The sequence below is a fragment of the Streptomyces sp. NPDC007856 genome (assembly GCF_042868225.1).
Lineage (GTDB): Bacteria > Actinomycetota > Actinomycetes > Streptomycetales > Streptomycetaceae > Streptomyces.
The window spans coordinates 169,408-224,475 of sequence record NZ_JBIAEC010000016.1 but is presented as its reverse complement, the minus strand read 5'-3'; the positions used below and the strand labels follow the sequence as shown (position 1 = coordinate 224,475).

Here is a 55,068-nt window from a genome sequence, read left to right as displayed (position 1 = left end):
AGGCGCCCAGACCTAGGCGTCCGGGCGTGGGGGCAGTCCGGCGCCCGGCCGGTCGATCGGACCCTCGATCAAGCCCTTCTGAACCGGCCTGGCAACGACCGGATCCACGCTGACGGAGCCGACGAGCGCCTCGGTCATTCCGCTTCGGCCGCGGGAACCGAGGACGACCGCCGAGGCCATACGGCTCTCCCGTACGAGGGCGTATCGGGCTCCTCGGGCAGTACGTCGGTGAAGATCTCCACGTCGGTCCGCCGGCGCCGGGCCCGCCGCTCGGCGGTGGCCACGATCTCCTCGGTCATCAGTTGATCGGAGGGCCTGCCGAGGTCTGCGGAGAGGGAGACACCCGCGTACCGCTCCCACAGCGAGGCGTACACCAGCCGGAGCGGCACCCCGCGCACGGCGGCCTCGTCGGCCGCCCAGTCGACGGCCCGCAGGCTCGGCTCAGCCGTCGACGCCTAGGCCGATGGGGAGGTCCAGCGCTGTCAGCCCCCCGTTCCGAGGTCGAAGACGATGCGGGCCTTGACCCGGCCGCGCAGGACGTCGTCGATCGACTCCCTCGGGGTGGGTCAGTCGTGCGGGACGACGGCGACGGGGGCGGTGGCGTGGTGCAGGACGGCATGGGTGACGGGTCCGATGTGGGCACCGGCGGGTGCCCGGCGGACGCGCCGGCCGACGACCACCAGCGAGGCCTCGCGGGAGGCGTCGATCAGGACGTTGGACGGGCTGCCGAAGCGCGACTCCGCGACGACCTCGACGTCCGGGTACTTCTGCCGCCAGGGGGCCAGCACGTCGGTCAGGGCGCCGGCGTCGCTGTCCGCCAGCAACTGCTGGACTCCGGGGTCGGGGGCCATACCGTAGGCGTAGTACGGCGTCGGGTTCCAGCCGTGCACGACGCGCAGCGGCGCGTTCCGGCGGACGGCGGCGTCGAGGGCGAACCGGATCACGGTCTCGTCGGGGCAGCCGAGGTCGACTCCGAGGACGACCGGGGGGACGGAGGTGGCGGCGGACGGGCCACCGGCGGGGTGCGTCTCGTGTTCGTCCGCGGCCTGCCGGCCGGACCGGACCAGGACGACGGGCCGCTCGGCGTGCGCCACGACGGCGAGTCCGACCGAGCCGACCAGGAAACCGGCGATCCCGCCCAGCCCGCGCGAGCCGAGGACCAGCAGTTCGGCGTCCTTCGCCACGCCGACCAGGGCCTCGGCGGGCGAACCGCTGAGCTGCTCCGTGCTCACCTCGACACCGGGGTGGCGCAGCCGCAGGTCCTCGGCGGACTCCCGGGGTATCCGCTCGCTCCAGTGCTGATAGGTCTCGCCGCCCAGGAACGGGGCGTGCGCCGTCGGGGCCGGTGCCGGCTCCCAGACCTGGACGAGTTTCACGGGCAGTCCACGCAGCTCCGCCTCGCGGGCCGCCCACTCCGCGGCGGCACGGCTCTCGGGCGAGCCGTCGAGACCCACGGTGATGGTGCGGGGCATGATCTCCACCTCCTGCATCGGGGAACCCGATTCCAGCGTCGTGTTCAGGGTTGCGCGGGCAGGGGCCACCGCCCCTCCTCCCTCACTCACTCTCGTCCGTCGCGCGGCGTCCCGCCCGATGCCGAAGGTCTCCATCGGATGGGCTGAACGTCCCTCCGCGGCGGACTGGTTGGGGCGCGAGCCGGACTCAGCCGCTGCGCCGTGCTCAGCCCGCCGTGGGGTCCGGGCGGATCAGGGTGCCCCGACGAAAGGTCGTGGATGGTGCCGGTCTCGTCGGCGGTGCAGCGCGCAGGGTCTCCGGTGGGCCCCGATGGTCCCGGCGCCCGCGCCCGCTCGGCCCGCACCAGACGGCCCGTGGGCCGGGCGGTGTCACAGCGGGGCCTTCAGACCCTGGCCCGAGGGCCGGTCCGCCCTCTTCCCGGCAAGCCGTCGGGGTTCGACTCTCATAGGCAGGAACCGCGGCAGTCTCCCGGGACACGACGTCAACCAGGCTGCGGTGCCATGTCCTTGCGACTCCGAAGAGGTGGGGCGGTCCTTCCCGCGGTCCCCCACGAGTGGCAAGGACGTCCGCGCGGGTCTCGTGTCGGGGGAGGCACGACGCTCGCACGACGGCCGTCGCCCTCGTGGGCACGCGGGCGACGGCCGTTGTCGTCGGTCGAACTCGTCGGCGGTCCTGGTTGTTCGCACGGCAGGCACGGCGTCCGGGCACCGAGGCGACGATCCCGGATCGGTACGCCGAGAAAGGTGTTCATGGGCGGATGGCCCGACGGGAAGCCGTACGAAGTGGAGTGCTCCGAGAGCTTGGCCGGCCGCAGCGGCTCGGGGTGCTTGAGGTCCAGCTCCCGGCCGACCGAGAGGACGGCCTCCAGCAGGCTGTGCACCCGGTCCCGGGGCTTCAGGATCCTTCCGGCCGCTGCCTGTCGTGGACCTGAGTGGCGATGACGGCGGCCTGGATGCGCCGTTCGACGCCGAGTTTGGCGAGCAGACGGGAGATGTGGTTCTTCACCGTCTTCTCGGCAAGGTAGAGCCGCTGGCCGATCTGTCGGTTGGTCAGCCCCTCCCCGATCAGGGCCAGGATCTCCCGCTCACGTTCCGTCAGGCCCCGCAGTTCGTCCGGCTCCTCCTGCTGCTCACCGCCGCGCAGCCGGGCCATCAGCCTGGTGGTGGCGCTCGGGTCGAGCAGAGACTGGCCGCCGGCGACGGTGCGCACGGCGGACACGAGGTCCGAGCCCTGGATCTGCTTCAGGACGTAGCCGGACGCGCCCGCCATGATGGAGTCGAGCAGGGCCTCCTCGTCGTCGAAGGAGGTCAGCATCAGGCAGGCCAACTCGGGCATCCGTGAGCGCAGTTCCCGGCACACGGTCACGCCGTCACCGTCGGGCAGGCGTACGTCGAGCACGGCCACCTGCGGGCGCAGCGCGGGGACGCGCACCAGGGCCTGTTCCACCGTGCCGGCCTCGCCGATCACACTGATGTCCGGCTCGTCGTTCAGCAGGTCGCGCACACCGCGCCGCACCACCTCGTGGTCGTCCAGCAGAAAGACCCGGATCGTGCTGTCCTGCTCGCCGTCCGCCATCGAAAACTCCTTGTCCGCGTCTCGCAGCGATGTCCGCCGGTGGACAGGACCGACCCTGCCCACCGAGATCTTTCTGGCTTACCGGCCCACGGACCAGGGCCGGTCGGCCCTGATTTCGGCGCTGTCGCCGAGGCCTGAGAGGAACTCGCGGACCGGCAGCCGACATCCCGGCCTTCCGTCCCTGCGGCACGAGGCGGTCGGCCCCTTCCTGCCCGGCGACTCGGCCTGGCATCCGATGCGGTCACCGTCTCCGTACGGGACGGCATGGTCGTACTGAACGGGTGTCTGCCCCGGCGCGGTGACATCCCGGCCCTGCTGCCACCGTTGCGGTGGATGCGAAGGTCCGCTGGACGGCCTGCGACGGCTCCACCCGCAGCGGCAGGACACTGGTGAGCACCGGATGGAGGGCCGGGTCCACGGAGACCTTCACCGACATGGCCACGGTGTGCTGCACACCCTGACGGACGACCGGCGGATGTGGAAGAACGCCAGGTGGGGCGTTTCCGTTCGCGGGGGTGCCGATGGACCATGGAGGGGGCGAACCACGGCCGTGGGGCCATACGCGTCGCTCCCTCGGTGGTGAGATTGGCGATGAAGGGTTCGATCAGGATCGGAAGTGTGCGGGGCGTGACGGTGCGCGCGCACTGGAGCGTGCCGTTGATCATGCTGTTCTTCGCGTACGGTCTGGCCGACCGGACGCTGCCCGCGTACGTGCCCGGTCTGGCCCCTCTCGCGTACGCGACGGCCGGGGTCGCCGGCGCTCTCCTGTTGCTCGCCGCCCTGGTGACGCATGAGGCGGCGCACGCGCTCGTGGCCCGCCGGGCCGGGGTGCCGGTGCAGGACATGACGCTGTGGGCCCTGGGCGGAGTGACCCGGATGGACCGGCCGGCCACGGCGCGGACGGCGTTCGCGGTCGCCGTCAGCGGGCCACTGGCCAGCCTGCTGCTCGGCGGAGCCGCCGTCGGCGCCGCGGCAGGGGTTCACGCGACGCTCGACTGGCGACTCCCCGTCGCCGTACTGGGCTGGCTCGGCGGTATCAACCTGCTGCTGGGCGTCTTCAACCTGCTGCCTGCCGCTCCGCTCGACGGAGGCCGCGTGCTCCAGGCCGCGCTCTGGTGGCGCACCGGCGACCGCGAACGGGCCCAGCGCGCGGCCGGGCGCACCGGACAGATCATCGGCATGGCCCTGGCCTTGGTGGGGTGGCTCGCGTTCGCCAGGGGTATGACGGGCGGACTGTGGCTGATGGTCGTCGCGCTGTTCGTGGCGGGCGCCGCCGCGGCCGAACGCCGGTGGGCGCAACTGGCCCTGGCCCTGCGCGGGGTGCAGGTCGCCGACGCGATGACCAGTCCGGTGGACACCGGCCCCGACTGGCTGACCGTGGACCGTTTCCTTTCCGACGTGGCCGCCCGGACACGGCATTCGGTGCTGCCGCTGCTGGACTTCGAAGGCCGGCCCAGCGGGGTCGTGGAGCTGCGCCGACTGACCCTCGGTCCGTCCGGCGAGCAGCAGGCGCGTCCCGTACGGGACCTCGCGACACCCGTCTCCCAGTGCACGATCGCCGCGCCGGACGAGCAGCTCACCGCGGTCCTGGCACGGCTCGGCACCGGCGGCGGGCTGCCGGTCCTGGTCATGGACGGCTATCGCCTCGACGGCATCATCACCGCACACGACATCCAGCGGCTCTACCAGCGCAACACGGCACGCAAGAGCGACGGGACGGCGGCGCCGGGAGGAGGAGCGGGCCGCCAGGGGATCGCCACGTAGTGGACCAAGCCCCGGATGGCTCAGCGCACCGACACTGACGTACGGCAGGCGGTCCACCGCGTTCCCGCAGCGCAGCACCACCAGGAGCGGGGCCTCGGCGCCGAGGCACGGCACCGGCCCGCACTTGCGCCCGCTCCCGTACGCCGGAGCGGAGGATGCGGGAGTGGCCGGTTCGGGGCACGGTGGGGGCGGGGCCGGCTTCCGGCCGAATTCCTCCCGAGCACCGAGCATCCGAAGGAACCTTGATGTCCGTAGCCACAGATTTGCTCGTTCCGGCGCTGCGCGAGGTCCGTGAGACCAAGGCGGCGCTCGCCGACCGCTTCAAGGCCCACCTCGCCGTCACGCCCCCCGGTGAACACCGGGATGTCCTGGAGCGCCGCCTCGGCGACGCCCGCGGCCACGTCTACCGCATCGACGAACGGCTGGGCACGTTGCAGCCCCGCGGACTGATGCAGAACGTTCTCGGGGGCGCCTGGCAGCTCACCGGGCATGCGGCCCGGCTGCCCTTCGGCATGGCGATGTGGGTTCCGGCCGCCGTGTTCCGCGGTCGAGGAACGGCCACCCAGCTGCGGCTGCTGAAGAACGCCGAGGACGAGTACGCGGTCACCGCGCTGGCCCTGGCCGTCTGCCGGGCCGCCGAACGCATCGCCCAGGAGTCCGGGGACGCCGTCACCACCGAGTTGCTCGGCTCCATCCGCCATGACGACGAGGAGGCGCTGGAGGAGTTCGCCGACGCTCTGGAACAGCACGCCGAAGCCGCGGTGGCGGCCAGCGAGACCACGGACGGAGCGGGTGTCGGCGGTGCTGCCCTGGCGGTGCGCGAGTGGAGCAGCTGGCTGCGGGAGACGGCTGAGCGCATGCCGGGTGCGGATCGGCTCCAGGGCGCCCCGCGGGGAGCCCTCATCAGCGAGGACGAGCTGCCGATCCCCGACTACCGCAGGCTCAGCACCAGGATGATCATCGACCGGCTGCCGCACCTGACGCAGTCGGACCTGGCCACGGTCGGCGCCTACGAGCGTTCCCACGCGGGCCGCCCGGCCGTCCTGAGCCGGATCGCCACCCTGCTCGGGCCGGTGCCCTGGCCCGGTTACGACGGCATGACCGCGGAGGAGGTCGTCAAGCGGCTCAATGACGCCGAGCCCAGGCACTGCCGGCGGGTTCTGGAGTACGAGCGGCGCCATCAGGCACGTTCCACGGTTCTCAAGGCCGCGGAGAAGGCCGCCGAGCGAGTGCCGGCCTGACCGGTGCGGCTCCCGGTGTCACACCGGACGGCGCCGCGGTCGCACCGCCGGAGTCACGCGGTCGGCCGCGGGCTCGGGGGGTGCTGCCGCCGGTAGGTCCACAACCGGTCGACGAGGGTGAAGCCGAAGGAGCCGAAGAGCCGGGCGGCGGCCTCGCTCTCCGGGGGACGGGCCGGGACGTCGTCGATGACGAGGGCGACCTCGCAGGCACCCTGTTCGGCCAGCAGGGCCAGGGCCTGGCCGAGCAGCTTGCGGCCGAGGCCCCGGCCACGGTGGGTGTGACGGGTCTCTATCCAGTACACGGTCGCGGTGCGGCCGGGTCCGGCACCGACCACCGCCTCCGCGACCGGCTCGGCCCCGTCGCGGACGATCAGCCGGTGCCCGGGCGGGACTTCGCAGGGAAAGACGTCGGCGACCAGCTTGGCGGGCGACGGATCGCCCGGTAGCGCGCAGTGCAGGTAGGCACCCTGGCAACGGCCGGTGAATCCGGCCTCCACCAGAGCGTCATGGGTCGCGGCCCGGCGGGCGCGGGGCAGGCCGCCCGGCCCCAGGGGACCCGGTGGGGCGCCGACGAACGCGTCGATCTTCGGGCAGTGGGCGAGTTCGGCGCAGGCATGCCCCAGGATGGCCCGCAGCACGGGTGGATCCTCGCGGCCGTAAGCCCAGCAGATCACGCCGGTGCGGGCATCCGTCCAGGACGCGTACGCGACGACGCCGCAGGGCCGCTCCTCGGCGTCGGCCAGGACGCCGATCCCGGGCCGGGCCGACATGACCCAGCCGGCCAGGGCGAGCGGACCGCGCCGAGCGGCGGCCAGCTGCTCCGGGGTGCAACGCTGCTGCCCGGGCAGCCGGTCCGCATCGATCAGCTCTTGCACCCCTGGCTCGTCCTCGGGGCGATACGGACGCATGGTCGCGTCGTTGTCGGGGCTGGGTGAAGAGGCCATGGTGTCGGTCCGCACAGGTGCTGACGTTCTTACCGGCTACGTTCGTTCCTACCCCCTACGTCTCAGCGTCCTCCGATTCGTCGCCGATGTCACGGGCGGTGCCGATGTCACGAGCGGTGCGCGACGAGCGGTGCGCGGCTGATCCGGGGGCCACGGCCTGGCCGGCGGCGGTCAGCAGGGAGCGCATCTGATCGATGACCGGCTGGTGCAGGGGCAGGGTCAGATGTCCGACACCCGGCACGAGTATGTTGCGGGCCTTGAGGTGGGGATGGTCGATACGGCCCCTGGCGGCCGGTACGACGGCCTCGTCCAGGTCGCTGTAGAAGGCCACGAACCGCGTACGGCATCCGGTGGCGGGCTCGGCGAGCTCGGTCAGCACATCGCTGCCCGGCCGCAGCTGGCGCAGCAGCGGATGGGGCGGAGCCAGCAGAGCCGTCGCCGTCCCGGCGTGCGGGGTCGCCAGTGTGACGAGCAGGGGCACATGGTGGTCCCCGCCGAGGCGCTGTACGTAGTAGCGGGCGATCAGGCCACCCAGGCTGTATCCGATCAGGATCACGGGTCCGGCCGCACCGTCGGCATGGACCATCTCGACCTGCTCGCCCAGAACCCGGGCCGCCGTGCGGATGTCCGGGCTGAGCGCGTTGTAGCTGACCGTGACGAAGGGGCCCGCACCGCAGCCGTCCAGGCCACGCCGCAGAGAGGAGGTGACCCACTCCCGGTCGGCCAGACCGTGGACCAGCAGCACCGGGATCGTCGCGTCGGCCGCCCCTGGCCTGCTCCACTGCGCCGACCCCGCGGGCTGGGGATGACCGATCCAGCCGGTCAGCTGCCCCACGCCCTCCACGGCAATATCGACCGGCAGCCTGACCAGGCGTACCGCCGCCCGGCCGACCTCGGCACCGAGACCGCGCACCGGTGACAGGCCCGGCACCGACAGTTGCGTACTGAAGGGAGTGCCCGTACCCGCTCACCTCCCGACTCACGCCCCGAGGTGCTCTATCTATTCCCCGTGTTCCCCCAAAACGCTGCACGCGCCCCTTTGATTCCCTCCCGCCACCCTGGCCGCGCCGTCGATGCCAGCTCGGAGGGTGGTGTCGTGGTGGAGAAGGTCCCGGCCTCGTCCTCGACGTCGAAGCCGCCCCGCCCGTCGAAACGTACCTCCCGGACCTCGTCGAATCCGTCCGCCGGTGACGGCTTGCGCAGTCGCTTCAGCGTTGCCAGAACGCCGACATCCGGGACCCGCTCACGGCCCGCACGTGCGGCGTTGCGGCGCAGCGAACCGGCCACGTCCGGCGGAAACCAGTAGGCCGTGACCGGCGCCCGGTGCGTGTGGGCCAGCTCCAGCAGCGGGCCCCACTCCTGTGGCGAGGGGTTGGTGTTGTCCACCGCCACCGGCCGCCCCGCCGCCAGATGCTCCTCCACCAGCCGCATCTGCCGCTGCTGCTTGTTCTTGGCGCCCCGCGGGAACAGGTCCTTGCTGACCAGCGCGTACCGGCCGGACAGGCACCGCGCGTAGAAGGTGGACTTCCCGGAAGCCTGCAGTCCGACCAGCACGGCCACATGTGCGTCGCTCGCCATGACCCCCACGATGACATGTGAGGACGCCGGATGCGCTGGTACTGCCTGATCCTGGCCAGCGCCTACTTCACCACCGCCCGCGTCTCCCCGCGCCCAGGACGACGCTCGGACGCAGGGGGCTGAACGCAGTTCCGTCCGCTGTCGATGCCGTACGGCCGCGATCGCACCCCGGGAATGGACGCGTTCCCCGGGGGTACGCAGCCCGGGTGGCCGGTCCCGCTGTGAGCTTGTTGCGGCGTACCGTGCCCCGGGCCGGGAACGGCGGCTCGCCGCGCACCGTACTGGTCGTGATGTGCGTCGGCTACTTTCTGGTGCTGCTCGACGTGACGATCGTGAACGTCGCGCTGCCGCGGATCGGCTCCGGGCTCCGCGCCGATGTGAGCGGCCTTCAGTGGGTGGTCGACGGCTATGCGCTGGCGCTGGCGTCGCTGATGCTGACCGCCGGCACGCTGGGGGATCTGCACGGCCACAAGCGCATCGTGCTGATCGGGCTGATCGTCTTCGGGGCGGGCTCGCTCGCCTGCGGACTGGCCCCCGGCGTCGCGGTGCTGGTCGCCGCGCGCGTCGTACAGGGAATCGGAGCCGCGCTGCTGCTGCCCGGCACGCTGGCGATCATCAGCGACGCCTTCCCCGAGGGGGCCGGGCAGGCGATGGCGATTGGTGTGTGGGCGGGGATCGGCAGCCTGGCCCTGCCCGCGGGACCGCTGCTCGGCGGGGCGTTGGTCGACGGCTTCGGCTGGCGGGCGATCTTCCTCCTCAACGTGCCGATCGTGCTGCCGGCCCTGGCCTGGGCCGTGGCGGTCGTCCGGGAGAGCAGGGAGCCGCAGGCCAGGAGTCTCGATCTGCCCGGTTTGCTGATGGGAAGCCTGCTGCTGCTGGCGACGACGTTCGCGTTCATCCAGGGCGGGGGCTCCGGCGCCGGGTCGGCGCCGGTCGTCGTGACCGCGGTGGTGGCCCTGGCGTCGCTCGCCGCGCTGGTCCTCGTCGAGCGGCGCCGCGGGGAACGGGCCATGCTGCCGCTGGGGCTGTTCCGGCGCGCGGGCTTCGCCGTGGCGAACACGGCGGCCGGGACGATGAACCTGTGCACCCTCGGCACGCTGTTCGTCCTGATGCTGTTCCTGCAGTCGCTCCAGCATCGCCCAACACTGGAGGCGGGGCTGGCGATCGTTCCGCTGTTCGCTCCGCTGGCCGTGCTGGCGCCGTTCGGCGGGCGGCTGACCAGCCGGATCGGGGCACGTCCGGTGCCGGACTGCTCCTGGCCGCGGCGGGGCTGGCCCTGCTGACCCGGGGTGAACCCCTCGTCCGGCTACGGCGCCATGCTGCCCGCGTTCCTGCTGTGGGGCGTGGGACTGGGCCTGCTGACCCCCGCCGTCGTCGCCGCGGCCATCGCCGCCGTACCCGGCGATCGCTCCGGTCTCGCCTCGGCCATCAACAACACCGCACGCCAGGCCGGCGGCGCGATCGGCATCGCGGTGGCCGGTGCCATCGCCGGCCGGCCCGGCAGCGGCTCGCAGTTCGTGCACGGCTTCCACACCGTCGCCCTGGGCTCGGCACTGCTCTACGTCGTAACCGCCGTCCTCGCGCTCGGCCTGCTGCCCGGTGACCTGTCTGCCCGGCCGGGGCACGACCGGCCCGCTCGCCGAGGGCACCAGACGCGCCGAACGGACAAGTGAAGAAGCGCCATGCCTGACCGCCGGCTACACCTATGGCACCGACGAGGTGGCCCGCTCTCCGGTCCGCAAGGCCAATCGCTCTCGCACAGGCGCGGCCCGTTCACGCCGGCCCGTCCGGGCCTGGTCAGTGACCGCCGGACGGGGCGATCACCGCACCGGCCCTGCCGGCGTCATCGGGGGGCGTGGTGGACGAGAGTCGCGTGGGGGTCACCGGAGTCGGGAGTGGGGTGCGGGTCGGTGTGCACGGTGGCGGCGGTCAGCCGGGGCACCGCGTGGATCAGGGCGTGTTCGGCTTCGACGGCGATGGCGTGGGCCCGGGCGACGCTCAGCTGCGGGTCGACGACGATGTCGGTCTCGGCCCGCAGGGAGTGGCCGATCCAGCGCATCCGCACCGAGGCGACGTGCTCGACGCCCTCGACGGTGCGCAGGGCCCGCTCGGCGCTGTCGACCAGCGCGGGGTCGACGGAGTCCATCAGGCGCCGGTACACCTCGCGGGTGGCGTCCTTGAGCACCATGAGGATCGCGGCGGTGATCAGCAGTCCGACGACCGGGTCGGCCCAGCGCCAACCGAGGGCGGCGCCGCCGGCGCCGAGGAGGACGGCCAGCGAGGTGAAGCCGTCGGTGCGGGCGTGCAGGCCGTCGGCGACCAGCGCGGCGGAGCCGATCCTGCGGCCGGTGCGGATGCGGTAGCGGGCCACCCACTCGTTGCCGGCGAAGCCGACCACGGCGGCGACTGCGACGGCCCACAGGTGGCTGACGTCGCGAGGGTGCAGCAGTCGGTCGACGGCCTCGTAGGCGGCCAGCGCGGAGGAAGCGGTGATGGTCAGCACGATGGCGATGCCGGCCAGGTCCTCGGCGCGGCCGTACCCGTAGGTGTAGCGGCGATTGGCCGCCCGCCGCCCCAGGACGAACGCGATCCCGAGAGGTACGGCGGTGAGCGCGTCGGCCGCGTTGTGGATGGTGTCGCCCAGCAGCGCGATCGACCCGGACACCGCCACGATCATCGCCTGGACCACGGCGGTCGCCCCGAGGATGGCAAGCGACAGCCACAGCGTGCGCATCCCCTCGCGGGAGGTCTCCATCGCGGAGTCGACCTTGTCCAGCGCCTCGTGGCTGTGCGGCCGCACCAGGTGAGCGAGCTGGTGCCGGGCCTTCGGCCACCATCCGGCTCCGTGCGGGTGGTCATGGTCGTGCCCGTGCCCATGATCGTGGCCACTGTGGTGGCGCCCGTGATCATGGTGGCCGTCGGCGTACGCGTGCCGGTGCCCGTGCGGCTCGTGGGTGTGCGTCTGCTCGTTCAAGGTGCGCCTTTCGCGACGGCGGGCTGGTCGTGGCTGGACGCCGGTGCTGCTGCTCCCCCATTATGTGCACATGAACGCACGCATGCATCTATCAGGTGCGCACCCCTCGCAACAAGCGGACGAGGGCGAACGGCTCGCGGTCGCGGTGGAGGTCCTCGGCCTGCTCGCCGACCGCACCCGTCTGGCTCTGCTGCGACGGCTCGGCGAGGGGGAGGCCGACGTCACGACGCTGACCGGGACGACCGATGCCACACGGACATCGGTCAGCCAGCATCTGGCCCGGCTGCGCCTGGCCGGGCTCGTGACCACACGGAAGGAGGGGCGCCGGGTCGTGTACGCGCTGCGGCACGGACATCTGCGCCGCCTGGTCGACGAAGCGCTGAACATCGCCGACCACCAGATCGGCCACCTGCCGCCGCACGACTGACGACCCGACAGGAAAACGGCGTCCCGGGCACCCGGAACGCCGTTGCAGTGGGCAGGTCCCTGCCATGCGTGGGAACGGTCAGGCTCCGGCGGCGGTCACCACCGCGTCCGTGGCGAAGCCGAGGAGCAGGCCGAGCAGGATGCACCAGGTGGTGAGCGTCTTCAGGTTGGCCTTGCGGGCTACGGCGAGCAGCTCGATGACGACGTAGAGGATGGAGCCGGCGGCCAGGCCCAGGAACGCGATGGAGAGGGTGTCGTTGACGAGGTGCTGGCCGACGAGGGTGCCGAGGAAGGTGGGTCCGCCGCCGATGAGCCCCAGCCAGAAGAGGGTGGCCCAGGAGGGGCGTTCGCCCTCGGCGGCGAGCGGGGCGACGATACCGAAGCCCTCGGTGGCGTTGTGCAGGCCGAAACCGACGATGAGCAGCACGGCGAGGGAGAGTTCGCCCTTGGCGGCGGAGTTGCCGATGGCCAGGCCCTCGGCGAAGTTGTGCAGGCCGATGCCGGTCGCGATCATCAGGGCGAGGGAGGCCGCCTGGCTGCGCGTCTTCGGCGCCAGCTCCGTCGCCACGGCGGCGCCGGGACCGGCGGGACGCCTGGCGGCCGCGCGGCGGCGGGCGATCCAGGCGTCGTAGTACACCAGCCCGGCGAGTCCGGCGGCGAGTCCGGCGGCGAGGACGAGTCCGCCGGAGGCGACCGTCGCCCAGTGGTGGTCGCTCAGCGCTTCGTCGACCGGTTCCCAGGCGTGGGTGAGGACGTCCCAGACGAGGAAGACGAGGATGCCGATGGCCACGGCGTTCAGCCCGGCCCTCAGGCGGGGCGTCGGTGTGCGCAGCCGGCCGAGCGGGAGGCCGAGGTAGATGGTGAAGCCCGCGATGGCGCCGAGCAGGGCGATGTTGGCGCTGGACATGGGGAGAACTCCGGGTCGTGCTCTGGTGGCGGCCGGGTGGGGGCGGGCTGCCTGGGACGACGTCAGCATAGGTTAGGCGAGCCTTACCTAAGAGTTTCGCGTCCAGCGCTTGGGTGAATCTTGACGGATCCGTTGCCGGTCAGTGTCCTTCGACGACGAGCCGGTGCCGGTCTGCGGCGGTCTACCCGGTATGCCGGGATGGGCCACGGCGGCTGGATTCCGCAGGCGCGGCCGCGCGGGTTCGGCGAGCCGTTGCCCGGTGGTCGTTCGAGTGATCCGTCATTCGAGGCAGCCCGTGAGCCGCTCGTAGGCATGATGGGCGTCGCTGATCAGGTGCTCGGCCTCGGCGCGGGTACCGCAGTCGGTGACCTCGCCGACGGCCTGATGCTGCAGGCGTGCCAGAACGGCGGCCCAGGCGTCGCCTTCGGCGTGCCAGCGGGGCAGGTCGCCGGTGTCGACGAGGTCGATGAAGGAAGGGTCCTCGGCCGCGCACAGCAGCACCGGGGCGGCGGGTGCGGCCGGTGCACCGATGCGGTGCAGGACGCCCAGCGGCCAGGCGGGCACGGTGGTGCCGGCCAGGGCGGGTTCGGGCATCAGCACCAGGGCGTCCAGGGGCAACCCGTCGTCGTCCAGGGTGTCGGGGATGCGTCCGTGTCCGACCGGCCAGCCCGTCGACGTGAGGCGGCCGGAGGCGCCGTCGTCGGACGTGCGGATGGTGGAGGAAGCGGTGGCGTCGATGTCGACGGTGATCCGGGGCATGGCCCTGACCTCCTCAGACGTGAGCGTGGTCAGCGGGGAGAGGCCATCAGCACCGCGTCGGTGCGGTTGGCGGTGAGCCCGATCGCCGGATACCAGCAGTCTCCTGCCGGACGGCCGGGGCGGCAACCAGCCACACGGGTGGGCCGGCGTCGGCAGGCCTACTCCGTGGGTCCGGATGCGGTTCGTACCCCGGTGACCAGCAGCAACACCGCGGCCAGCACCTGGATGACGACGACCACCGTGATCAGCACGGGGACCGAGTAGCCGTACAGGCCGCCCGTCAGCGCGCCGCCGGCCAGGCTCGCCGCGCCGACCACGCCCGCGAACAGGCCGTACGCGGTCGCGCGCCGTCCGCTGGGCACCAGATCCGCGACCGTGGCCCGCAGGGTGGACTCCTGGATGCCCATGGCGGCGCCCCACACCAGCGACCCGACCACCGCGACGGCGACCGTGTCGGTGAACGCCAGGGCCACCACACCCGCCGTGAGGACGGGCAGGGCGATCAGCACGCGCGGACCGTGCCGGTCGTACAGCCAGCCCGTGGCCAGGGCGGCGACGGCGTCCACGGCCATCGCCGCCGCGTACAGCACCGGCACCCACGCGGCGGACAGCAGATGGCGCTGGACCAGGTGGTAGGAGAGCACGCCGAAGGTGGCGAACCCGGTCGTGGTGGCCGCCGTGAACCCGGCGTAGGTCCAGAACGCCCTCGGCAGCCGCCCGTCCCGGCCGTCCCGCCCGCCCGGTGCCGTGGGTGCGGCGGCGGTCACCTCGCGTTCGTAGGCTTCCGGGTCCGGCACCCGGGCCCGCAGCCAGAGCAGAAGCAGCAGTACGGCGATGCCGGGGAGGGCGAGCACGCCGAGCGCGGGCCCGTAGTCGTTCCCGGTCAGCGCGAGCACGCCCGCCACCAGCAGCGGGCCGACGAGGGCGCCGATCTGGTCCAGCGCCTCGTGGACGGCGAAGCCGCGGCCCCGCCCGGTGGCGGCGGTGGCATGCGAGAGCAGCGTGTCCTTCGCGGGCGAGCGCACCGCCTTGCCGACCCGCTCGGCGATCACCAGCGCGCACGCCGCCCACAGCACCCCGACGACGCCCAGCAGCGGCACCGAGGCGACCGTCAGGGCGTACCCGGCGATCGCCAGGCCCCAGAAGCGGCGAGTGCGGTCGGCCAGCGGGCCGGAGACCAGCCGCAACCCCAGTGCCGCCGCCTCACCGGCGCCGGTGACCACGCCGACGACGAGGGCGGACGCGCCCAGCGAGGCGAGCAGCGGGCCGGTGATCGAGCGGGCGCCCTCGTACACGAAGTCCGCGAGCAGGCTGACCGTGCCGAACCAGACCACGAACCGCCACGGCCCCATCCGCACCGACGGGCGGTCCGCGTCCCGCTCTTCGAACACCGGCTGATTCATGCCCGCAGCGCCTCCGATTTCGCCCCATCCTCCCCCGGTCGAAGCATCTCGTGCGAGAACGCTTCGCGCAGCCGGTTCACGCCTTCGTCACAGATGAAGATCGTCACGGGATCTACGACGGGACCAGGCGTAGCCGCGTTGACCTTGCCCCCCGGGGCAAGGTTTACGCTGCCTGACATGAACGCCGTAGCCCTGCGTGGCGCCACCATCCACTACGACGACCTCGGGCCCTCGGCCGGACTGCCGGTCCTTCTGATCCACGGGCACCCCTTCAACCGCACCCTGTGGGCGCCCCAGGCCAAGGCACTGGCCGAGGCCGGATACCGGGTCATCACGCCCGATCTGCGCGGGTACGGCCGCAGCAGCGTCACCCCCGGGAAGGTCTTCCTCTCCGACTTCGCGGACGACCTCGCCGCGCTCCTCGACCATCTGGGCATCGGGCGGGCGGTGGTCGGCGGCGTGTCCATGGGCGGTCAGATCGCCATGGAGTTCCGGCGCCGTCACCCGCAGCGGGTGCACGCCCTGGTGCTGTCCGACGCCTCCGCACCTGCCGAGACCGACGAGGGCAAGGAGTTCCGCAACCGGCTGGCCGACCGGCTCCTCGCCGAGGGGATGGCCGGCTACGCAGGTGAGGTGATCGACAAGATGCTCGCCCCGTACAACGTCACCGCGATGCCCGATGTCGCGGAACGAGTCCTGGGCATGATGCGGGCCACCGACCCCCGTGGCGCGGCGGCGGCACTGCGTGGACGGGCCGAACGCCCCGACTACCGGGACACGTTGGCCGACGTGCGGGAGCCGGTGCTGATCATCGTCGGCGCGGACGACGTCTACACGCCCGTCGCGGACGCCGAGGTGATCCACCGTCTCGTCCCCCACGCGGCCATGGAGGTCATCGAGAAGGCAGGGCATCTGCCCGGCGCGGAGCAGCCCGAGGCCTTCAACGCCGCCCTGCTGGACTTCCTCTCCACGCAGGTGGCCGGCCATCGCTGAGCCGCTCCCGCCGCCAATGACGTGCGGAAATCCACGCGACATGAGTACGACGGCCCTGGAACGCTTGCGCCCGGATGCGGACGGTCTGCACAGGCATGGAGTGGTGATCGGTGAGTTTCGCGCTTGACGGCCCGGTTCTCGAAGGAGCCCTTGTACGCCTGGAGCCCTTGGCGCACCGCCATGCCGCCGACCTGGCCGCGTCGGCCGAGGAGGACCGGAGCGCCTATGGGTTCACCTGGGTGCCGCGGGCGGACGAGGTCGAGGGGTACATCGACATGCAGCAACTCCTTGGGGGGCTGCAGCATGTGCACCGCGTCGGCGGACCACAGCTCACGGATCGCGGTGCGGCGGCGCTCCGCGTCGGGTTCGTTCCACACGCGACGTAGCGGTCGGTCAGCTGGTGGATGTCGATGGCGATGTCGGACACGATCGTTCCCCTCGGTCGGGCATGGTCGGCGTACGACGACGACCATGCTGCGCCGGGTGCCGTACGACAATTCCCCGCAGGGAATCGCCGATCGGCCGGGCATCCCCCCCTGGCAGCCGTCCCGAATAGTAGCCACGTGTTCCCTAATAGTAGCCATGTACATAGTAGCCATGTACTGTGTCTGTCATGAGCAAGGCTTCCGAAGGAGCCACGCCCGGTTTCCTGGTGTGGCGGCTGTCCATGAAGTGGCGGGTCGCGGTGGATCGCGCCGTGGCCCCGCTGGGGCTGACCCACGCGCAGTACGCACTGGTGGCGTCGCTGTACGGCATGCACCGCGCCGGCCTGCGGCCCAGCCAGCGGCGACTCGCGGATCACACCGGCCTGGAGGCGCTGTACGTCTCCAAGCTGGCTCGCGGCCTGGAGTCGGCCGGCCTCCTGGAGCGCACCCGGGACCCCGGCGATCCGCGCGCCGTACAGCTCGAACTGACCGAGCAGGGACGCGAGGTCACACGGAAGGCGATCGATGTCGTCGAGGGGCTGCTGCGGCAACTGCTGGCACCGCTCGGCGGCCTTGACAGCCCGCGCGCACGGGAGTTCGGCCGGGAGCTGACGATCCTGCTCGACGCACCGCTTGACCCGTTCGGCACCACCGATCCCGAGACGGAGCAGTCATGACCACCACCGCACCCCTGGTCGACCCGCGCACCATCACCCTCGCCCACTACGCCGCTCGCGCCGTCCTGGAGCGCGTGCTGGCCTCCTACGGCACCACCTTCCAGCAGAACGTCACCCTGCGCCTCGCCGCCGTCGCGGACGGGCCGGTCGAGCGCGCCGCGCTGGTCGACGGCGTGACCGACGCGTTGAAGGTCGACGCGGCGGACGCTCACGAGACGATCGACGAGCTGATCGCCGCCGGGCTGCTCGTCGCGGCGGAGGCGTCCCGGGTGGAAATCTCGGGGAGCGGCCGGGAGTTGTACGCCAGGACCTCGGCCGAGACGGCACCGGTGTCGGCCCGGATCTACGCCGGCATCTCCGAGGAGGACCGCGCCGTGACCGGCCGGGTGCTGACCCTGATCACCGAGCGCGCCAACGCCGAGCTGGCCGCCCTGGAGGCCCGACAGGTTTAGTGGAATATTGAACAAGCGTGTTCCGTTGTGGCCGTCGAAGGAGGTCACGAGTGGAGACGCAAGTGGAGACCACGTACTACGACCACGGCACACCGGCCGAGCGCTGGGAGCGCGCGCAGCAGTTCTTCGACGCCGAGGACTACGCGGGCGCGGCGCGGGTGCTGACCGGGCTGGTCGAGGAGGTGCCGGAGCAGACCGGACCCCGGCTGCTGCTGGCCCGTGCCTACTACCACTCGGCCCAACTGCGCCGTGCGGAAGCCGAGTTGCGGATCGTCGTCGAGCGTGACCCGGTGGAGCACTACGCCCGGCTGATGCTGGGCCGGACGCTCCAGCGGCAGGCCCGGCACGAGGAGGCGGAGCGGCATCTGCGGATCGCCTCGGCGCTCGCGGGCGACTTCCCGCAGGACTGAGCCGCGGCGACGAGCCGCGGCACAAGGGCCCGGTTCCCGGCAGGGAGCCGGGCCCTCGGCCTGCCTCAGGGAGACGGCCGTACCGTGTGTGTCACCACCCAGTGGTGCTTGCCGTCGAGCAGGGCGCGCAGCACCTGCTCGTCGCCGGGCGGCAGGGCGGTGACGAAGCTGGCGAGGACCGCCTCGCGGTCCCGTTCGCCGTCCAGCAGGCGGCGCATGCGCAGGGCGGCGAGGCGGGCCACGTCGGCGGTCGGCGTCCATGCGAAGGAGCGGCCCTGGCGTTCGCGGGCGACGGCGTCCTTGGCCGGCAGCCGGGTCAGGATGGTGACGACGGTGGTGTAGGCGAGGTCGCCGCCCAGGCGCTGCCGCACCCAGGCCGCGGTGACCTTCTGGACGTCGGAGTCGGCGCCGGCGTGTCGGAGCACGCTACTTCACGTCATCACGACCAGGTGCACCCGTGGGCAGCCGGGTGGCATGGCATGCTGACGCGATGGCCCCTCTCCGTGATCACGCACCGCTCGCCGAGCGGGTCGAGGAACTCCTCGCCGCCGGCGGCCCCTTGCCCATCGTCGCCGCCGGGCAGCCGGTGCTGCGCCGCGGCACCGAGCCGTACGACGGTCAGCTCGGCCCCGCCCTGCTGGCCCGTTTCATCGAGGCCATGCGCGTGACCATGCACGCCGCGCCCGGCGTGGGCCTCGCGGCACCGCAGGTCGGCGTGCCCCTGCGGATCGCGGTCATCGAGGATCCGGCGCCGGTGCCCGAGGAGGTCGCGGTGGCCCGGGGCCGGGTGCCACAGCCCTTCCGTGTCCTGGTCAACCCGGTCTACGAGCCCGTCGGCACCGCTCGTGCCGCGTTCTTCGAGGGCTGCCTGAGCGTGCCGGGCTGGCAGGCGGTGGTGGCCCGGCACGCCGAGGTGCGGCTGCGCGGCGCGGACGAGCACGGGCGCGCGCTCGACGAGGTGTTCACCGGGTGGCCCGCCCGGATCGTCCAGCACGAGACGGACCACCTGGACGGCACCCTCTACCTGGACCGCGCCGAACTGCGCTCGCTGTCGACCAACGAGGCCGTCGCCGCGCTGTGGAGTGGGCCGACCCCGCAGACCGCGGCCGACGCCCTCGGCTTCGAACTACCGTAATCGGCCGGTCATTTGTCGCGGTAGGCCTCCAGCAGCCGCAGCCACACCTCGCTCAGCGTCGGGTACGACGGGACCGCGTGCCACAGGCGGCCGACCGGGACGCGGCCGGCGACGGCGACGGTCGCCGAGTGGATGAGTTCGCCGACGCCGGGGCCGACGAAGGTGACGCCGCGCAGGATCTCGTCCTCCAGATCGACCACCATGCGGGCGCGGCCCTTGTAGCCGTCGCCGTACAGACCCGCGCCCGCGACGGCGGAGAACTCGACGTCGACGGCGCGGACGCGGTGGCCGGCCTGTTCCGCCTCGGCGAGGGAGAGACCGACCGCGGCGGCCTCGGGGTCGGTGAACACCACCTGGGGTACGGCGTGGTGGTCGGCGGTGGCCACGTGCGCGCCCCAGGACTCGTCCGCCACGGAGTCGCCGGCCGCGCGGGCGACGATGGCGGCGCCGGCGATGCGGGCCTGGTACTTGCCCTGGTGGGTGAGGAGGGCGCGGTGGTTGACGTCGCCGACCGCGTAGAGCCAGTCGGTGCCGGTGACGCGGAGGGTGTCGTCGACATCCAGCCAGGAGCCGGGTTCCAGGCCGACGGTGTCGAGGCCGATGTCGTCGGTGTGCGGGATCCGGCCGGTGGCGAAGAGGATCTCGTCGGCCTCGATCCGGTCGCCGGCGGCGGTCACGGCCACGACGGTGCCGTTCTTCCGGGTGACGGACTCCACGGAGGTGCCGGTGCGGACGTCGGCGCCCGCCTGGGTGAGCGCCTCGGCGACCAGTTCCCCGGCGAACGGCTCCATCCGGTTCAGCAGGCCCTTGCCGCGCACCAGCAGGGTGACCTGGGAGCCGAGGGCCTGCCAGGCGGTGGCCATCTCGGTGGCGACGACACCGCCGCCGACGACGATCAGCCGGGCCGGGGCAGCCTTGCCGCTGGTCGCCTCGCGGCTGGTCCAGGGCTTCACCTCGGCGAGGCCGGGCAGGTCGGGCAGCCGGGCGCGGGTGCCGGTGGCGACGGCGACGGCGTGCCGGGCGGTGAGGGTGGTGACCGTGCCGTCGGGGGCCGTCACGGTGACCGTGCGGGGGCCGGCGAGGCGCCCTTGGCCGCGGTACAGCTCGGCGCCGATGCCGTCGAGCCAGCCGACCTGGCCGTCGTCCTTCCAGTGGGAGGTGTACTCGTCCCGGCGCGCGAGGACGGCCGGGGTGTCGAGCGGCCCTTGGACCGACTGGGCGAGACCGGGCAGCCGGCGGGCGTCCGCCTGGGCGATGACCGGCCGGAGCAGGGCCTTGCTGGGCATGCACGCCCAGTACGAGCACTCGCCACCGACCAGCTCGCTCTCCACGACCGCGGTGGTGAGGCCGGCCGCGCGCGTGCGGTCGGCGACGTTCTCCCCCACGGGCCCGGCCCCGAGCACCACGACGTCGTACGCGATGGATTCCGTTTCCGTCATGGGGTCAGTCTGGTGGGTGGTGTGCGCGACGGCCACATGGGTACGCGCGCGGAACACAGACGTGCACGTGTGGAATAGGCGGTCCGGCGGCCGTGTTTCCGCCGTCGGCACACCCCCACCCCAGGAAGAGGGACTCACGCCATGAGCAGCACCGTGGAGCTGACCAAGGACAACTTCGACCAGACGGTCACCGACAACGACTTCGTTCTGATCGACTTCTGGGCTGCCTGGTGCGGGCCGTGCCGCCAGTTCGCACCCGTGTACGAGAAGGCCGCCGAGGACAACCCGGACCTGACCTTCGGAAAGGTGGACACCGAGGCCCAGCCGGAGCTGGCCGCGGCCTTCGGCATCCAGTCGATCCCAACGCTGATGATCGTGCGGGACAAGGTCGCCGTCTACGCCCAGCCGGGCGCCCTGCCCGAGCCCGCGCTGACGGACCTCATCGGGCAGGCCCGGAAGCTGGACATGGACCAGGTCCGCAAGGACATCGCGGCCCAGGAGGCCCAGGGGGGCGCCGCCCAGTAGCCCCCGGAAGGGTATGGCCGCCCCTAGAAGGGGTACAGCGCCACGTCGCCGCGTACGGTCGTCCAGCGCAGCTCGGTGAAGGCGTCCAGGTTGGCCTCGCCGCCGAAGCGGGCGCCGGTGCCGGACGCGGCGACGCCGCCGAAGGGGGCCACCGCCTCGTCGTTCACGGTCTGGTCGTTGACGTGGACGATGCCGGTGGGGATCCGCTCGGCGAGGTCGAGGGCCCGGGCGGTGTCCCGGGTGACGATGCCGAGGGAGAGCCCGTACGGGGTGTCCGCGGCGAGCGCCGCCGCCTCGTCGGCGGTGGCGAAGGAGCGGACCGGCGCGACCGGGCCGAAGACCTCCTCGGCGTAGGCCGGGGTGTCTTCCCCCGCGTCGGCCAGCACGGTCGGCCGGTAGAAGAGCTGTTCATGGGTGCCGCCCGCGGCGAGTTTCGCGCCGCGGGCGGTGCTCGTGCGCACCAGGCCGTCGATCTTGGCGAGCTGTCCCGCGTCGATGACCGGACCGAGGTGGACCTGCTCGCGGTGCGGGTCGCCGACGGTCAGCGAGTCGGCCTTGGCGGCGAGCCGTTCGACGTACTCGTCGTAGAGCGAGGCGTGCACGAGATGACGGCCGGTCGTCATGCAGATCTGGCCCTGGTGGAAGAACGAGCCCCAGGCCGCGGCGGAGATCACGGCGTCGAGGTCGGCGTCCGCCAGCACGATCAGGGCCGAGTTCCCGCCGAGTTCGAGGTGGGCTCGCTTCAGGTGGCGGCCGGCCGCCTCGCCGACGGCGCGGCCCGCCGCCGTGGATCCGGTGAAGGAGATGACGGGGGCGAGCGGGTCCTCCACCAGCGCCCGGCCCGTCTCCGCGCCGCCGGGCAGTACCTGCAGCAGGTTCTCGGGCAGGCCGGCTTCCGCGAAGACGGCGGCGAGGGCGAGGCCGCCGCAGACCGCGGTGCGCGGATCCGGCTTGAGGACCACCGCGTTGCCGAGCGCGAGGGCCGGCGCGACGGAGCGGATGGACAGGATCAGCGGCGCGTTGAACGGGGAGATCACACCGACCACCCCGACCGGGACCCGGCGCGTGTACGACAGCCGGGGGGCGTCGCTGGGCAGCACCTGCCCGGTCGGGCGGGAGGCGAGGGCGGCGGCCTCGTAGCACTCCTGGGCGGCCACGTGGAGTTCGAAGTCCGCCTTGCCCGGAATGGATCCGGACTCGCGCACGAGCCACTCACGCAAGTCGTCGGCGTGCTCGGTGAACAGGTCCCCCGCCCTGCGCAGCACCTGGGCCCGCTGGAAGTGGGGTGCGCGGGCCCAGGCGCCCTGGGCGGCCCGTGCGGCCCGTGCGGCGGCACCGACGTCCTCGGGGGCGGCGAGGGTGACGGTGCCGAGCGCGTCGCCGGTGGCGGGCTCGGTGACGGTGTGGGCGGATCCGGCAAGGCTGCGGTCCTGCCAGGTCTTCGGGTCGAGCAGCGGCATACGGCTCTCCGATCGATCGCCGGGCGGTAGGAAACTCCTGCCTCGACGCTACTTGGTTGAGCGCGAAACTACATCGCGACACGGAGATCCGGAAGCCGTGCTGCGGCCGGGGTCCGGGTCAGCTGGACTCGCGCGGCACCACCGTGGCGCCCAGGACCTTGTGCACCTCAGGCTCGCCGCCGGGGTCGCGGACCGCTCGGTCGACCAGTTCGGCCAGGTCGCGGCCCGAGGGAAGTTCGATGTGCACCGTGCTGAGGCGGGGCCGCAGCAGCCGGCCGAGCATCAGGTCGTCGGCGCCGATCACGGCCACGTCCTCGGGGATGCGCACACCCGTGTCCTGGAGGGCACGCATCAGGAGCATCGCGTACTCGTCGTTGTAGGCGAACACCGCGTCCAGCGCCGACTCCCGCCAGCGCGCGGCCAGTTGTGCGGCCGATTCCTCCGTGAAGGCGAGCGGCAGCTCCGTGACGGCGGCGTCCGTGCCGCGCAGCGCCCGGCGCACACCGGCGAGCCGGGGCCGGGAGTAGGCCTCCAGACCGGACCCCTCGGGCACCACGACGCCGATCCGGCGCCGGCCCCGGGTGTACAGATGGGCGCCCGCGCCCTCGCCGACGGCGTCGTAGTCCATGAGCATGGCATGGGCGCCGTCGACACGTCCGGGGCCGAGGGTGACCACGGCCCGGGCACCGGAGCGCTTGAGGACGCCGACGCCCTGCGGCCCGAGTTCCGCGCCGGGCACCAGGACGGCGACCGGCCGCAACTCCGCCCAGGAGCGGGCGGCTTCGTCACCCTGGAGGCCGACGGTGCCGTACTGCACGACGGTGTAGTCGAGCCGACCGAGCTCCCACTGCAGCTCGTTGAGGAATCCGCTGTAGAGCGGGCCCACCGGGATCGCCGGGGCGGGCATGAGGACCATACGACTGTGTCCGGCACGCAGGCTGCGGGCGGCGGCGTGGGGGACGTACCCCAGCTCCCGCGCGGCCTCGCGCACGCGGCGGCGCGTCGGTTCGCTGATGCGTACGGCGCTGGTGTTGTTGAGGACGTAGGACACGGTCGCGCGCGAGACGCCCGCCAGGCGGGCCACATCGGCACTCGTGGGCGTGTTCGGTATCTGCACCATGACAGACCGCATCTTGGCAGAGGGCCGGGGGCCGGGATGAGGCGGGGCGACGTGGTTCACCGTTCGACTATCAGGTGGAGCGGCGCCGTGGCGAACATGCTCGTCACGATCTTGTTCGCGACGAACATGACCGAACCCGTTCGTCCAGACCGGCGCTCAGCGGGGCGGGCGGGTCCCCGTGACGCGGGCGACCAGGTCGATCCAGCCGGCCTCCAGGCGCTCCATGGGCATCCCGCACTGCCTGGTCTGGTGGTGGATCAAGGCCGGGTCGAGCGAGTTGAGCAGGGTCTGGGAGAGCAGTTCGCAGTCGGCGTCCGGCACGATCTGCCGCAGCAGCATCGTGACGTGCGTGCGCAGCGCGGTGACCGCCGGGTGGGAGAACCGGCGGGTCGGTTCCGTCTGGGCGGCCAGCTGCAGGTCGAGCTGCTCGACCGAACGGTACAGCACGGCCACCCCGAACGCCCGCAGGCGGTCCAGGGGCAGCGCACCGGGCCCCAGCGGCGGCGGCCCGCCCAGGAAGTCGGCCTGCAGCGTCCGGTCCGAGTGGTCGAGCAGGGCCATCAGCAGTCCCGTACGGTCGCCGAAGCGGCGGAAGACCGTCCCCTTGCCCACCTGCGCCGCCGCCGCGACCGCCTCCATGGTGACCCCGGCCACCCCGTGTTCCGCGATCAGCCGCGCGGCGGCCTCCAGCAGCCGGGCCCGGTTGCGCGCCGCGTCGGCACGCAGGCACGGCTCCTCGGGCCCCATGCCGACCTCAAGCAACTGAGGCAGGTCAAGGGGCTCTTGAGGTGGCGGGAACGGCGGCAGAGCGCTGGGCATGAAGACAGCGTAAAGCATGGGGAAGAAAACTGGACCGCGGTCCGGTTACGGTGGTATCAAAGATAAGCGGACCTCGGTCCGGATCGTAACGGCGATGTTTCAGCCCCTTGGAGTGTTCCCCATGTCTGTTCGCATCCTCGCGCTCGTCGGCAGCCTTCGTGCCGGTTCGACCAACCGCCAGCTCGCCGAGGCCGCTGTCAAGCTCGCTCCGGAGGGCGCCGAGGTCGTGGTGTTCGAGGGCCTGGCCGACGTGCCCTTCTACAACGAGGACATCGACGTCGAGGGCAGCGTCCCGGCCCAGGCCGCCAACCTGCGCGAGGCCGCGCAGGCCGCCGACGCCTTCCTGCTCTTCTCCCCCGAGTACAACGGCACCATCCCGGCCGTCCTCAAGAACGCCATCGACTGGCTGTCCCGCCCGTACGGCGCCGGCGCCTTCGGCGGCAAGCCCGTCGCCGTGATCGGCACCGCCTTCGGCCAGTACGGCGGCGTCTGGGCGCAGGACGAGGCCCGCAAGGCCGTGGGCATCGCCGGCGGCAAGGTGATCGAGGACATCAAGCTGTCCATCCCGGGCTCCCTGACCCGCTTCGCCGAGACCCACCCGGTCGACGACGCCGAGGTCGCCGCCCAGCTGACCGAGGTCGTCGCCCGTCTGCACGGCAACGTCGGCGAGGGCGCGGCCGCCTGAGCCGCACGCAGCACCAAGGGGCCGGATCCGTCCGGCCCCTTGTCGCGTCCGCGCGGCTGGGCCGAGGCCGGCCAGTCCCTCCACCGCCGGGACCGCGAAGCACCCCTTCCACACGGAGGCCCCCACACCAGGTGCTGGAGCACGCTCGAAGTCAACGGCGGACAGGAGACCCGCCCGACACCAGCCGCTCGGCCAGCGCGCTGCGCCGGTACAGCACCCGGCGGCCGTCCCGGGCGCGGGTCACCAGGCCCGTGGCGTCCAGTACCCGCAGGTGCTGGGAAACGGCGCTCGGGGTCACGCCCAGCCGACGGGCCAGTTCCACCGTGGGCAGGGGTTCCGCGAGCAGCCGCAGCAAGGTGGTGCGGGGTGCGCCGAGCAGGGCGGTGAGCCCGGAGGCGTCGGGCGCGGGTTCCGGTTCCCACAGGGTGGCGGTGCCCCGGCCCGGATAGGCGAGCATCGGCGGCGCGTCGGCGCTGATCGGCGGCGCCGGCTTGTGCGCGAACACCGAGGGGACCAGCCGCAGGCCCCGCCCGGCGCCGTCGACCGCGTGCCGGCCGATCATCTTGTCGATGGTCAGGACGCCGTCCCCCCAGCCGAGGTTCGGATGCAGACCGGAGAACAGCGACCGCGCACCGCCGGTGGCCAGCAGGCCCGCCCGGTGCGTGATGTCGGCCTCCAGGAGGAGCCGGATCCGGGGCCAGTGGGGCTGCAGGGCCGTCTGCCAGTAGCGGTGCAGCAACGAGCAGAGGGCGTCGAGGAGTTCGAGGACGGGACCGTCACCGGGCGCGTCGGCCCGCCGCAGTACGCCGGGGAGCGGACGCGGGGCGTGCGCGGCGCGCAGGTCGCGCCGTACGACCTCCGGGGGCGTGGCCCGTACGACGGTCAGCTCCTCCTGCAGCGTGGGGGCGTAGCCGGTGGGCCGGGGCGTCAGGAAGTCGGGCAGGGCCAGGGTCGGACCGACCAGGGCCGCCAGCAGGGGCAGATCGGCGGGGTCGAGGGCGGCGAGCACGGTGCGGCGCCAGCCGCGGTGCAGGGGGTGCAGGGCGGGGGCGCGCAGGACGCGCAGGCTCTCCATCAGCTGGCCGATCGGTGAGATCGCGAACCGGGTGTCGGCGAGGTCGTCGACCCCGAGCCGGAACCTGATCATTTAGCCCCCGGCTACATCCTTCGCCAACCGTCCGCGCAGGGCGTGGACTTCGGCACATGACGGAACTCCACACCGGGCAGCGTACCCCGCGGCTCGTCGCGCTGCTGGCGCTGGCCTGCGGGGTCGCGGTCGGCAATGTGTACTTCCCGCAGGCCGTGGCCCCGCTCGTGGCGGCGGGCCTCGGGGTCTCCCCCGGCACGGCGGCCGGGGTGGTGACCGCGACCCAGTTCGGGTACGCGGCCGGCATCTTCCTGCTCGTCCCGCTCGGCGACCGGCTGCCGCCGCGCTCATTGCTGGTCACCCTGCTCACCCTGACCGGCCTCGGCCTGTGCGCCGCTGCCGCCGCGCCCGCGCTGCCGCCGCTGCTCGTGGCGAGCGTGCTGGTCGGCGCGAGCACGGTGATCGCCCCGCTGGCCGGTCCGCTGGCGGCCGGACTGGTCCCGCCGGAGCGGCGGGGCGTGGTCGGCGGCACGCTGCTGAGCGGGAGCCTCGCGGGCATGCTGCTGTCCCGCACGGCCGGCGGCGCCCTCGGCGACCGGCTCGGCTGGCGGGCGCCGTACGTCCTGGCGGCCCTGCTCACCCTCGCGGTGGCGCCGCTCCTCGCCCGCGCGCTCCCGGCCACGGCGGCGCCGTCCCGGCAGCGCTACCCTCGGCTGCTTGCCGAGCCGGTCCGCCTCCTGTTCACCGAACCGGCCCTGCGCCGCTCCTCCTTCTACCAGGCGACGGTGTTCGCCGGTTTCTCCGCCGTGTGGACCGGGGTGGCGCTGCTGCTGACGGGCCCGAGGTACGGGCTCGGCGCGGATGCGGTCGGACTGCTCGCGCTGGTCAACGCGGTGACCATGCTCGTCACGCCGGTCGCGGGCCGACTGGTGGACCGGCGCGGCGCCGACGCGGTGAACCTGGTCTGCTTCCTGCTGGTCCTGGCATCCGCGGCGGTCCTCGCCCTCGGCGGCCTCGGCGGCATCCCCGGCCTGCTGTCCCTGGTGGCGGGCACGCTGCTGCTGGACGTCGGCATGCAGTCCGGCATGGTCGGCAACCAGGTGCGCGTCTACGCCCTCGCCGCGGACGTCCGCAGCCGCCTCAACACCGCCTACATGGCCTGCGCCTATCTGGGCGGCAGCCTCGGTTCCTGGCTCGGCTCCCGGGCGTACGCGGGATTCGGCTGGTCCGGGGTGTGCGCTCTGGTCGCGCTGCTGACCGGGCTGGGCCTGGTGCGGCACCTGGGCGCACGGGCCGCTGGGCGGACGGCAGTCGCCCGACACATCCGTGCGAAACCCGTACGGCCGTCCGGCTGTGACGTTACCGTTCGGTAGACATCGATCCCGGAGTCTCCCGGAGGTGCCCGTCCATGACGCACGACCGTTCCGCCGGCCTCGTCGAGACCCGGCGGGCGCTGGCCGACGGGGAGGTGACCTCCCGCGCGCTGGTGGAACGCGCGCTGGCCCGGATCGAGGCCACGCAGGGGACGTTGAACGCCTTCCGGATCGTGCGGGCCGAGGCCGCGCTCGCCGAAGCGGACGCCGCCGACCGGGAGTTGGCCGCCGGGGCGCGGCGTCCGCTGCTCGGGGTGCCGGTGGCGGTCAAGGACGACATGGACGTGGCCGGTGAGCCGACCGCGTTCGGCTGCGCCGGCGAGTTCCCTGCGGTCGCCGAGGACGGGGAGGCGGTACGGCGGCTGCGTGCGGCCGGTGCCGTGATCGTCGGCAAGACCAACACGTGCGAGCTGGGGCAGTGGCCGTTCACCGAGGGACCCGCGTTCGGGGACACCCGCAACCCATGGCACGGCGCGCACACGCCCGGAGGGTCGTCGGGGGGCTCGGCCGCCGCCGTCGCCGCCGGACTCGTCCCCGCCGCGCTCGGCTCCGACGGCGCCGGCTCGGTGCGCATCCCGGCCGCGTGGACCGGTCTGATCGGCATCAAGCCGCAGCGCGGCCGGATCTCCACCTGGCCGCGCGGTGAGTCCTTCCAGGGCATCACGGTCAACGGCACCCTCGCCCGGACGGTCGCCGACGCGGCGCTGCTGCTGGACGCGGCGAGCGGCAACCACGACCGGGACCCGCACCGGCCGCCCGCGCTGACGGTGACGGACGCGGTCGGCCGGGACCCGGGCCGGCTGCGCATCGCGCTGTCCCTGAAGCCGCCGTTCACCGCCGTACCGGCGCGGCTGCATCCGGAGATCCGTGCCCGGGTCGTCGAACTCGCCGGGAAACTCGCCGCGTTGGGGCACGAGGTCGAGGAGGCCGACCCGCCGTACGGGCAGATCGGGCTGACCTTCGTGCCGCGCGCCACCGCCGGTATCGCCGAGCACGTCCGCGAGGCGCCCGACCCGGCGCTGCTCGACCCGCGCACCCGGGACGCGGCGCGACTCGGCCGGCTGCTCGGCGGGGCCCCGCTCAGGGCGGCCCGGCGTGCGGAGGCGGTGCTGCACCGGCGGATAGGCCGGTTCTTCGCGTCGTACGACGTGATCCTCGCGCCGACGACGGCCGCTCCCCCGCCGCGGATCGGCGCCCTGTACGGGCTGCGCGGGCTGGCCACGGACCGGGCGATGATCGCCGCCTGCCCCTACGCCTGGCCGTGGAACGTGCTGGGCTGGCCGGGCGTCAACGTGCCCGCCGGGTTCGTCGGTGACGACCTGCCGGTGGGCGCGCAGCTGCTCGGGCCCGCGTACAGCGAACCCCTGCTGGTGTCCCTCGCCGCCCAGCTGGAGGCGGAGCTGCGCTGGCACGACCGGTGGCCACCGGAGGCCGCCTCGGCGACGCGGGCCGCGTGACGGCCGCTTCGGCCGTACCAGGGGTTGCGGCCCGCCCGTCCCCGCCCGACCGAGCGGCCGCCAGGGGTTCCCCGACACCCGGCCGCTCCCGACCGACCGACCAGCCGACCAGCAGCCCAGCCATCCACCCGCTTCCGGCACGGCGAGCCGGCCGTCGGGAATCGCGGTGCCGTCACACCGTGAGCAGGCCGACTCCCAGGGCGATCAGCGCCATGACCTTCAGGAGTTCCAGCCCCACGTACCAGAAGTGGCTGCGGGAGCGGGGCAGTTCCTCCCCCGCGAGGATCCGGTCGGACCGGCGGTTGAGGTAGGGCCGGACGGCGGCCAGCTGGGCGAGGAGCAGCACCGCGACGACCGCCGTCAGCGCCGTGATCCCGGCCGGGGCACCGCCCACGGCGATCGCGGCGATGACGACGACGGCCAGCACCGCCTCCACCGCGTTCAGCGCACGGAAGACGAGCCGGCCTATGCCCAGGCCGACCGGGATGGTCACACCCGGTGCACGGAACTTCAGCGGGGCCTCCAGGAAGGAGATCGCCAGCACCATGCCGAGCCAGACGAAGGTGACCGCACTTGCGGTGGCGGCGGACGTGACGTTCATGTGCGGGGCCTTTCTTTGCCTGGGGCCGGCGAGTGAAGTGCGGGGGAGTGTGCGGGGTGAGGGAAGCCGGGGGGGAGTGCGTTCCCTAGGCAGCCTTGCTCACGGCCAAGTGAGCCACACACGAGTCGGGTTCGAGGAAAGGCTCCAGGCCGGTGGCCGTCAGCGGGGCGTCCAGCCGGGCCAAGGCACCCTGCATCAGCCCGAGATGGAGCGGGCACACCAACTTGCCGTGCTCTTCGGCCAGTTCGAGGAACGGGCAGTGCCGTAGCCGGATCCGCCGGGGCGGTCCGCCGGTCTCGTCCGCTTCCTCCGCCTGCGGCGCGAAGCCCAACTCGCCCAGCAGGGCGAGGAGTGCGGCCACCGAGCGGTCTGCCGTCGGCTCCTCGAACGGGGGCGGCGGCTGCACCAGGTGAGCACCCCACGCCCGGCCCGTCTCCATGGCCTCCTCGCGCGCCGTCGCCGGGTCTGCGGTTGCCCACCGGCTGAGCAGCATGCGTGCGAGGAGCCGGTAGTCGCGCGTGCCGCCGCGGTCCATGCCGGGGCGTGCGGTGTAGACGGTGCGGGGCCGGCCGGGTCCCGGGGACGGCTCGGTCCGGCGCTCGACCAGACCCTCGGACACCAGGGTCTCCAGATGGAACCGCACCGTGTTCGGGTGGACGCCCATCCGCTCGGCCGTCTCCGTGACGCCGAGCGGCGAGGGGGCGGCGCGCAGTACGTCCAGTACCGCTCGACGGCGCGGGCTCTGCCGCGTGGTCATCTCCGGACCCCCTCCCTCACCTGCGCTCATTTTTCACGAACCCTACATGTATTAATTGTAGAGTGAGCAGGCGGGGTCCCAGGGGGTACCTGTTCGCAGGGAGACGGAAGAGTCGAGGGGAACACCAGATGACGTCGCGCTCCGCGACCGACGCCGGGCCGGCCGGCCGTACCGCGCCCACCGCACGTGTGCTGTGCGACGCCCGGGCCCTGGCCGAGTCTCCGCCGCTGCCGGGCGGCGTGCTGTGGAAGCTGGCCGAGAGCGGACGGCAGCTCGATGCCAACGTGGTCCGGCTCGCCCCGGGCGACCGGATCACGGCGCACACCGAGACACAGCTGGATGTGATGCTCCTGGTCGTGTCCGGGGACGGCGTGCTCGGCACAGGCACCGCCGACGAATCCCAGCCGCTCACCGAGGGCGCCCTGGCCTGGCTGCCGCACGGGGCACAGCGCAGCATCACCGCCGGCGAGGCGGGCCTGACCTATGTGACCGTGCATCAACGCCGCCCGGGAATGCGGATCAGCACCCGCCCGCGGCCCTGACCGGCCGCACCTCGCCTGCCTCGACAGCCCGCCCATCACGCCTCCGGCGACCCTGCGGCCTCGACCACCGGCACCATGACGACGCCGCGCGCCACGGCCCCAACCACCGGCACCTGCCCCACGCGCCACGGCCCGACCACCCGCATCCCCGACCACCCGGCACGCCACGGACCAACCACCGCACCCCTGACCGCCCCGCGCGCCACGGACCAACCACCGCACCCATAACCGCCCGCACGCCACAGCCTCGACCACCGGCACCATGACCGCCCCACGCACCACGGACCCACCACCCGCATCCCCGACCACCCGGCACGCCACGGACCAACCACCGCACCCCTGACCGCCCCGCGCGCCACGGTTCGATCAGCCGCACCTTGACCGCCCGCACGCCACAGCCCCAAGCGCCGCCACATCACCGGCCCCGCGAGGCAAAATCCGCTCCACCGGTGCGCGACCGGCCGCACTCTCGCTCCTCAGCGGCACAACGCCCCGACAGCAGCCGCCCGGTGCCCCACGGAAGCCTCTCTCTACCGGCGGCAGGCGCCCCTTGCCCTGCGGAAGCCCCTCACTGCCGGTGGCAGCCGCCCCTTGCCCCGTGCGAGCTTCCCACTAGGGTGCCTCCGTGACCACGTTTACCGATGAGAACGTCCCCGGCCGCTACGGCCCCCACGCGACCACCGAGGCGGACCCGCACGACGTCGGCCGGGTGCGCACCGAGTACTCCCCCGCCCACGACGGCGACCCGGACCCCGGCGAAATCGTGTGGACCTGGGTGCCGTTCGAGGAGAACGACGGCCGGGGCAAGGACCGCCCGGTGCTGGTCGTCGCCCGGGAGGCGGCCGGCACCCTCCTCGCCGTACAGCTGTCCAGCAAGCGGCACGACGGCGACCGGGAATGGGTCGCGATCGGCAGCGGGCCGTGGGACCGGTCGGGCCGGGACTCATGGGTGGACGTGGACCGTGTCCTGCGGCTCCACGAGAACGGCATGCGCCGGGAGGCGTGCGCGCTGGACCGGATGCGCTTCAACCTGGTCCGGCAGCGGCTGCACGAGCGCTACGGCTGGACCTGACCGGCGTACGGCGCGTCGGTCCGGGACTCCGGGAACGCCCGGACGAACGCCTCACGCACCACGGTTCCCGGCGTCCGGTCCAGCACCCCGAAGACCACGTGCTCGAACGTGCGGGCGAACCGGCCGCCGGGGCCGAGCAGGGTGCGGAACGCGCCCGCGACCTGCACCGGGTCGTTCTGGAAGACGCCGCAGCCCCAGGCGCCGAGCACCAGCCGGCCATAGCCGTGGGCGGCGGCCGTCTCCAGTACGCGCTCGGCCCGCCGCGCCAGGACGGTCTGCAGTTCACCGGCACGCTCGGCCGCCGTGCGCCGTACGACGCCCGCGTTCGGGGCGGCCGCGGTCAGGAAGCCCGCGAGGTACGGCTCGGCCAGCAGCCGGCCCCGGTCGTCACGGAACACCGGGACGCGGGGGCTGTGGATCACCCGGTCCGTGTAGAACGGGTCGCGGTGGGCGCGGTGATGGTCGTAGAACTCGCGCGCCTCCAGCAGGCAGGCGTACAGCGCGGAGGCGCGGCACAGGGCTTCCTCCTGGGCCTGGGCGCCGTTGAGATAGCCGCCGCCGGGATTGCGCGCGGAGGCGAAGTTCAGGACGGCGACCGGGGCGCCGGCCAGTCGGTGGGCGGCCTCCAGACTGCTCTCCCCGGTGACCTCGACAACGGTGTCCGCCGCGAGTTGCGAGCCGACCCCCGCGTCACCCGGCCGCCGTAGGGAAACCGGCTCCGGACCGAACATCCGCGTACCGGCCCGCGCGGCCTCGGTCTGCGCCGCGATCGACACCTCTCGACCGTCCGGCGCGCGATACCGGCCCGCCGCCACGATCTGCTCGGTCTCGGCGGCGATACCGCGCAGGCGCGCGCTCATGGCGCCACCCCCGTGGGCGCCGTGTCCGCGGCCTGCGCGGTCTCCCCCGTCGTGCTCATGCACGCATCCTGGGTGATGCTGGTGATGCGGTGCAACGGAGTTTCCCGCCCCAGGAACGGTCCGGAGAACGCATACGGAAACGGAGATGACCGAACCGGAACGTCCCCAGGGGCACCCTTGTGCGAATCGGCGCGAGGGTCTTGGGTGGAACGAGTGCCTGCCCGGCCCGACGGTCGACCGGGCCGGAGGCATGGTGGAATCTCAGGAGGATCCCGACATGTCCGATTCTCAGAGTGACGGTGGCGACTGTACGGAGCATCGCACCGCCGTCACCGAAGCCGAGGTGGAGGCCCTGGTCCGGGGCATCTGCTTCAAGACCGGGCCGCCCCGCTCGCTCGGTGTCGAGCTGGAGTGGCTCATCCATGAGCTGCGGATGCCGCAGCTCCCCGTGACACCCGAACGACTCGAAGCGGTGTACGCCGCGCTGCGGGCCCTGCCCCTGCGGTCGCCGCTCACCGTGGAACCCGGCGGCCAGCTGGAGCTGAGCTCGCCGCCCGCCGCCTCCCTGATGGAGTGCATCGGCACCGTCTCCGCCGATCTGGACACCGTCCGCGCCGTCCTCGCCGAGGAAGGGCTCGGTCTGGTCGGCATCGGCCACGACCCCTGGCACACCCCCCGCCGGTTCCTGCACGAGCCGCGCTACGACGCGATGGAGACCTGCCTGGACCGCACCGGTCCGGCGGGTCGGCACATGATGTGCGCCTCCGCCTCCGTGCAGGTCTGCGTGGACGCCGGCCACGAGGAGCCGGGCCCGCTCGGGTACCGGCGCCGCTGGTGGCTGGCCCATCAGCTGGGGGCCGTCATGGTGGCCGCGTTCGCCAACTCCCCGCTGCTCGGCCACGAGCCCACGGGCTGGATGTCCACCCGGCAGCTGATGTGGATGGAGATCGGTGCCGGGCGGGCGGGCGCTCCCCCGCTGGACGGCGAGCCGCGTGCCGCGTGGGCCCGGCACGTGCTCGACTCACCGGTGATGTGTGTGCGCCGGGACAACGGGCCGTGGCACGTGCCCGAGGGGCTCACCTTCCGGGAGTGGACCCGTTCCCGGTCACCCCGGCCGCCCACGCGGGCGGATCTGGAGTACCACCTGACCACGCTGTTCCCGCCGGTCCGGCCGCGCGGCCACCTGGAGTTGCGGATGATCGACGCGCAGCCCGGCGACGACGGCTGGATCGTGCCCCTCGCGGTGACGGCGGCGCTGTTCGACGACCCGGCGGCCGCCGAGACGGCGTACCGCAGCGTCAAGCGCCTCGCGGAGCGGGGCCTGAACCTGCCCGCCCCGCACAACCCGCTGTGGACCGACGCGGCCCGCCTCGGCCTCGCCGACCCGGAGCTGCGCGAGGTCGCCGCCGTGTGTTTCGCGGCGGCGCTGCAGGCCCTGCCCCGGATCGGCGCCACCGCCGAGGTCACCGGCGCGGTGGCCGCGTACCTGGACCGCTATGTCGACCGGGGCCGCTGCCCGGCCGACGACCTGCTGGACCGATCGGCGGGCAGGGGCCTGCGCGCGTCCCGGCCCGGCCGTACCGCCCATGGGAGGAAGGACATCCGCACATGACCGCCCCTGAGACCGACACCTCGACGACCGAGGTGGACACCGAGACGCTGCGCGCGCGGGTGCTGGCCTCCCTCACCACCGCACGGGACCGCACCACGCTGCTGACCACCTGCGTCGAGGAACCCGATCTCACCGCCCAGCACTCGCCGCTGATGTCCCCGCTGGTGTGGGACCTCGCGCACATCGGCAACCAGGAGGAGCTGTGGCTGCTCCGGGCGATCGGCGGCCGGGACGCCATGCGGCCCGAGATCGACAGCCTGTACGACGCCTTCGAGCACCCGCGCGCCGAGCGGCCCTCGCTGCCGCTGCTGCCGCCCGCCGAGGCCCGCCGGTACGCGGCCGAGGTACGCGGCCGGGTCACGGACCTGCTGGCGGGCGCGGACTTCCACGGCACCCGGCTGACCGAGGCGGGGTTCGCCTTCGGAATGATCGCCCAGCACGAACAGCAGCACGACGAGACGATGCTGATCACCCATCAGCTCAGAAAGGGCCCGCAGGTCCTCACCGCCCCGGACCCGGAACCCGCCCCGCTGTTCACCGGTCCGGCCGAAGTCCTTGTCCCCGGCGGCCCGTTCACTATGGGCACCTCGGCCGAGCCATGGGCGCTGGACAACGAACGCCCGGCGCACGCCCGGGAGGTGGCGCCGTTCTGGATCGACACCACCCCGGTGACGAACGCGGCGTACCAGGCGTTCATCGAGGACGGCGGCTACGACACCGAGCGCTGGTGGACCCCGGAGGGCTGGGCCCACATCAAGCAGCACGCGATCAGCGCGCCACTGTTCTGGCGCCGGGACGGCGGCCGCTGGCTGCGGCGGCGCTTCGGCCTCACCGAGGCTGTCCCGCCCGACGAGCCGGTGCTGCACGTGTGCTGGTACGAGGCCGACGCCTACGCCCGCTGGGCCGGGCGGCGGCTGCCCACCGAGGCGGAGTGGGAGAAGGCCGCCCGGCACGACCCGGCCACCAGCCGCTCCATGCGCTACCCGTGGGGCGACGCGGACCCGGCACCGGAGCACGCCAACCTGGGCCAGCGGCACCTTCGGCCCGCGGCCGCTGGCAGCTACCCGGCCGGGGCATCACCGCTCGGCGTACGCCAGTTGATCGGTGACGTGTGGGAGTGGACGGCGAGCGACTTCCTGCCCTACCCGGGCTTCCAGGCCTTCCCGTACAAGGAGTACTCGGAGGTGTTCTTCGGCTCCGACCACAAGGTGCTGCGCGGCGGTTCCTTCGCCGTGGACCCGGTGGCCTGCCGGGGCACGTTCCGCAACTGGGACTACCCGATCCGGCGGCAGATCTTCTCCGGGTTCCGCACCGCGCGCTCGGAGGCCGTCTGATGTGCCGTCATCTGGCCTATGTGGGGCCCGAGGAAACGCTCGGCCGACTGCTCCTGGAGCCGGAGCACAGCCTGGTTCGCCAGTCGTGGGCGCCCCGGCGGCAGCGCTACGGGACGGTCAACGCGGACGGCTTCGGGGTCGGCTGGTACGCCCAGGACGACCCTCTTCCGGCGCGCTACCGGCGGGCCGGGCCGGTCTGGGCCGACCTGTCCTTCGCCGACCTGGCCCGGGTGGTGCGCTCCGGCTGCGTACTCGCCGCCGTACGGGACGCGACGCTCGCGGGTGCCGACGCCGAGGCCGCAGCGGCGCCCTTCGCCTCGGGCCGGTGGCTGTTCAGCCACAACGGCGCCCTCGCGGGCTGGCCCGACTCGGTCGCCCCGCTGGTCTCCGCGCTGCCCCCGGTCGAGCTGCTGTCACTGCAGGCCCGCACCGACTCGGCGTTCGTCTGGGCGCTGGTCCTGCACCGGCTGCGTTCGGGTGACGAGCCCGACCAGGCCCTCGGTGAAACGGTTCGCCAGCTGGCCGGGGCGGCCCCGGCCTCGCGGCTCAACCTGCTGCTGACGGACGGCGCGACGATCGCCGCCACCGCCTGGGGCGACACCCTCTGGTACCGCACGGAGCCCGGCCTGAGCACGGTCGTCGCCTCCGAGCCCTACGACGACGACCCGCTCTGGCAGGAGGTTCCCGACCGCACCGTGCTCACCGCGAGCCGCGCCGGCGTGCTGCTCGCACCACTGGAGGATCCCGCGTCCTTCCCCACTCTCGACTCCGCTCGAGCGGGGGGACCCCCATCATCGAAGGAGCCCTGTACGTGAGCCCCCTGCACGTCACCCGCACCCTCCCCGAGGACGCGACGGACGCCGCGCTGCGCGCCGACGTCCTGCACGGCCTCACCGTCCAGCCCAAGTGGCTGCCGCCCAAGTGGTTCTACGACACCCGCGGCAGCGAGCTGTTCGAGCAGATCACCGAACTGCCCGAGTACTACCCCACCCGCGCCGAGCGGGAGATCCTCGCCGGCCGGTCCGGCGAGATCGCCGCGGCGAGCGGTGCCCGCACGCTGATCGAACTCGGCTCGGGCTCCTCGGAGAAGACCCGCTTCCTCCTCGACGCGCTCGCGCCCGCGGCGTACGTCCCGGTCGACGTCAGCGAGAGCGCCCTCACCCAGGCCGGACAAGCGCTCGTCGAAGACCGTCCGGACCTCGACGTGCACGCGCTGATCGCCGACTTCACCGCCCCGATGGCCCTGCCCGCGACCCCTGGTCCCCGGCTGCTGGCCTTCCTCGGCGGCACGATCGGCAACCTGCTGCCCGACGAACGCGCGAAGTTCCTGGCCTCCGTTCGCTCCCTGCTCGCCCCCGGCGACGGGCTGCTGCTCGGCACGGACCTGGTCAAGGACGAACGAGTGCTGGTCCGGGCGTACGACGACGCGGCCGGGGTGACGGCGGCGTTCAACAAGAACGTGCTGGCCGTGGTCGACCGGGAGCTGGGCGCCGACTTCGATCCGGACGCCTTCGACCACGTGGCCCTCTGGGACGCCGAGCACGAGTGGATCGAGATGCGGCTGCGCTCCCGTACCGCGCAGACCGTGAAGGTGCCCGCGCTGGACCTGGCCGTGGACTTCGCGGCGGGCGAGGAACTGCGCACCGAGGTGTCCGCGAAGTTCCGCAGGGAGGGTGTGACCGCCGAACTGGCGTCTGCGGGACTTGAGTTGAGCCACTGGTGGACGGACGCGCAGGGCCGCTTCGCGCTGTCGCTGAGTGTGGTGCGGTGACTCACACCTCCGGCGCGAGTTCCTCGGTGATCTTCGCGGAGGCCCGGCGGGCCTCCGTGGCCGGGTCCGCACCCCGGAGCACCCGGGACATGTACTCCTTGATCGGGTTGTCGGCCTCGACGTCGGCCCACTGAGGGGTGCTGGGGGTCGCCCGGCCGTGTGCCGCACCCGCGGCCATGGCGGCGACCCCCTCCTCGCCCGCGACCGCGCTCGCCAGCGTGGTCTTGTTGGGCACGTAGTTCATCGTGCGGGCGAGTTCCGTGTCCCACTTGGCACCGACGAGCGCCCCGACGACGGCGGTCGCCGCGAACTGGTCCTTGGTGCCCGAGGGGACGACGAGGTCGGAGCCGCCGGTGAAGACGGTGCAGGGCCGTGCGGCGGTCTTCCCAGGCACCGGGAAGAAGCCCAGCTTGTTCTGCAGATCCGGGTTCTGCCGCACGATCGACTGGGCCAGCCCCGGTACGGCGATGATCTGCGCCACCCTGCCGTCGGCGAACACCCCTGCCTGGGGCGGGTGTTCCTCGTCCGCGTCCGCGGGGCCCCGCCCCAGCGCCTGCAGCCGCCGGTAGAAGTCCATGCCGCGCAGCGCGGCCGGGGTGCCGAGGGCACCCTCCCACCGGTAGTCCTTCTGCCGGGCGAGGTCGCCGCCCTCGTCCCAGATGAAGCCCGAGAGCGTGTACCAGTCCTGTCCGGCCAGGTAAATACCCTGGTTGCCCGCGGAGTTGAGCTTCTCGGTGTCGGCGAGCCACTCCTCGCGGGTCCTCGGCGGGCGGGTGACGCCGGCCGCCTCGAACAGGTCCTTGCGGTAGATGACGACGCGGTTGGCGGCGTACCAGGGGATGCCGTACTGCGCGTTGGCGTCCTTGCCGGGCCCGGCGAGGGCGGGCAGCCACTGGTCCTTGCCCCAGTCGCGCATCGACTCCAGCGTGAGGTCGGCGAGCTTGCCTCCGTCGGCGTACAGCGGCACCTGGGTGTTGCCGACCTCGATGACATCGGGCCCGTCCCCGGAGGCGTCCTTGAGCGCCGCGCGGACCTTGTCGACGATGCCGGTCCATTGCTGGATGCGGATGTCCAGGCGCAGGTCCTTGTGGCTGCGCTCGAAGTCGGCCGTGAAGCGCCGCAGGAACGCGTCCGAGGCGCTGTCCTTCATCAGCCACACGGTGACGGTCTTGCGCTCGTGCTCGCCGGGGAGCATCCCGCAGGCGCTCAGGAGGGAACCGGTGACACACACGAGGGCGAGCAGACGACATCTCACGAGGGGTCCTGTTCTGTCTGGCGGGGATGCGGACAGGCGTGGGGGCCCGACGTGGGGGGGCGAGCGGCACCGCTCGCACGGGTGTGCTGGATTTTGGTATGGACCAATGCAGAGGGTCAAGGGGGCACGGGCTACCCGCGTAGGTCCCGGACACCGTGCGGGCGGGGCGGGGATGGGGCACGGTGGAGTACGGCGTGACACGAGAGGAGCACCCTCATGACGAATCACACCTACCGGGTCACCGAGATCGTCGGCACGTCACACGAAGGCATCGACCAGGCCATCCGCAACGGCATCGCCCGCGCCGACCAGACCCTGCGCAATCTGGACTGGTTCGAGATCACAGAGGTCCGCGGCCAGATCGAGAACGGGCGGATCGAGCACTACCAGGTGGGACTGAAGGTCGGCTTCCGCATCGAGGACGCGGGCTGACGCCGGCCGGCGTCAGGTGCGGCCCTCCCGCTCCTGAGCCTCCTGGAGCGCCGCGGACTTCGCGGCCCAGCGGGCACGTACGACGGTGAACCCCGCGCGCTCGGCGTCGTCGCAGACCATTTCGTCGTCGTCCACGAGGACACGGATCTCGCGGTCCTGGGCGAGCCGGCGCATGATCTCCAGCTTGGTGAACCGGGCGGGCCTGCGGTCGGCGTTGCTGCGCATGTACACGCGCCCCTCGGGAAGCCCATGGGCCGCGAGCCAGTCCAGCGTGTCGCGCCGGCACCGCTCGGGACGGCCGGTGAGATACAGGACCTCGCACTCGCGGGCGCTCTCCAGGGCGAGCGCGATGCCCTCGGCGAGGGGCGGGTCCGCGGGCGCGGCGGCGAAGAACGCGGCCCAGTTCTTCGGCCGTGTCTCCAGGAAGTGCTGCCGGTGCGCCGTGTCGGCCAGGGTGTTGTCGAGGTCGTACACGGCGAGCGGACGCCTGGTGCTGTCGGTCACGGGGCCACCTTAGCCAGGCGCCGACGGTCCAGGAATTCCCGGCTCCTCGGGGCGTTGAACCCTGTGTGAGCAGCACAGTGATCGCCCGGACCCGGTTCTCCGTCCTCGACCGTTCGCGCACCCGCGAGGGACACCCGCCCGCCGAGGCGCTGCGGGACACCGTCGCACTGGCGCGGGAGGCGGAGCGGCTCGGCTATCACCGCTTCTGGGTGTCCGAGCACCATGGTGTGCCCGGGGTCGCCGGTTCCGCGCCGACCGTGCTGGTCGCCGCGGTCGCCTCGGCCACCCGCGCCATCCGGGTCGGCACCGGCGGGGTGATGCTGCCCAACCACCAACCGCTCGTCGTCGCCGAGCAGTTCGGCGTGCTGGAGTCCCTGTTCCCCGGCCGGATCGACATGGGGCTCGGGCGTTCCGTCGGCTTCACCGACGGCGTGCGCAAAGCCCTCGGCCGGGACAAGGAGGTGGCCGGGGACTTCGCGGCACAGCTCGGCGAACTGCTGGGCTGGTTCGCGGGCGGCTCGCCGACCGGGGTGCGGGCGCGCCCCGCCGAAGGACTGCGGGTGCCGCCGTTCGTGCTGGCCATGGGCGAGGGCGCGCGGATCGCGGCCCGCGCCGGACTGCCGATGGTGATCGGCGATCTGCGCGGCCGGGAGAGGATGCTGCGCGGCATCGACCAGTACCGCTCCCTGTTCCGCCCCTCCACCTGGGCGGCCGAGCCGTACGTCGTGATCTCCGGGACGGTCGCGGTCGCCGGCACCGAGGCGGAGGCGCGGCGGCTGCTGGTCCCGGAGGCCTGGTCGATGGCGTACTCGCGCACCCACGGCACCTTCCCGCCGCTCGCCCCGGCCGAGGAGATCGAGGCCCGCCCGATGACCGCGAAGGAGCGCGGCTTCTACGAGGGCGGTCTCGCCGGGCACATCGCCGGCACCGAGGACCACGTCGCGGACGAGCTGGAGACGGTACTGAAGGAGACGGGCGCCGACGAGGTGCTGGTCACCACCAGCGGCTACGACCGTACGGCCCTGCTGGACTCCTACCGGCGGCTCGCCGCGCTGTTCACCCCGGGCCGCTGAATCCGGGCCGCTCAGGGCCCCACGACCCCGAGATGCGGACCCGGCCGGCGCCGGTGACCCTGGGAGGGAAGCCTCAAGCGACCAGGAGGGCTGCCATGTCCATGATGGACAAGATCAAGCAGATGCTCAAGGGCCACGAGGACCAGGCCAGGACGGGCGTCGACAAGGCCGGCGACATGATCGACCAGAGGACCCAGGACAAGTACAGGTCCCAGGTCGACGCCGCGCAGAAGCGGGCGGACGAGTACATCGACCAGAACCGCCGCGACAACCCTCCGCAGTAGCGGCGCCCGGGCGTGGATAGGGTTGTGCCTCTATGCACAGCCCACATGACCAGTACGTCCGCGTCCGCGGCGCCCGCGAGCACAATCTCAAGGGCGTCGACGTCGACATCCCGCGCGACGTCCTGGCCGTGTTCACCGGCGTGTCCGGATCGGGGAAGTCGTCGCTGGCGTTCGGCACGATCTACGCCGAGGCGCAGCGGCGGTACTTCGAGTCGGTCGCGCCGTATGCGCGCAGGCTGATCCACCAGGTCGGGGCGCCCAAGGTCGGTGAGATCACCGGGCTGCCGCCCGCGGTCTCGCTGCAGCAGCGCCGCGCGGCCCCCACCTCGCGCTCCTCGGTGGGCACGGTCACCAATCTCGCCAACTCCCTGCGCATGCTGTTCTCCCGGGCCGGGGCGTATCCGCCCGGCGCGGAGCGGCTCGATTCGGACGCGTTCTCGCCGAACACGGCGGCCGGGGCCTGCCCGGAGTGCCATGGTCTGGGCCAAGTGCACGACACCACCGAGGAGTTGCTGGTCCCGGATCCCTCGCTGTCCATCCGCGAGGGCGCCATCGCCGCCTGGCCCGGCGCCTGGCAGGGCAAGAATCTGCGCGACATCCTCGACGCCCTCGGCCACGACGTGGACCGGCCCTGGCGCGAGCTGCCCGCGCAGGCGCGGGAGTGGATCCTGTTCACGGACGAGCAGCCCGTCGTCACCGTCCACCCGGTCCGGGACGCCGACCGCATCCAACGGCCGTACCAGGGAACGTACATGAGTGCCCGCCGGTATGTGCTGAAGACCTTCTCGGACACCAGGTCGGCGTCGCTGCGGGCGAAGGCCGAACGGTTCCTGACCAGCGCGCCCTGCCCGGTGTGCGGGGGCAGCCGGCTACGGCCGGAGGCGCTGGCCGTGAGCTTCGGCGGCCGGACGATCGCCGAACTGGCCGCGCTGCCGCTGACCGAACTGGCGGCCCTGCTGGACGGCCATACCGAGACCGCCCGGGTCCTCACCGAGGACCTGAAGTCCCGGATCGCGCCGGTGGTCGAACTGGGCCTCGGCTACCTCAGCCTCGACCGCTCCACCCCCACCCTCTCGGCGGGCGAGCTCCAACGGCTCCGGCTCGCCACGCAGTTGCGCTCCGGGCTGTTCGGCGTGGTCTACGTCCTGGACGAGCCGTCCGCCGGACTGCACCCGGCGGACACCGAGGCGTTGCTGACCGTGCTGGACCGGCTGAAGGCCGCGGGCAACTCGGTGTTCGTGGTGGAGCATCACCTGGAGGTGGTGCGCGGCGCCGACTGGCTGGTGGACGTGGGCCCCGGCGCGGGCGAGCACGGCGGACGCGTGCTGTACAGCGGGCCGCCGGCCGAGCTGGCGTGTGTGGCGGAGTCGGCGACGGCCGTGTTCCTCTTCGACGAGTCACCCGGCCCGGCGCGTGAGGTCCGCTCCCCGCGCGGCTGGTTGACGGTGGGTCCGGTGACCCGGCACAACCTGCGCGCGGTGACGGCCGAGTTCCCGCTCGGTGCGTTCACCGCCGTCACCGGGGTCTCCGGTTCCGGAAAGTCCACGCTCATCGGCGAGTTGACGGATGACCTTCACGGCGTGGACCGGCTGGTCCGGGTCGACCAGAAGCCGATCGGGCGCACCCCGCGCTCCAACCTGGCGACCTACACCGGGCTGTTCGACGTCGTACGCAAGGTGTTCGCCGGCACCGAGGAGGCGCGGGCGCGCGGGTACGGCGTCGGCCGGTTCTCCTTCAACGTGTCCGGTGGGCGCTGCGAGACCTGCCAGGGCGAGGGTTTCGTCAGCGTCGAGCTGCTGTTCCTGCCGAGCACCTACGCGCCCTGCCCGGACTGCGGCGGCGCCCGCTACAACCCCGAGACCCGCCAAGTCACCTACCGGGAACGGAACATCGCCGAGGTGCTCGATCTGACGGTGGAGGCCGCGGCGGAGTTCTTCGCCGACATCCCGGCCGCCGCCCGCAGCCTCGGCACGCTGCTCGACGTGGGCCTCGGCTATCTGCGTCTCGGGCAGCCGGCGACCGAGCTGTCCGGCGGGGAGGCACAGCGGATCAAGCTGGCGAGCGAGCTGCAGCGCGGCCGGCGCGGCCACACCCTCTACCTGCTGGACGAGCCCACCACCGGACTGCACCCGGCCGATGTGGAGGTGCTGATGGACCGGCTGCACGGGCTGGTCGACGCCGGGCACACGGTCGTGGTGGTCGAGCACGACATGACGGTGGTCGCGGGCGCCGACTGGGTCATCGACCTGGGCCCCGGCGGCGGCGACCGGGGCGGCCGGATCGTGGCGTCGGGCCCTCCGGAGCGGGTGGCGCGGGCGGCGGGCAGCGCCACGGCACCGTACCTGGCGCGGGTCATGCCCTGAGTTCCGTCCTCACCGACCCGTGCCCAATGCATCGATGTGGTAACCGAGTTGGACCATCGGGTCGGCCCCTGCCCGCTCCTTGACGATAATGTGACGGTGTCCACTTCACCGGAACTCGAACTCGACGACGGCACGCCGGTCCGCTTCTTCCTCGCCCCCGCGGCGGGCGCACCCCCTGTCACACGGGACGACGACCTCCCCGCGGGCCTGGGCACAGTGGTGCCGGTCGGGGCGGGCGGCCGGGCCGTCGCGAACCTCGCGGCCGGCGCGCTGCGCGGCGCGCTGCGTCCGCTCGGTCCGCTGCTGCAGGAGGTCCACGACGCCGCCACGGCGGTGCCCGAGCCGCCGACCGAGCTGAGCGTGACCTTCGGCGTGCAGGTGGGCCAGGACCTCAAGTTCGGGATCGTCGGCGCCGCCGGACAGGCCCATCTCACCGTCACCGCCAGCTGGAAGCCCGCCCCGGACACCGGCACGAACCCCGCGGAGTGACGCGTGGGCTGGTTCCACACCGCGGGGGCCGGTGGCCGCGACCCGTCCCGGTACGTCGTGACGGTGCGGCGGACCGAGGACGGCAGGACGGCGGGCGCGGGGCTGGTCCTCGGCCATGACACCGTGCTGACCTGCGCGCATGTCGTGAATGCCGCGCTGGGCCGGGACATGTTCCACACCCGGGCACCGATGGACGTGGACGTACCCGTGGAAGTGAGCAGGTCCGCCGTCGGCTCGCAGCGCCACCTCGCCCGGGTGGCCCACTGGATCCCGCCCCGCGCCCCGGGCGGCGGGCCGGTGCGGCCGGGGGCCCGCGAGTGGCTCGGCGACCTCGCCGTACTCCGCGTCGACGTCCCGGCCCCGGGTCTGCCCGACGGCCCCGGCCAGGCCGCCCTGTCGGTCGGTCAGAAGCTCCGCGCCTGGCACGGCAGCGGTGCCGATGCCACCGTGGCCCGGCTCACCGTCGCCGCCGTGCACGGTCCGCACGGCTATGTCGACGGCGCGTCCACCGGCATGGCGGTCGACGTCGGTTACAGCGGCGGCCCCCTGTGGTGTCAGGAGGAGGACGCCGTGGTCGGCCTCGTCGCGGGGCACTTCCTGCCGCTCGACGCCGCCGGGCATCCGCTCCCGCTCGACTTCCAGAACGTCATCCGGCGCAGCTGGGTCATCCCCTGGCAGGCCGTCGAGGCCGAACTGCGGCCCCTCGGTGTGCTGGACGCATGCCGCCCCGTGCCGCCCGACACCGACGAGCACGCCTTCGGGCTGCTGCTGCAGGCGATCGACGACGCCCTTCCCTCCCCCACCGGGCGGGGCGACCGGGCCCGCCGGCTCGCCCAGCTGTGCGGAGTGGAGCACGGCAGCGATGTCCGGCCGCCGTCCGCCGAGGACTTCGCCGCGTTCCTGCTGACGCATCCGCGGGCGCTCGCGGCACTGACCGGGCTGTTGCGCCGGGAGGACCCGAGGTCCACCGACCGGCTGCTGGCCGCGGGCGCCCTGTCCCGCACTCCCCGGCTGCTGTCCCCGTCCGAGTACGCGGACCTGCGCGGGCATCTGCGTGCCCTCGACCCCGCCGTGAGCGCGCGGTTCCCCGAGGCGGTCCGCGCCGCGTTACCGCATCTGGCGGCCCAGCCGGGCGGCGACAGCGTGGATGCGCTCGTCGACCGCCTGGAGATCCTCCCCGGCGACGGCCACGCGAGCGACGGTGAGCGCCGGGTGCCCGCGCTGCTGCGGGTGGTGGAGTACGTCGCCGCCCTCGCGCCCGACACCCCGCGGGCCCGGCTCCGGATGTGGTCGGACCGGGTGGCCGGCCGGCTCGGCATCGGGCGCTCGGCACTGGGCGAGCGGCGCTACGACGCCCAGGAATGGGCGCGTTCCGTGCGCGGACGGGCCGCCAGGGTGCGCGTCCTGGTCCAGGTGACGAAGGCCGGGCGGAGCCGGCACCGGCTGCGGATCTGGTGCGACGAGGGCGCCGGGCCCCGGCAGGTGTCCACCGAGAGCGTGCGGACGTACACCGCCTCCGAAGCGGCCCGAGAGGTGCTGCGGGTCCTGGACTCGCTCACGCCCCCGCCCGAGGACGAGCGTCCGCCGCTGGTGGAGGTGCTCGTGGACCGCGGCGGCCTGAACCTGCCCGTCGACGAGTGGGCGGCCCAGGGCCGTGCCGAGCTGGTGCCCGGGGTGCTCGGGGTGGAGTACCCGCTGGTCGTGCACTGCCCCGAACTGCTGCGCCGCAACGGGCGGTTCGTCTCCCGCTGGCGCAGCAGATGGAGCCGCCTGGACTCCGGCAAGGCGCTCGTCGTCTCGGACCCCGCCGACCGGGACGCGCTCTACTCGCAGCTCGTCAACCAACTCGACACGGTACGCGTCTCCGTGGACGTACCGCCCGGTCCTCCCCGGGACCGCATCGTGCAGACCTGCCTGGCGCTGGGCATACCTGTGGTGATGTGGGACCGCGGCGAGGACGGGCCCTCGCACAGTGTCCGGCACATGGCGCGGGTCGCCACCCGGGAGCTCCCCGACGGCGTCCACAGCTACCGGGCGGGCGCCTGGGCCAATCCGCCCGAGTTCCCCGGCCGTCCGGTCCTCGCCTGGGCCGACGCCGACCGCACCGTCCCCCGCCTGCACCTGTCCGAACCCCAGGAGGGCCCATGACATCCGCCGCCGACGCCGCATGGCGACTGTTCCGAGGCGACGGCGTTCCCCGCGAGGTCACCCTGCCCGACGCGCCGCCGTGGCGGCGCTTCGCCCCGGTGCGCGCGCCGCGCCCAAAGCTGCCGTACGTGATCGACCCGCGGCACGCCGACATCGTCAACGCGGCGCTGCATCTGCGTCGTCCGCTGCTGGTGACCGGTCCCGCGGGCACCGGCAAGTCGTCGCTCGCCCGTGCCGTCGCGCTGGAACTGCGCCTCGGCGATCTGCTGCGCTGGTCCGTCACCAGCCGCTCCACCGTGCCGGACGCCCTCTACGTCTACGACGCCATCGGCCGGCTGCGGGAGACCACGCTCAGCCGGGACCGCGGCGACCGCGAGCCGTCCATCGGGCAGTTCATCCGCCTCGGGCCGCTCGGCACCGCGCTGGTGGCCTCGGCCGGCCCGCGCTGTCTGCTCATCGACGAGATGGACAAGGGCGACGTCGACCTCCCCAACGATCTGCTCACCGTGTTCGAGGAGGGCTACTTCGAGATCAAGGAGCTGGTCCGGCTGCCGGAGGACAGCGCCGACGTGGAGGTGCAGACCTCGGACCACCGGGGCACGGTCCGGGTGCACCAGGGCCTCGTCCAGTGCGCCGAGTTCCCCGTCGTGATCATCACCAGCAACGGTGAACGGGACTTCCCGCCCGCGTTCCTGCGCCGCTGCCTCAGGCTGGAACTGCCGGTGCCCGACGAGGAGCGGCTGCGCACCATCGTCGCCGCGCATCTGGGCGAGGAGGCGCTGCGGGAGGCGGACGACCTCATCGACGCCTTCCTGCGCCGCCGCGCCCTCGGTGAACTCGCCACCGACCAGCTGCTGAACGCCGTGTTCCTGCGCACCGGGGGCGTCGACCTGGACGCGGAGGGCCTGCTGGACGCCGTACTGCACCAGCTCACCGGGGCGATGTGACCGTGGCGGGCGGGGGCGGGCGACTGGCCGAGGCACTGCGGGTACTGGCGTCCTGCGGTCACGACCTGGACGCGGACCAGGTCCTCGACGTGCTCTGGCTCGCCCGCCGCCTGCCCACCGACACCGAGGCACCGCTCCGGCGCGAACCCCCGCCGGTGCCGAGCCGCCCCGCGCCCGGCCCCGCGCCGGATCCAGGCCCGGCCGCCGCGCAGGCCCCCACGCCGGACCCCGACGACCCGGACCTGCCCGACCTCACCGCCCCCGCCCTGTACGGGGCGGCCCGGCGCGGTCCGGCGCCCGAGGTGCGGCTCACCCCGTCCGCGCCCGAGCCGCGCCGGGCGATGCCGGTGCGGGTGCCCGAGGACAAGGCCCTCGCCGACGAGCTGGCCCTGGGCCGGGCGCTTCGGCCGTTGCGCCGCCGCCGCGACAGCCGTTACCGCACGGAGATCGACGAGGAGCGCACCGCCGCCCAGCTGGCCGAGACGGGGCTGCCCGACGTGGTGGAACGGCCGGTGCGCGAGCGCTGGCTGAATCTGGCACTGCTCGTGGACGACGGTCTGTCGATGCTGCTGTGGCATCGGCTCGGCGCCGAACTGCGCACCCTGCTGGAGCGGTTGGGTGCCTTCGCCACCACCCGTGTCCTCGGCCTCGACACCCGTGCCGCCCGTGAACCCCGCCTGCACACGCGGCCGTTCCGGCCCGGGAGCGGTGCGTTGCCGCTCAGCACGGTCAACGACCCCTCGGGCCGCACCCTGGTCCTCGTCGTCAGCGACGGCATGGGCGCCGCCTGGCGCTCCGGTGCCCTGCACGGGCTGCTGGCCCGCTGGGCGTCCCGCGGACCGACCGCGGTCCTGCAGACACTGCCGCCGGACATGTGGGAGGCCTCCGGCATCGCCGCCGAGCGCTGGCAGGCCACCACTCGCAGGATCGGTGGCGCCAACGCCGCCTGGGAGGTGAGCGATCCGGTCCTGCCGCCGGAGCTGTCCGCCTTCGACGGGGTGCCCGTGCCCGTCCTGGAGCCGACCCCCGAGTCGCTGCGGGACTGGGCCCGGCTGCTCGCCTCCCCCGGCACCACCGTGGAGCTGCCCCTGCTGGCCCACCCCGACCCGTACGGCAGTGTGGCCGACGCCCGGGACCTGACCAGCGCCCAGCACTTCCGGGACGCGGCCACCCCCGAGGCCTACCGGCTGGCGGCCCATCTCGCCGCGGTCTCGCCGCTGTCGGTGCCGGTGATGAGGCTGGTGCAGTCGGCGGTGCCCTGGCCGGCCACGACCTCGCATCTGGCGGAGGTGTTCCTGGGCGGTCTGGTCCGGCCGCACCCGGCCCCGGTGCCCGGACCGCTGCCCGCCAAGCACCGGGTGTTCGACTTCGCCGAGGAGTCGAAGTCGGTGCTCCTGGACTCCGTCCCGCAGGCCGAACTCCTGCGCACCAGCCGCCGGATCGGCCGCCATCTGGAGGAACTCGCGGGCAACTCGCCCGACTTCCCGGCCTGGCTGGCCCATCCGGACGGCTCCGCCCATCTGCCGGGCTCCCACCAGCCGTTCACCAGCGTCGAACGCCGGCTGCTCGCCCGCTTCGGGGTGTCGTTCGAGCGGGTACCCGGCCTGCCCTCCCGCGAGCCGGAGCGCACGCCCGCGGGAGCCGACGGCTGGGCTCCGCTGACCGACGCGGACCCGGTCCGGCTCGGCCCCTACACCCTGCGGTACCGGCGCCGCGGCCGCCGTACGATTCTGTACCGGGGCACCGACGCACACGGCACCGAGGCGGTGCTGCGCACCCCGCGGCCCGATCTCCCGGCGGCCAACGCCCAGTTGATCGCCATGGAGGCGGAGGCACTGTCCCGGCTGCAGGGCCAGTACGCGCCCGCGCTGCTCGCCACCGGTCTGGAGGACTCACCGCCCTGGCTCGCGATGGCGCCGATCGGCGACCAGGACGCCGGAAACGCCGCGCCGCCGCGCCTGTCCGAGGTGTTCGCGGGAGCCCTGGCGGACGGCACCGCCCCGTTCGACCTCGTGCGCGGCCTGCTTGTCTCCTGGCATCTGGCCAACGCGCTCGCCCTGTGTCACGCCGGCGGGCTGGTGCCCGCCGACTTCGGAACGGACAGCGTGTACGTGCTGCGCCGCACCGTGGCGCTCGCCGATCTGTCCGACTACGCCGTCGACGACCGGTATCTGGGGTCCGGCCCGGCGCCGACCGTCGCGGACAGCATGCGTGCGCTGGGCGCGCTGCTGCAGCTGATCAGCAGCAAGGCGGGCGTCGAGGTGCCGAGTCTGCCGGAGGGCATGCACCTGTGGCAGGGGGACGGCTGGGAGCAGCTGCGACGCCTGGTGCTCCGCTGCCTCGACGACGACCCGGCCGTCCGCCCCACCGCCGGCGAGGTCGCCGACGCCCTGGCCCGGTACATAGCCCTGGCCCGGCTGCGGACCGGCGACGACTCGCTGTCCCCCGTCATACCGGCAGGCAGCAGGCTGTCGGCGCCCGTACCGCTGAGCCCGCCCCCGACGCCACCGCAGGCCGGACGGCAGCTGCCGCTGTCCCGCTTCAAGGCGGCCCGCGGGCACATCCGAGAACGCCTCGCGCTGCTGCGCGAGCCGCTGCTGTTCAGCAGGCGGCTGACGCTGGTCGGCGCCCACCACCACAGCGGCCGGGCCACCGCGACGATGGCACTGGGCTCGGTGCTGGCCGCCGTGCGGCCGGAACCCGTCCTCGCCGTCGACGGGGCCCCCACCGAGGGAGCGCTCGACGCCTTCCTGCCCCACGAGCGCAACCAAGCGGTGCCCCGGGACCTGGCCGACCTCTCGCGCGGCCCGTCGTACGAGCAGGTCCGCGCCCACACCACGCGCCTTCCCTCGGGCCTGGAGGTGCTCGCGCACCGCCCGGGGCACTACGGGCCCAACTCCACGCACACCCACCAGTACATGCGTGTTCTGGCCCACACGGCGCCGTACTACTCGTTCGTGCTGACCGACTGGGCACCGGTGCGCGTGGACGCGACGCTGGAGGTGATCCTCGACCACACGGACCGGCTGATCGTGTGCTGCGGCACCACCGATTCCTTCCGCGACGACGCGGCGCGCCTCCTCGGCGGGATCCGGGACGCCGGACGCCCCGAACTGGCGGACGAGGCGGTCGTCGTGGCCTCCCGGACGGACGGTTCCTACCGCCGGACCCTGCCCGACACCTTCGTCCAGCAGCTGACCGTCCCGCCCGCCCAGGTGCTGCTCGTGCCCTTCGACAGTGCGCTGCAGTCGCCGCGCTGGGAGCTGAAGGATCTGCGCGCGGGCACGGTGGAGGCATATCTGCGGCTGGCGGAGCTGGCCGTACGCCCCCTGCTGTGAACGGCTACCCCGTCCGGACGGGCGCGGCGTGCACGGGCCGGCCCGCGACCAGGGCCGCATGGGTCCAGGCCGGCTCGTGAGCGACCGGCTGGGCCGCCCGGGCGAGGGCGCGGCGGTCGGGGTGGGCGCCGGGCCGGATCACCGGCCGTACCTCCACCTCCGCGATCAGGCCCCGGGTGCGGGCCACCCGCCACAGGGAGGCGAGGAGGGTGTCCTCGCCGACGAACGCCGCCGCCGTGCTCGGGCCGCCGCCGGTCTCCTGCCGGTAGCGCAGGCCGACCGGCTGCACGGGTACGCCGGCGTCGAGCGCGGCCTGGAAGACGGCCCGGTGGAAGCGGCCGTGGGCGCGCCCGCACCAGGTGCTGCCCTCGGGGAACGCGGCGACGGCCGCGCCCTCGCGCAGCGCCTCGGCGATCCGGGCGACCGTCTCGGGCAGGGCGCGGATCCGGTCCCGCTCGATGAACAGCGCCCCGCCGCGAGCGGCCAGCGCGCCCGCGACCGGCCACTGCCGGATCTCGGTCTTGGCGAGCATCCGGGCGGGGCGTACGGCGGTCAGCAGCGGGATGTCCAGCCACGAGACGTGGTTGGCCACCAGCAGCAGCCCGCCGGCCGGTGCGGCACCGCCGGTGAAGCGGACCCGTACCCCCATGGCCCGCACGATCACCCGGCACCACCGCCTGACCCACTCGGCGGGGATCCTCCCGCCGAGCGGGGACAGCACGATCCCGGCCAGCACCAGGACCACGACCGCGGTCAGCCGCAGCACGGCCCGGGGTACGGCCGCGGCAGCCCGGGCCGGCTCCACACAGGCGCCCGGGCTGCAGGGCGCGCTGGGCAGCCAGACGCTCATCAGGCCGGCACGAGGGAGAGGAAGTGCCGCAGATAGCGCGCGTTCACCCGGCGCATCGACAGCAGCACGTACATGTCGGCGACCCCGAAGTCCGGGTCGTGCGCGGGCTCGCCGCACACCCAGGCGCCGAGGCGCAGATAGCCGCGCAGCAGGGCGGGCAGCTCGCTGTGCCCGGCCGGGGCCTCGGCGTTCGGGATCCAGGGCAGCAGCGGCCGTACCCGGAACTCCTCGGGTGCCAGGTGCTTGGCGCGCACCCGCTCCCAGGTGGCCGTCGCGAGGGTGCCGCCGTCGGCGAGCGGCACCGAGCAGCAGCCCGCCAGCCACTCGTGCCCGCGGTCGACCATGTAGCGGGCTATCCCGGCCCAGATCAGGCCGATGACCGCGCCGTCGCGGTGGTCGGGGTGCACACAGGAGCGGCCGACCTCGACCAGTCCGGGCCGGATCGGGTCCAGCGCGCCCAGCTCGAACTCGCCCTCCGAGTAGAGCCGGCCGGCGACCGAGGCCCGCTCCGGCGGCAGCAGCCGGTAGGTGCCGACGACCTGCCCGGTGCCGGTGTCGCGCACGAGCAGGTGGTCGCAGTAGGCGTCGAAGGCGTCGACGTCCAGTCCCGGCTGCGGCGTGGCCAGCAGGGCCCCCATCTCACCGGCGAAGACGTCGTGCCGCAGCCGCTGCGCGGCCCGCACGTCGTCCTCGTCACGGGCGAGGGTGACGGTGTAGCGGGTCGGTGCCTCGGGCTGCGGGGGGCGGTCGAGGGTGGAAACGCCGGTCATGGCTCTCTCCTGGTCACGGGCCGGTTCGGCGACGGCGGCGAGCGGGGGCGTACGGCCCGCCGCTCCAGTTCTTCCGACGCCGGTTGGCGTGCGCGTGACCTGTGCCCGGAGAGGGGATGTGGGAATGCTGAACGCCGGGATACCGGCGATCACCGAACACGAGACGGGGCCGGTGAGCACCATCGCCGGCCCCGCCCGTTCGTCTGTGCGACGAACGTTTCCTGCTCAGTGGGACGCTACCGCTTCCCCACCTTCCGGGTGGCCCGCAGCCACTCCTTGTTCATGTTCGTGATGGACACCAGCGGGATCCCCTTCGGACAGGCCGTGGCGCACTCCCCGGTCAGCGTGCACCCGCCGAAGCCCTCCGCGTCCATCTGCGCCACCATGTCCAGCACCCGGGTCTCCCGCTCGGGCGCACCCTGGGGCAGCACGTTCAGATGGTTGACCTTGGCGGAGGTGAACAGCATCGCCGCGCCGTTGGGACACGCGGCCACACACGCCCCGCAGCCGATGCACTCCGCGTGCTCGAAGGCGAAGTCGGCGTCGGCCTTCGGCACCGGCGTGGCATGCGCCTCCGGAGCGGACCCGGTCGGTGCGGTGACGTAGCCGCCGGCCTGGATGATCCGGTCGAACGCGGACCGGTCCACGACCAGGTCCTTGATCACGGGGAAGGCCGCCGCCCGCCACGGCTCGATGTCGATCGTGTCGCCGTCCTGGAAGGACCGCATGTGCAGCTGGCAGGTGGTGGTGCGCTCCGGCCCGTGTGCATCGCCGTTGATCACGAGCGAGCACGCGCCGCAGATGCCCTCGCGGCAGTCGTGGTCGAAGGCGACCGGCTCCTCACCGGCCAGGATGAGCTGTTCGTTGAGGACGTCCAGCATCTCCAGGAAGGACATGTCGGAGGAGATGCCGTCCACCTCGTACGTGGACATGGCGCCTTGTGCGTCGGCGTTCTTCTGGCGCCAGACGCGCAGGGTGAGCTTCATGCGTAGCTCCGCTGGGTGGGGTGGACGTACTCGAAGACCAGGTCTTCCTTGTGCAGGACGGGTGCCGCACCGGTGCCGGTGAACTCCCAGGCCGCCGCGTAGCCGAACTCGTCGTCCTTGCGGGCGGCCTCGCCGTCGGGGGTCTGCGACTCCTCGCGGAAGTGGCCGCCGCACGACTCGGCGCGGTGCAGCGCGTCGAGGCACATCAGCTCGGCCAGCTCCAGGTAGTCGACGATCCGGTTGGCCTTCTCCAGCGACTGGTTGAACTCCTCGCCGGTGCCGGGAACCTTGATGCGCCGCCAGAACTCCTCGCGGATCTGCGGGATGCGCTCCAGGGCCTTGCGCAGTCCGGAGTCGGTGCGGGCCATGCCGCAGAACTCCCACATGAGTTCGCCGACTTCGCGGTGGAAGGAGTCGGGAGTGCGGTCGCCGTCGACGGACAGCAGCAGGTTCAGCCAGTCCTCGGTCTCGGTCAACGCCTCCTGGACCGCGGGGTGGTCGGCCGTCAGCGTCTCCTGATGCGGGTTGCGGGCCAGGTAGTCGTTGATGGTGGCCGGGAGCACGAAGTAGCCGTCGGCCAGGCCCTGCATCAGCGCGGAGGCGCCGAGCCGGTTGGCGCCGTGGTCGGAGAAGTTGGCCTCACCGATCGCGAACAGGCCGGGGATCGTCGTCTGCAGGTCGTAGTCGACCCACAGGCCGCCCATCGTGTAGTGCACCGCCGGGTAGATCCGCATCGGCACCTCGTACGGATCCTCGTCGGTGATCCGCTGGTACATGTCGAAGAGGTTGCCGTACCTGGCCTCGACCGCCTTGCGGCCCATCCGCTGGATGGCGTCGGCGAAGTCCAGGTACACGCCCTGTCCGCCGGGGCCGACTCCCCTGCCCTCGTCGCAGACGTTCTTCGCGGCGCGGGAGGCGATGTCACGCGGGACCAGGTTGCCGAAGGACGGGTAGATACGCTCCAGGTAGTAGTCGCGCTCGTCCTCCGGGATCCGGTTCGGCGGGCGGGTGTCGCCCTTGGCCCTGGACACCCAGATCCGGCCGTCGTTGCGCAGCGACTCGCTCATCAGGGTCAGCTTGGACTGGTGGTCGCCGGTGCGCGGGATGCAGGTGGGGTGGATCTGTGTGAAGCAGGGGTTGGCGAAGTAGGCGCCGCGCCGGTGCGCCCGCCAGATGGCGGTCGCGTTGGAGTTCATGGCGTTGGTCGACAGGTAGAAGACGTTTCCGTAACCGCCGCTGGCCAGTACGACGGCGTCGGCGAAGTACGTGTCGATCTTCCCGGTGATCAGATCCCGCGCCACGATGCCGCGGGCCCGCCCGTCCACGACGATGAGGTCCAGCATCTCGGTGCGCGGGTGCATCTCCACGTTGCCCGCGGCGATCTGCCTGCTCAGGGCCTGGTACGCGCCCAGCAGCAACTGCTGGCCCGTCTGGCCGCGGGCGTAGAAGGTGCGGGAGACCTGGACGCCGCCGAAGGAGCGGGTGTCGAGCAGGCCGCCGTACTCGCGGGCGAAGGGCACGCCCTGGGCCACGCACTGGTCGATGATCTCGACCGAGATCTGCGCGAGACGGTGGACATTGGACTCACGGGCGCGGAAGTCGCCGCCCTTGACGGTGTCGTAGAACAGCCGGTGGATCGAGTCGCCGTCGTTGCGGTAGTTCTTCGCCGCGTTGATGCCTCCCTGCGCGGCGATGGAGTGGGCTCGGCGCGGGGAGTCCTGGTAGCAGAACTGCACGACGTGGTAGCCCTGTTCGGCCAGCGTCGCGCCCGCGGAGCCGCCGGCGAGGCCGGTGCCGACCACGATGATCGTGTGCTTGCGCCGGTTGGCGGGGTTGACCAGCTTGGCCTCGAAGCGGCGCTTGTCCCAGCGCTCGTGGATGGGGCCGGACGGCGCCTTGGAGTCGGTGACCGGCTCGCCCGTCGCGTACTTCACGTATTCGGTCATGTCAGCTCACCACTCCGGTCATGACGCCCACGG

The 55,068-nt window shown here is 73.0% G+C and carries 54 protein-coding genes and 2 pseudogenes (2 of these 56 cut by a window edge); 30 read left to right on the top strand and 26 right to left on the bottom strand.

Translation table 11 applies throughout. The features are described from left to right. A protein-coding gene (locus ACFYOH_RS33435) for a hypothetical protein (protein ID WP_388633489.1) crosses the window boundary here: on the top strand, positions 1-16 show its final stretch. Its footprint begins 320 nt before the window's first position; the window shows 16 of its 336 coding nt (coding positions 321-336); its start codon lies beyond the left edge, outside the window; its stop codon occupies positions 14-16. Between the two features lie 89 nt (positions 17-105). Here ACFYOH_RS33435 and ACFYOH_RS33430 read toward each other — a convergent pair. The 3 genes and pseudogenes from ACFYOH_RS33430 to ACFYOH_RS33420 all read right to left on the bottom strand — a co-directional run. Next, positions 106-477: pseudogene (locus ACFYOH_RS33430) on the bottom strand (universal stress protein); the annotation flags it as partial. Between the two features lie 89 nt (positions 478-566). Continuing rightward, the gene (locus ACFYOH_RS33425; protein WP_388633486.1) at positions 567-1,472 is read right to left on the bottom strand and encodes a universal stress protein; all 906 of its coding nucleotides are present in this window, start codon (positions 1,470-1,472) and stop codon (positions 567-569) included. 895 nt (positions 1,473-2,367) lie between these two features. Further along, positions 2,368-3,048 carry a response regulator gene (locus ACFYOH_RS33420; protein WP_388633483.1) on the bottom strand — a complete coding sequence of 227 codons (681 nt, stop codon included), beginning with the start codon at positions 3,046-3,048 and terminating at the stop codon, positions 2,368-2,370. A gap of 591 nt (positions 3,049-3,639) precedes the next feature. Here ACFYOH_RS33420 and ACFYOH_RS33415 point away from each other — a divergent pair. Together ACFYOH_RS33415 and ACFYOH_RS33410 are read left to right on the top strand one after the other, a co-directional pair. Then, a complete protein-coding gene (locus ACFYOH_RS33415) occupies positions 3,640-4,812 on the top strand; it encodes a site-2 protease family protein (protein WP_388633481.1) in 1,173 nt (390 codons plus the stop codon). Positions 4,813-5,057: 245 nt separating this feature from the next. Next, the gene (locus ACFYOH_RS33410) at positions 5,058-6,053 is read left to right on the top strand and encodes a hypothetical protein (protein WP_388633478.1); all 996 of its coding nucleotides are present in this window, start codon (positions 5,058-5,060) and stop codon (positions 6,051-6,053) included. Between the two features lie 53 nt (positions 6,054-6,106). Here ACFYOH_RS33410 and ACFYOH_RS33405 read toward each other — a convergent pair whose 3' ends face one another. The 3 genes from ACFYOH_RS33405 to ACFYOH_RS33395 all read right to left on the bottom strand — a co-directional run bounded on the left by ACFYOH_RS33405 (position 6,107) and on the right by ACFYOH_RS33395 (position 8,575). Continuing rightward, positions 6,107-6,997, bottom strand: a complete 891-nt coding sequence (locus tag ACFYOH_RS33405; RefSeq protein WP_388633475.1) for a GNAT family N-acetyltransferase — start codon at positions 6,995-6,997, stop codon at positions 6,107-6,109. Between the two features lie 55 nt (positions 6,998-7,052). After that, positions 7,053-7,928 (bottom strand): esterase/lipase family protein, encoded by an 876-nt coding sequence (locus ACFYOH_RS33400; protein WP_388633473.1) that lies wholly within the window; start codon positions 7,926-7,928, stop codon positions 7,053-7,055. A 65-nt stretch (positions 7,929-7,993) separates the two neighbouring features. Continuing rightward, complete coding sequence (locus ACFYOH_RS33395) at positions 7,994-8,575, bottom strand: AAA family ATPase (protein ID WP_388633470.1); 582 nt, start codon at positions 8,573-8,575, stop codon at positions 7,994-7,996. Between the two features lie 227 nt (positions 8,576-8,802). On the opposite strand from ACFYOH_RS33395, the gene ACFYOH_RS33390 reads away from it, so the two are divergent. Next, positions 8,803-9,858 (top strand): MFS transporter, encoded by a 1,056-nt coding sequence (locus ACFYOH_RS33390; protein ID WP_388633468.1) that lies wholly within the window; start codon positions 8,803-8,805, stop codon positions 9,856-9,858. Between the two features lie 6 nt (positions 9,859-9,864). Then, positions 9,865-10,248, top strand: coding sequence for an MFS transporter (locus ACFYOH_RS33385; RefSeq protein WP_388633465.1), 384 nt, complete (start codon positions 9,865-9,867; stop codon positions 10,246-10,248). A 170-nt stretch (positions 10,249-10,418) separates the two neighbouring features. Here the strand turns inward: ACFYOH_RS33385 and ACFYOH_RS33380 are convergent, their stop codons facing one another. Further along, positions 10,419-11,549, bottom strand: a complete 1,131-nt coding sequence (locus ACFYOH_RS33380) for a cation diffusion facilitator family transporter (protein ID WP_388633462.1) — start codon at positions 11,547-11,549, stop codon at positions 10,419-10,421. Positions 11,550-11,619: 70 nt separating this feature from the next. On the opposite strand from ACFYOH_RS33380, the gene ACFYOH_RS33375 reads away from it, so the two are divergent. Then, positions 11,620-11,976 carry a winged helix-turn-helix domain-containing protein gene (locus ACFYOH_RS33375; RefSeq protein WP_388633459.1) on the top strand — a complete coding sequence of 119 codons (357 nt, stop codon included), beginning with the start codon at positions 11,620-11,622 and terminating at the stop codon, positions 11,974-11,976. A 78-nt stretch (positions 11,977-12,054) separates the two neighbouring features. Here the strand turns inward: ACFYOH_RS33375 and ACFYOH_RS33370 are convergent, their stop codons facing one another. The 3 genes from ACFYOH_RS33370 to ACFYOH_RS33360 form a co-directional block, all read right to left on the bottom strand. Beyond that, on the bottom strand, positions 12,055-12,882 hold the full coding sequence (locus ACFYOH_RS33370) for a ZIP family metal transporter (protein WP_388633456.1): 828 nt from the start codon (positions 12,880-12,882) through the stop codon (positions 12,055-12,057). Positions 12,883-13,161: 279 nt separating this feature from the next. Further along, entirely contained in the window at positions 13,162-13,641 is a 480-nt protein-coding gene (locus tag ACFYOH_RS33365; RefSeq protein ID WP_388633453.1) for an inorganic diphosphatase, read from the bottom strand. 158 nt (positions 13,642-13,799) lie between these two features. Beyond that, a complete protein-coding gene (locus ACFYOH_RS33360; RefSeq protein WP_388633451.1) occupies positions 13,800-15,044 on the bottom strand; it encodes an MFS transporter in 1,245 nt (414 codons plus the stop codon). A gap of 177 nt (positions 15,045-15,221) precedes the next feature. Between ACFYOH_RS33360 and ACFYOH_RS33355 the strand changes: the two genes are divergently transcribed. The 5 genes and pseudogenes from ACFYOH_RS33355 (at position 15,222) to ACFYOH_RS33335 (ending at position 18,001) form a co-directional block, all read left to right on the top strand. Further along, positions 15,222-16,037, top strand: a complete 816-nt coding sequence (locus tag ACFYOH_RS33355; protein ID WP_388633448.1) for an alpha/beta fold hydrolase — start codon at positions 15,222-15,224, stop codon at positions 16,035-16,037. Between the two features lie 110 nt (positions 16,038-16,147). Further along, positions 16,148-16,318 (top strand): annotated as a pseudogene (locus ACFYOH_RS33350) (N-acetyltransferase); the annotation flags it as partial. A gap of 332 nt (positions 16,319-16,650) precedes the next feature. After that, entirely contained in the window at positions 16,651-17,139 is a 489-nt protein-coding gene (locus ACFYOH_RS33345) for a MarR family winged helix-turn-helix transcriptional regulator (protein ID WP_388633445.1), read from the top strand. Next, positions 17,136-17,591 (top strand): MarR family transcriptional regulator, encoded by a 456-nt coding sequence (locus ACFYOH_RS33340; protein WP_388633442.1) that lies wholly within the window; start codon positions 17,136-17,138, stop codon positions 17,589-17,591. Before ACFYOH_RS33345 ends, ACFYOH_RS33340 begins: the two co-directional genes overlap by 4 nt. Before the next feature lie 62 nt (positions 17,592-17,653). Beyond that, the gene (locus tag ACFYOH_RS33335) at positions 17,654-18,001 is read left to right on the top strand and encodes a tetratricopeptide repeat protein (protein ID WP_388633565.1); all 348 of its coding nucleotides are present in this window, start codon (positions 17,654-17,656) and stop codon (positions 17,999-18,001) included. A 65-nt stretch (positions 18,002-18,066) separates the two neighbouring features. Here ACFYOH_RS33335 and ACFYOH_RS33330 read toward each other — a convergent pair whose 3' ends face one another. Continuing rightward, positions 18,067-18,426 carry a BlaI/MecI/CopY family transcriptional regulator gene (locus ACFYOH_RS33330; RefSeq protein ID WP_388633439.1) on the bottom strand — a complete coding sequence of 120 codons (360 nt, stop codon included), beginning with the start codon at positions 18,424-18,426 and terminating at the stop codon, positions 18,067-18,069. 65 nt (positions 18,427-18,491) lie between these two features. On the opposite strand from ACFYOH_RS33330, the gene ACFYOH_RS33325 reads away from it, so the two are divergent. Continuing rightward, positions 18,492-19,136, top strand: a complete 645-nt coding sequence (locus tag ACFYOH_RS33325) for a peptide deformylase (RefSeq protein WP_388633436.1) — start codon at positions 18,492-18,494, stop codon at positions 19,134-19,136. A gap of 8 nt (positions 19,137-19,144) precedes the next feature. Here ACFYOH_RS33325 and ACFYOH_RS33320 read toward each other — a convergent pair whose 3' ends face one another. Next, positions 19,145-20,575: a dihydrolipoyl dehydrogenase family protein gene (locus ACFYOH_RS33320; RefSeq protein ID WP_388633433.1), complete on the bottom strand. Its 1,431-nt coding sequence runs from the start codon at positions 20,573-20,575 to the stop codon at positions 19,145-19,147. Positions 20,576-20,716: 141 nt separating this feature from the next. On the opposite strand from ACFYOH_RS33320, the gene trxA reads away from it, so the two are divergent. After that, on the top strand, positions 20,717-21,100 hold the full coding sequence (gene trxA / locus ACFYOH_RS33315) for a thioredoxin (protein WP_388633430.1): 384 nt from the start codon (positions 20,717-20,719) through the stop codon (positions 21,098-21,100). 23 nt (positions 21,101-21,123) lie between these two features. Here the strand turns inward: trxA and ACFYOH_RS33310 are convergent, their stop codons facing one another. From ACFYOH_RS33310 to ACFYOH_RS33300, 3 genes are all read right to left on the bottom strand, one after another. Then, a complete protein-coding gene (locus tag ACFYOH_RS33310) occupies positions 21,124-22,560 on the bottom strand; it encodes an aldehyde dehydrogenase family protein (protein ID WP_388633427.1) in 1,437 nt (478 codons plus the stop codon). A gap of 118 nt (positions 22,561-22,678) precedes the next feature. Continuing rightward, entirely contained in the window at positions 22,679-23,680 is a 1,002-nt protein-coding gene (locus tag ACFYOH_RS33305) for a LacI family DNA-binding transcriptional regulator (RefSeq protein WP_388633424.1), read from the bottom strand. Between the two features lie 156 nt (positions 23,681-23,836). Further along, positions 23,837-24,517 carry a TetR/AcrR family transcriptional regulator gene (locus ACFYOH_RS33300; protein WP_388633421.1) on the bottom strand — a complete coding sequence of 227 codons (681 nt, stop codon included), beginning with the start codon at positions 24,515-24,517 and terminating at the stop codon, positions 23,837-23,839. Positions 24,518-24,620: 103 nt separating this feature from the next. On the opposite strand from ACFYOH_RS33300, the gene ACFYOH_RS33295 reads away from it, so the two are divergent. Then, positions 24,621-25,184 carry an NADPH-dependent FMN reductase gene (locus ACFYOH_RS33295; protein WP_388633418.1) on the top strand — a complete coding sequence of 188 codons (564 nt, stop codon included), beginning with the start codon at positions 24,621-24,623 and terminating at the stop codon, positions 25,182-25,184. Positions 25,185-25,335: 151 nt separating this feature from the next. On the opposite strand, the gene ACFYOH_RS33290 is transcribed toward ACFYOH_RS33295, so the two are convergent. Next, a complete protein-coding gene (locus ACFYOH_RS33290; RefSeq protein ID WP_388633415.1) occupies positions 25,336-26,331 on the bottom strand; it encodes a metalloregulator ArsR/SmtB family transcription factor in 996 nt (331 codons plus the stop codon). Positions 26,332-26,387: 56 nt separating this feature from the next. On the opposite strand from ACFYOH_RS33290, the gene ACFYOH_RS33285 reads away from it, so the two are divergent. Both ACFYOH_RS33285 and ACFYOH_RS33280 read left to right on the top strand, forming a co-directional pair. After that, positions 26,388-27,644 carry an MFS transporter gene (locus tag ACFYOH_RS33285; RefSeq protein WP_388633412.1) on the top strand — a complete coding sequence of 419 codons (1,257 nt, stop codon included), beginning with the start codon at positions 26,388-26,390 and terminating at the stop codon, positions 27,642-27,644. A gap of 35 nt (positions 27,645-27,679) precedes the next feature. Next, positions 27,680-29,101 (top strand): amidase, encoded by a 1,422-nt coding sequence (locus ACFYOH_RS33280; protein ID WP_388633409.1) that lies wholly within the window; start codon positions 27,680-27,682, stop codon positions 29,099-29,101. A 172-nt stretch (positions 29,102-29,273) separates the two neighbouring features. On the opposite strand, the gene ACFYOH_RS33275 is transcribed toward ACFYOH_RS33280, so the two are convergent. Both ACFYOH_RS33275 and ACFYOH_RS33270 read right to left on the bottom strand, forming a co-directional pair. Then, positions 29,274-29,702, bottom strand: coding sequence for a hypothetical protein (locus ACFYOH_RS33275; RefSeq protein ID WP_388633406.1), 429 nt, complete (start codon positions 29,700-29,702; stop codon positions 29,274-29,276). Between the two features lie 85 nt (positions 29,703-29,787). Continuing rightward, positions 29,788-30,459 carry a helix-turn-helix transcriptional regulator gene (locus ACFYOH_RS33270; RefSeq protein ID WP_388633404.1) on the bottom strand — a complete coding sequence of 224 codons (672 nt, stop codon included), beginning with the start codon at positions 30,457-30,459 and terminating at the stop codon, positions 29,788-29,790. Positions 30,460-30,587: 128 nt separating this feature from the next. Between ACFYOH_RS33270 and ACFYOH_RS33265 the strand changes: the two genes are divergently transcribed. Both ACFYOH_RS33265 and ACFYOH_RS33260 read left to right on the top strand, forming a co-directional pair. Next, positions 30,588-31,001 carry a cupin domain-containing protein gene (locus ACFYOH_RS33265; protein WP_388633401.1) on the top strand — a complete coding sequence of 138 codons (414 nt, stop codon included), beginning with the start codon at positions 30,588-30,590 and terminating at the stop codon, positions 30,999-31,001. Between the two features lie 625 nt (positions 31,002-31,626). Further along, positions 31,627-32,073, top strand: a complete 447-nt coding sequence (locus tag ACFYOH_RS33260) for a type II toxin-antitoxin system PemK/MazF family toxin (protein ID WP_388633399.1) — start codon at positions 31,627-31,629, stop codon at positions 32,071-32,073. On the opposite strand, the gene ACFYOH_RS33255 is transcribed toward ACFYOH_RS33260, so the two are convergent. After that, positions 32,058-32,933: a TIGR02452 family protein gene (locus tag ACFYOH_RS33255; RefSeq protein WP_388633396.1), complete on the bottom strand. Its 876-nt coding sequence runs from the start codon at positions 32,931-32,933 to the stop codon at positions 32,058-32,060. The genes ACFYOH_RS33260 and ACFYOH_RS33255 overlap by 16 nt on opposite strands. Before the next feature lie 277 nt (positions 32,934-33,210). On the opposite strand from ACFYOH_RS33255, the gene egtA reads away from it, so the two are divergent. The 4 genes from egtA to egtD are packed head-to-tail and all read left to right on the top strand — an operon-like array spanning position 33,211 to position 37,650. Next, a complete protein-coding gene (gene egtA, locus ACFYOH_RS33250; RefSeq protein ID WP_388633394.1) occupies positions 33,211-34,545 on the top strand; it encodes an ergothioneine biosynthesis glutamate--cysteine ligase EgtA in 1,335 nt (444 codons plus the stop codon). Further along, positions 34,542-35,879, top strand: coding sequence for an ergothioneine biosynthesis protein EgtB (egtB, locus tag ACFYOH_RS33245; RefSeq protein WP_388633391.1), 1,338 nt, complete (start codon positions 34,542-34,544; stop codon positions 35,877-35,879). The genes egtA and egtB overlap by 4 nt, the downstream gene beginning before the upstream one ends. Continuing rightward, positions 35,879-36,694, top strand: a complete 816-nt coding sequence (gene egtC / locus ACFYOH_RS33240) for an ergothioneine biosynthesis protein EgtC (protein WP_388633388.1) — start codon at positions 35,879-35,881, stop codon at positions 36,692-36,694. The genes egtB and egtC overlap by 1 nt, the downstream gene beginning before the upstream one ends. Further along, complete coding sequence (gene egtD / locus ACFYOH_RS33235) at positions 36,691-37,650, top strand: L-histidine N(alpha)-methyltransferase (RefSeq protein ID WP_388633385.1); 960 nt, start codon at positions 36,691-36,693, stop codon at positions 37,648-37,650. Before egtC ends, egtD begins: the two co-directional genes overlap by 4 nt. 1 nt (position 37,651) lies before the next feature. Here egtD and ACFYOH_RS33230 read toward each other — a convergent pair whose 3' ends face one another. Further along, positions 37,652-38,905 (bottom strand): extracellular solute-binding protein, encoded by a 1,254-nt coding sequence (locus ACFYOH_RS33230; RefSeq protein ID WP_388633382.1) that lies wholly within the window; start codon positions 38,903-38,905, stop codon positions 37,652-37,654. Positions 38,906-39,121: 216 nt separating this feature from the next. Here ACFYOH_RS33230 and ACFYOH_RS33225 point away from each other — a divergent pair, with 216 nt between their 5' ends. Beyond that, a complete protein-coding gene (locus tag ACFYOH_RS33225; RefSeq protein ID WP_388633379.1) occupies positions 39,122-39,337 on the top strand; it encodes a dodecin in 216 nt (71 codons plus the stop codon). A 12-nt stretch (positions 39,338-39,349) separates the two neighbouring features. On the opposite strand, the gene ACFYOH_RS33220 is transcribed toward ACFYOH_RS33225, so the two are convergent. After that, entirely contained in the window at positions 39,350-39,841 is a 492-nt protein-coding gene (locus tag ACFYOH_RS33220) for a hypothetical protein (RefSeq protein WP_388633377.1), read from the bottom strand. Between the two features lie 65 nt (positions 39,842-39,906). Here ACFYOH_RS33220 and ACFYOH_RS33215 point away from each other — a divergent pair, with 65 nt between their 5' ends. The 7 genes from ACFYOH_RS33215 (at position 39,907) to ACFYOH_RS33185 (ending at position 50,483) form a co-directional block, all read left to right on the top strand. Beyond that, positions 39,907-40,914 (top strand): LLM class flavin-dependent oxidoreductase, encoded by a 1,008-nt coding sequence (locus ACFYOH_RS33215; protein WP_388633374.1) that lies wholly within the window; start codon positions 39,907-39,909, stop codon positions 40,912-40,914. A gap of 95 nt (positions 40,915-41,009) precedes the next feature. After that, positions 41,010-41,198 (top strand): antitoxin, encoded by a 189-nt coding sequence (locus ACFYOH_RS33210; RefSeq protein ID WP_388633372.1) that lies wholly within the window; start codon positions 41,010-41,012, stop codon positions 41,196-41,198. Between the two features lie 32 nt (positions 41,199-41,230). Continuing rightward, positions 41,231-43,561 (top strand): ATP-binding cassette domain-containing protein, encoded by a 2,331-nt coding sequence (locus ACFYOH_RS33205; protein ID WP_388633369.1) that lies wholly within the window; start codon positions 41,231-41,233, stop codon positions 43,559-43,561. A gap of 96 nt (positions 43,562-43,657) precedes the next feature. Next, positions 43,658-44,050: a CU044_2847 family protein gene (locus ACFYOH_RS33200; RefSeq protein WP_388633367.1), complete on the top strand. Its 393-nt coding sequence runs from the start codon at positions 43,658-43,660 to the stop codon at positions 44,048-44,050. A 3-nt stretch (positions 44,051-44,053) separates the two neighbouring features. Continuing rightward, positions 44,054-46,198, top strand: coding sequence for a trypsin-like peptidase domain-containing protein (locus ACFYOH_RS33195; RefSeq protein WP_388633364.1), 2,145 nt, complete (start codon positions 44,054-44,056; stop codon positions 46,196-46,198). Beyond that, complete coding sequence (locus tag ACFYOH_RS33190; RefSeq protein ID WP_388633361.1) at positions 46,195-47,145, top strand: AAA family ATPase; 951 nt, start codon at positions 46,195-46,197, stop codon at positions 47,143-47,145. The genes ACFYOH_RS33195 and ACFYOH_RS33190 overlap by 4 nt, the downstream gene beginning before the upstream one ends. Continuing rightward, on the top strand, positions 47,142-50,483 hold the full coding sequence (locus ACFYOH_RS33185) for an SAV_2336 N-terminal domain-related protein (RefSeq protein ID WP_388633358.1): 3,342 nt from the start codon (positions 47,142-47,144) through the stop codon (positions 50,481-50,483). Before ACFYOH_RS33190 ends, ACFYOH_RS33185 begins: the two co-directional genes overlap by 4 nt. Positions 50,484-50,487: 4 nt before the next feature. On the opposite strand, the gene ACFYOH_RS33180 is transcribed toward ACFYOH_RS33185, so the two are convergent. The 5 genes from ACFYOH_RS33180 to ACFYOH_RS33160 all read right to left on the bottom strand — a co-directional run. Then, entirely contained in the window at positions 50,488-51,333 is an 846-nt protein-coding gene (locus tag ACFYOH_RS33180; protein WP_388633355.1) for a lysophospholipid acyltransferase family protein, read from the bottom strand. Continuing rightward, positions 51,333-52,103 (bottom strand): GNAT family N-acyltransferase, encoded by a 771-nt coding sequence (locus ACFYOH_RS33175; RefSeq protein WP_365324617.1) that lies wholly within the window; start codon positions 52,101-52,103, stop codon positions 51,333-51,335. The genes ACFYOH_RS33180 and ACFYOH_RS33175 overlap by 1 nt, the downstream gene beginning before the upstream one ends. A 236-nt stretch (positions 52,104-52,339) precedes the next feature. Further along, on the bottom strand, positions 52,340-53,089 hold the full coding sequence (locus ACFYOH_RS33170; protein ID WP_388633352.1) for a succinate dehydrogenase/fumarate reductase iron-sulfur subunit: 750 nt from the start codon (positions 53,087-53,089) through the stop codon (positions 52,340-52,342). Beyond that, on the bottom strand, positions 53,086-55,035 hold the full coding sequence (locus ACFYOH_RS33165) for a fumarate reductase/succinate dehydrogenase flavoprotein subunit (protein ID WP_388633349.1): 1,950 nt from the start codon (positions 55,033-55,035) through the stop codon (positions 53,086-53,088). Before ACFYOH_RS33165 ends, ACFYOH_RS33170 begins: the two co-directional genes overlap by 4 nt. Before the next feature lies 1 nt (position 55,036). Continuing rightward, a protein-coding gene (locus ACFYOH_RS33160) for a succinate dehydrogenase (RefSeq protein ID WP_388633562.1) crosses the window boundary here: on the bottom strand, positions 55,037-55,068 show its 3' end. Its footprint extends 640 nt past the window's final position; 32 of the gene's 672 nt are visible here — the last part of the coding sequence; the start codon falls outside the window, past its right edge; its stop codon occupies positions 55,037-55,039.

What these genes read in the sequence shown, in the direction of transcription:
- ACFYOH_RS33345 (WP_388633445.1), top strand. Translation starts at nt 16,651, where the DNA reads ATGAGCAAGGCTTCCGAAGGAGCCACGCCCGGTTTCCTGGTGTGGCGG.
- ACFYOH_RS33410 (WP_388633478.1), top strand. Translation starts at nt 5,058, where the DNA reads ATGTCCGTAGCCACAGATTTGCTCGTTCCGGCGCTGCGCGAGGTCCGT.
- ACFYOH_RS33365 (WP_388633453.1), bottom strand. Translation starts at nt 13,641, where the DNA reads ATGCCCCGGATCACCGTCGACATCGACGCCACCGCTTCCTCCACCATC.
- ACFYOH_RS33175 (WP_365324617.1), bottom strand. Translation starts at nt 52,103, where the DNA reads ATGACCGGCGTTTCCACCCTCGACCGCCCCCCGCAGCCCGAGGCACCG.
- ACFYOH_RS33310 (WP_388633427.1), bottom strand. Translation starts at nt 22,560, where the DNA reads ATGCCGCTGCTCGACCCGAAGACCTGGCAGGACCGCAGCCTTGCCGGA.
- ACFYOH_RS33300 (WP_388633421.1), bottom strand. Translation starts at nt 24,517, where the DNA reads ATGCTTTACGCTGTCTTCATGCCCAGCGCTCTGCCGCCGTTCCCGCCA.
- egtC (WP_388633388.1), top strand. Translation starts at nt 35,879, where the DNA reads ATGTGCCGTCATCTGGCCTATGTGGGGCCCGAGGAAACGCTCGGCCGA.
- ACFYOH_RS33255 (WP_388633396.1), bottom strand. Translation starts at nt 32,933, where the DNA reads ATGAGCGCGCGCCTGCGCGGTATCGCCGCCGAGACCGAGCAGATCGTG.
- ACFYOH_RS33190 (WP_388633361.1), top strand. Translation starts at nt 46,195, where the DNA reads ATGACATCCGCCGCCGACGCCGCATGGCGACTGTTCCGAGGCGACGGC.
- ACFYOH_RS33340 (WP_388633442.1), top strand. Translation starts at nt 17,136, where the DNA reads ATGACCACCACCGCACCCCTGGTCGACCCGCGCACCATCACCCTCGCC.
- ACFYOH_RS33180 (WP_388633355.1), bottom strand. Translation starts at nt 51,333, where the DNA reads ATGAGCGTCTGGCTGCCCAGCGCGCCCTGCAGCCCGGGCGCCTGTGTG.
- ACFYOH_RS33170 (WP_388633352.1), bottom strand. Translation starts at nt 53,089, where the DNA reads ATGAAGCTCACCCTGCGCGTCTGGCGCCAGAAGAACGCCGACGCACAA.
- ACFYOH_RS33375 (WP_388633459.1), top strand. Translation starts at nt 11,620, where the DNA reads ATGAACGCACGCATGCATCTATCAGGTGCGCACCCCTCGCAACAAGCG.
- trxA (WP_388633430.1), top strand. Translation starts at nt 20,717, where the DNA reads ATGAGCAGCACCGTGGAGCTGACCAAGGACAACTTCGACCAGACGGTC.
- ACFYOH_RS33425 (WP_388633486.1), bottom strand. Translation starts at nt 1,472, where the DNA reads ATGCCCCGCACCATCACCGTGGGTCTCGACGGCTCGCCCGAGAGCCGT.
- ACFYOH_RS33225 (WP_388633379.1), top strand. Translation starts at nt 39,122, where the DNA reads ATGACGAATCACACCTACCGGGTCACCGAGATCGTCGGCACGTCACAC.
- egtB (WP_388633391.1), top strand. Translation starts at nt 34,542, where the DNA reads ATGACCGCCCCTGAGACCGACACCTCGACGACCGAGGTGGACACCGAG.
- ACFYOH_RS33210 (WP_388633372.1), top strand. Translation starts at nt 41,010, where the DNA reads ATGTCCATGATGGACAAGATCAAGCAGATGCTCAAGGGCCACGAGGAC.
- ACFYOH_RS33355 (WP_388633448.1), top strand. Translation starts at nt 15,222, where the DNA reads ATGAACGCCGTAGCCCTGCGTGGCGCCACCATCCACTACGACGACCTC.
- ACFYOH_RS33415 (WP_388633481.1), top strand. Translation starts at nt 3,640, where the DNA reads ATGAAGGGTTCGATCAGGATCGGAAGTGTGCGGGGCGTGACGGTGCGC.
- ACFYOH_RS33370 (WP_388633456.1), bottom strand. Translation starts at nt 12,882, where the DNA reads ATGTCCAGCGCCAACATCGCCCTGCTCGGCGCCATCGCGGGCTTCACC.
- ACFYOH_RS33275 (WP_388633406.1), bottom strand. Translation starts at nt 29,702, where the DNA reads ATGAACGTCACGTCCGCCGCCACCGCAAGTGCGGTCACCTTCGTCTGG.
- egtA (WP_388633394.1), top strand. Translation starts at nt 33,211, where the DNA reads ATGTCCGATTCTCAGAGTGACGGTGGCGACTGTACGGAGCATCGCACC.
- ACFYOH_RS33285 (WP_388633412.1), top strand. Translation starts at nt 26,388, where the DNA reads ATGACGGAACTCCACACCGGGCAGCGTACCCCGCGGCTCGTCGCGCTG.
- ACFYOH_RS33265 (WP_388633401.1), top strand. Translation starts at nt 30,588, where the DNA reads ATGACGTCGCGCTCCGCGACCGACGCCGGGCCGGCCGGCCGTACCGCG.
- ACFYOH_RS33270 (WP_388633404.1), bottom strand. Translation starts at nt 30,459, where the DNA reads ATGACCACGCGGCAGAGCCCGCGCCGTCGAGCGGTACTGGACGTACTG.
- ACFYOH_RS33420 (WP_388633483.1), bottom strand. Translation starts at nt 3,048, where the DNA reads ATGGCGGACGGCGAGCAGGACAGCACGATCCGGGTCTTTCTGCTGGAC.
- ACFYOH_RS33405 (WP_388633475.1), bottom strand. Translation starts at nt 6,997, where the DNA reads ATGGCCTCTTCACCCAGCCCCGACAACGACGCGACCATGCGTCCGTAT.
- ACFYOH_RS33395 (WP_388633470.1), bottom strand. Translation starts at nt 8,575, where the DNA reads ATGGCGAGCGACGCACATGTGGCCGTGCTGGTCGGACTGCAGGCTTCC.
- ACFYOH_RS33280 (WP_388633409.1), top strand. Translation starts at nt 27,680, where the DNA reads ATGACGCACGACCGTTCCGCCGGCCTCGTCGAGACCCGGCGGGCGCTG.
- ACFYOH_RS33290 (WP_388633415.1), bottom strand. Translation starts at nt 26,331, where the DNA reads ATGATCAGGTTCCGGCTCGGGGTCGACGACCTCGCCGACACCCGGTTC.
- ACFYOH_RS33205 (WP_388633369.1), top strand. Translation starts at nt 41,231, where the DNA reads ATGCACAGCCCACATGACCAGTACGTCCGCGTCCGCGGCGCCCGCGAG.
- ACFYOH_RS33320 (WP_388633433.1), bottom strand. Translation starts at nt 20,575, where the DNA reads ATGACGGAAACGGAATCCATCGCGTACGACGTCGTGGTGCTCGGGGCC.
- ACFYOH_RS33295 (WP_388633418.1), top strand. Translation starts at nt 24,621, where the DNA reads ATGTCTGTTCGCATCCTCGCGCTCGTCGGCAGCCTTCGTGCCGGTTCG.
- ACFYOH_RS33305 (WP_388633424.1), bottom strand. Translation starts at nt 23,680, where the DNA reads ATGGTGCAGATACCGAACACGCCCACGAGTGCCGATGTGGCCCGCCTG.
- ACFYOH_RS33325 (WP_388633436.1), top strand. Translation starts at nt 18,492, where the DNA reads ATGGCCCCTCTCCGTGATCACGCACCGCTCGCCGAGCGGGTCGAGGAA.
- ACFYOH_RS33165 (WP_388633349.1), bottom strand. Translation starts at nt 55,035, where the DNA reads ATGACCGAATACGTGAAGTACGCGACGGGCGAGCCGGTCACCGACTCC.
- ACFYOH_RS33360 (WP_388633451.1), bottom strand. Translation starts at nt 15,044, where the DNA reads ATGAATCAGCCGGTGTTCGAAGAGCGGGACGCGGACCGCCCGTCGGTG.